Genomic DNA, 55,142 nt, shown 5'->3' with positions numbered 1-55,142 from the left:
CGATCTTGACCTCGCTCCAGCCGCGCATCTCAAAGGCGTGGTGGATGGGGGTCATTTTGAACAGGCGCTTGCCGTGGGTCAGCTTGAAGTAGGTGACCTGGATGACCACTGTGGTGGCCTCCCAGATATACACCGCGCCAAAGAAGAAGATGAGCTCAGGCCGGCCCATGGCGTAGGCGATGCCCGCCACCGTGCCGCCCAGGAACATGCTGCCGGTGTCGCCCATGAAGGTCTTGGCCGGATAGAAGTTCCAGAACAGAAAGCCGGTGAGCGCGCCCGCCATGGCGGCGGCGAAAATGCTCAGGTTGAACTCGCCCAGAAGGCTTGTCAGGGTCAAAAAGCCCAGCATGGACACAAAGGTCACGCAGCTGCACAGGCCGTCGATGCCGTCGGTGAGGTTCACCGCGTTGACGATGCCGATGATGAGGCCGTAGGACAGCGGGTAGTACAAAAGCCCCAGGTCCACATAGCCCAGGCCCGGCAGGGTGACAAAGGTGGTGAGGGTGCCGTTCATGTGCAGCGCGAACAGAAGCGCGGTGGTGATGAGCAACTGCGCCACGATCTTCTGCATGGCACGCAGGCCCAGGTTGCGCTTTTTGACCACCTTGATGAAGTCATCCAGAAAGCCCACCATGCCGAAGGCGAAGGCGGAGAACATGGCGATGTAGAGGCTGCGGGCGGTGGGGCCGCCCAGCATCTCGGGGGCGCTGTGCAGAAGGCTCAGGGTGGCCAGAGCCACCGCCACGGTGCCCGCGAAGATGAAGCACAGGCCGCCCATGGTGGGGGTGCCCTGCTTTTTGTTGTGCCAGGTGGGGCCTATCTCCTTGATGGTCTGCCCGAAGTGCAGCTTGTGCAAAAAGGGGACGATGACGATGCCGGACACCGCCGAAAGGATGAATCCGGTGAATGCCGCAAGGATGAGCGCATAGCGTGCCATACTTTAAAAACTCCCTCTCACGTTTTGCCGGGCTTTGGGGCCCGGCGTGATGCCGCGGCGCAAAAAGGCCGCCGGAAAGATACCCGTCTTATTTTATTGCAAAGTTTCCTCGCCGTAAAGGGCTTTCAGGATATTTTCCAGCTTCATGCCCCGGCTGGCCTTGGCCAGCAGCGCGTCGCCGGGCTTCAAAAGCCCTTTGAGGGCCGCGAGTGCCGCCGCGGGAGTGTCGCAGTGCACCGCCGCAAGGCCCGCCTTTTCGGCCTCCCCGGCCATGGCGCAGCTCTCGGGCCCGAGGGCCACCAGCCCCGCAAGGTGCGCTTCGGCGGCCCAGCGGCCCACCTGCCGGTGGGCTTCTTCGGAGATGGAGCCAAGCTCCAGCATATCCCCCAGCAGGGCGTATTTTTTGCCGGAACCTGCGTCGAAGGCGCTGAACATGGCAAGGCTGGCCTTCATGCTGTCCGGGCTGGCGTTGTAGCAGTCCTCCACCACGGTGAGGCCCGCCTTTTTCACCACATGCTGGCGCATGCCGGTGGCTTCGTAGTTGGAAAGCGCCGCGGCGCATTTCGCCTTGTCCAGGCCCAGGCGGCTGGCGGCGGCGTAGGCCGCCAGCGCGTTGTAGACGTTGTGCCGCCCCATGGCGGGGATGCGCACCGCGAAGCGCTCGCCGCCGTCCACCAGGGTGAAGCGCTCGCCTTCGGGGCCGCTCTCGATGGCTTCGGCCCGCACATCCGCCCAGGGGGCCTCGACGCCGTACCAGACGGGGGCAAGGCGGCCGGGGATGAGGCCCTGGTCCTTTGCCTTGCACAGGTATTCGTCGTCGGCGTTCAGGGCCAGGGGCGCGCCGTCCGGCAGGCCGGCGCAAATCTCCAGCTTGGCTTTCAGGATGTTCTCCCGGCTGCCCAGGCTCTCCATGTGGGACACGCCGATGCAGGTGATGAGCCCCGCCGAGGGCCGGGCCGCCCGGCTGAGGCGCTCGATCTCGCCCAGCGCGCTCATGCCCATCTCCACCACGGCGTACCGGGTGGCGGGCTCCAGGCGGAAGAGGGTGTTGGGCATGCCGATCTCGTTGTTCTGGTTGCCCTCGGTCTTGATGGTCTCGCCAAAGGCGGAGAGCACCGCGTAGCAGAATTCCTTGGTGGTGGTCTTGCCCACGCTGCCGGTGACGCCGATCATTTTGGGCGCAAAGAGCATGCGGTAGTTGGCCCCCATGCGCACCATAGCCTTGTGGCTGCTGGGCGCGAGCACCAGTTTGTCCGCCGGGACGCCCTCCACCGGGTGGTTCGCCACCACGCAGAGCGCACCGCCCTCGATGGCGGCGGCGGCGTAGTCATGGCCGTCCACCCGCTGGCCGGGAAAGCAGACGAACACACAGCCCGGGACGACCTTGCGGCTGTCGGTGACCACGGCGGTGACGGGCTCGCCGCCCAGGCTGCCCGCCGGGGCAAGGCCTGCCAGAAGCTGATTCAGTGGGATGGGATACATGGTGAAAGACCTCCCTTGCAGGGCGTCGGGGCGCCCTTCTTGTCCTTTTTTACTACTGTATGCGGCCACCGGGCCGCGCATGTGTACAGGCTCTCAGCCCTCGGCGCCGCTGACGGTGAGCTCTATCACCGAGCCCATCTTGGCCTCGGTGTTCTCGGCCACGCTCTGGGCGGTGACGGTGCCCTCCTCGGCGCTGAGCGAGGCGTTCAGGCCCGCCGCGCTCAAGATCTGCTTGGCCAGCGCGGCGCTCTTGCCCACCACGCTGGGCACGGTGACGGTGGGGATGTCGGCGCTGTCGGTGAAGAGGTAGACGGTGGAGCCCGCCGGCACCTTTTCGCCCGCCGCGGGGCTCTGGGCCAGCACCAGTTCACCGGTGCCCACTCTGCGGTGGGCAAAGCCCTTCTTGTTCAGTTCCACCTGGGCCATATCCCACTGCTGGTAGCTGGGGTTCGCGGGGCTGACCAGGTTGGGCACCGTGACATTGCCGGTGGGCAGCAGGCTGGGGTCGGTCTCAATGCCCAGGTAGGGGGCCACCTCGCTGATGATGTTGCCCACCAGCGGGGCGCTCAGCATGGAGCCGAACTCCGTTTCAGCGTGGGGCTCGTCCACAAAGGCCAGCACCAAAATTTCCGGGTCGTCGATGGGCACCACGCCCACGAAGCTGGAGACCTTCTCGTAGTTGGTGGGGTCGTCGGCCTTGGGGCGGTCCAGCTTTTCACTGGTGCCGGACTTGCCGCCGATGTGGTAGCCCGCCACATAGGCGTTGCGGCCCGCGGCGCCGTCGGCGCCGTTGTCCACCACGCCCTCCATCATCACCCGCAGAGCGGCGCTGGTCTCCTCGCTGATGACCTGGCGCTTGGCGGAAGGCTCGAATTCCTCCACCACGTTGCCGTCGTTGTCCACGATCTTGCTCACGATATGGGGCTGCACCAGATACCCACCGTTCACCACCGCGCAGGCGGCGGTGGCCATCTGGATGGGGGTGACCTTCTGAGCCTGGCCGAAGCTGGAGGAAGCCAGGTCGATGAGCGACATATCCTCCTCCGGGTAGTAGGAAATGCCCTCATAGGGGTACTGCTCTGCCGGCAGGTCGATCCCGGTGGTCTCGGTGAAACCGAAGGCGGTGTAGTAGTCAGAAAAGACCTCTTTGCCCATGAGCAGGGCTTCCTGGATGGTGGCCTGGTTGCAGCTGTTGGCCAGAACGTCGGCGGGGGTCTGCCAGCCATGGACGCCGAGAACGCCGTAGCCATTGTCGGCACACTGATAAGGCTTTGTGCCGGGCAGCACGGTGTAACCGCCGGCGACGCAGTTAAAACTGGAATTCACGGTGCCAGCGCCGGAATCCAGCAGGGCGCTGGTGGTGATGAGCTTGAACACCGAGCCGGGGGTGTAGAGGTCGGTGATGGTCTTGTTCTTCCACTGGCGCTGGCGCTCCTCGCCCTGCACCTTGGTGTACTCCTCACCGTCCAGCCCTTCCAGCAGGGCGGCCCGCTCGGGGTCGTAGATGGTCAAAGGGTCGTTGGGGTCAAAGTCCGGCTTGGTGGCCATGGCCAGGATGGCGCCGGTGTTCACGTCCATCACGATGACCACGCCCCGCTCGGAAACGTTGTTCACCTTGACCGAGTTTTCCAGGTATTTTTCGGCGATGGCCTGGATCTCGGTGTCCAGGGTGAGGATGAGATTATCGCCGTCCTTGGCCTCATAGAGCACCCGGTCGTCGTTGGCCACCTCGCCGCCGGTGGGGGTGCGCTGGCTCACCAGCCGCCCCGGCGTGCCGGCCAGCACGTCCTCGTAGTATTGTTCCAGGCCGTAGAAACCGTATCCGTCGGCGTGCATGAAGCCCAGCACGCTGGCGGCGAAGGCCCCGAAGGGGTATTCCCGCTTGGTGTCCTGAGAGACGATGAGGCTGAGCTTGTTGTCGCTGGCGTACTGGGAAATTTCATCTGCCACAGGCTTGTCCACCTGCTTTGCCAGCAGCACATACTGCTTGGAGGAGTCGATGAGCTTGTCGTAAATTTCCTGGGCGTCCATGCTCAGGATCTCGGCCAGGTCCTCGCTGATGCTCTGCACCCGGTCGGCCCGGCGCTGCGCCTTGGACTCGTCCGACTCGGCGCCGCCCATGGCGTCCAGTTCTTCTTCTGTGAGGCTGGGCGCTTTGATCTGGCTGGGGTCGGCGGTGATGGTCCACACGATGCTGCTCTTGGCCAGCACCTTGCCGGTGGCGTCGTAGATCTGGCCCCGCTGGGGGGTGATGGTCATATCCTTCATCTGCTGGCTGGCGGCGGCGTTCAGCATCTCGTCATGGCGCACGATCTGCCAGGTGTAGAGCCGCCAGATCAGCACGCCGCAACCCACCACCAAAAACAGCCCCAGCAGCACATAGCTGCGCACTTTCAGCGAACGGTTCACCCCATTGGAGGGCTCGTTTGTGTTTTTGTTCATCCTCTTGCTTCCCTCTCGGGGCCCTCGCCCCAGCGTATAAATGCAAACTCGTGAGCCCTCCCCCGCCGCCCGCTGTGGGCAAAACGCTGGGGCTGGCTCACGGGTTCAGGTACTCCATCAGGCTGAGCAGGCCGGTGCTCAAAAATTCGGTGATCTTCTGGGCGGCGGTCTCGGGCCGGTTGATCACGCTCTCGCTTTCCAGTGAGAAGTAGGTCACCTGGCTGCGGTCCGCCTTCACAAGGCCCAGCTCGCCGGCGGCGATCTGCTCCACGTTCCGCAGGCTGGTCTTGGAATCCAGCACGCCGGACAGGTAGTTGTAGGTGCTCTGCTCGTTCACCAGATCGCTCTGGACGTTCTGGATGTCCACCGTGAGCTCGGTGATGGTGGCCTGGCTGTAGAGGAAGCCCACCACCAGGGCGGCCATCACCACCGCCACCGCCACCGTTTTCACGGTCTGCAGGTTGAGGCGGGAGGCCTTTTTTCTGCCCCGGACGGCCCGGACCTTTGCGCGGGGCCGCTGGGCGCGGTTTTCAAACAGTTCAAGATCGTATGCGGGCTGCGCCACGGCGGCCACCTCCTTTCCATGCAGGAAGGGCGGCGGCCCTGCCTGCGGTCTTTACAGTTTTTCGATGACCCGCAGCTTTGCCGAGCGGCTGCGGCGGTTCGACTCCAGCTCGTCGGGCGCGGCCTCGATGGGCTTGCGGGTGATGAGCTTTGCCTTTGCCTTGCCGCCGCACACGCACACCGGGTATTCCGGCGGGCAGGTGCAGGCGGTGGCCCATTGGCGGAAGCGGTTCTTCACCAGCCGGTCTTCCAGCGAGTGGAAGGTGATGATGGCGAAGCGGCCGCCGGGGGCCAACAGGTCGAAAATTTCGTCCAGCCCCTCGCTGAGGGCGTCCATCTCGCCGTTCACGGCGATGCGGATGGCCTGGAAGCTGCGGCGGGAGGGGTTCTTGTCCTTGCGGCGCACCGCCGGGGGCAGCGCCGAGGCGATGGCGTCGGCCAGTTCCAGGGTGGTGGCGAAGGGCTTTTGCTCCCGCTGGCGGACGATGCGCCCGGCGATGGCCCAGGCGTAGGGCTCCTCGCCGTACTCCCGCAGGATGCGGGCCAGTTCCTCGCGGCCGGCGCTGTTCACCAGGTCCGCGGCGGTGGGGCCGGACTGGCTCATGCGCATGTCCAGCGGCGCGTCCTGCCGGTAGGAAAAGCCCCGCTCGCCGTCGTCCAGCTGATGGGAGGAAACGCCCAGGTCCAGCAGCGCGCCGTTGATGGCGCTCACCCCAAGGTCGGCCAGCGCGCGGCGGGCATAGCGGAAATTCGTTCTCACCACCGTGGCGGGCAGGCCCTTAAGTCTCTCGGTGGCGGCTGCCACCGCATCCGGGTCCTGGTCCAGGCTGATGAGACGCCCGGTGGTCAAGCGCCGGGCGATTTCACTGGAGTGCCCGCCGCCGCCGGCCGTGCCGTCAAGGTAAGTTCCCGCGGGGTCGATGGCAAGGCCCTCCAGGCACTCGTTCAAAAGCACCGGCACATGACTGAATTCCACCTTGTCCTCCCCCTTTCCTGCGGGTCGTGTCGTTTAAAAATCCAATTCCTCCATGGCCGCTTCGATGTCGGCCCCGGAGAGGCTGGCCTGCTTTTTCTGCCAGGCCGCGGTGTCCCAGATCTCGGCGTAGCTGCCCACGCCGATGACCGTGACCTCCTTTTGCAGCCCCGCGTGGCTGCGCAGCACCGGCTCCAGCAGGATGCGGCCCTGCTTGTCCGGCGTGACCTCCTGGGCCGCCGCGAAGAGGAAGCGCTGAATATCCCGCGTTTTGACCATGCTCTTGGAGCGCAGGATGTCGGTGATGCGCTGCCACTCCGTTTCGGGGAAGGCCACAAGGCAGTCGTCCAGCCAGCGGGTGACCACGAAGGCGGCGCCCATCTTTTCGCGGAACTTGGCGGGGAAGTTCAGGCGGCCCTTGTCGTCGATGGTGTAGTTGTATTCGCCCATCAGCACCCTGACCGCCCCCTTTGCTGAAAAGATGCGGGAAACAGCCGGTCTCCCCACTTTGACCCACTATTACCCACTTTTATTTCAATTATACGGGATGGACCTGTGAAATTCAAGATACGGGATGTAGAAATCCGGGGCATGGCTGACGGATTTTTTGACGTGCTTTTGGCGAATGGCACAAAAAAAGGGCCGTGAACCAAAGTTCACGGCCCGATGGGCGATATTGAAAGGAAAACGGCGGAAAATCAGCCGTTCTTGGCGCTCTGGCGCAGGTTGGCGCGCACGGTCTTGACCTCGGCGGCGCTGCGGGCCAGCTGCTCCTCGGTGGTGCGCAGCATGTTCTCGCAGTAGTCGGTGACGGTGGTGCGCATGGTGCGGGCCTGGGTCTGGGCGGAGGAGACGATCTCGGCGGCGCGCTGCTGGGCGGCCTTGACCACTTCCTGCTCGCTGACCAGCACCCGGGCGCGGTCCTCGGCCTTCTTCACGATGGCCTCGGCCTCCCGCTTTGCATCGGCCACGATCTCGGCCCGGTCGTTCACGATGGCCTTGGCCTGACGCACCTCGGTGGGCAGGTTGAGGCGCACCTCGTCGATGATGTCCTGCAGGCGGTCGGCGTCCACCACCCGTTTGCCCCCCGCGAAGGGCAGGCCGGTGGCCTCTTCCAGCATTTCTTCCATCATGTTCAGCAACTCGTCGATGTTCATTCCGCTCGCTCCTTTTCGTAACGGGTCACCAGCACCTTGCCGTACCGGTATTGTTTTTTCTTGTGAAGGCCGCCGCACTCGTCCGGCAGGTCGGCGGCAAGCTCGCTCTCACAGAGCACGGTGCCGCCGGGGGCGGTGACATTGGCCACCGCCGGCAGGATGGCCGCCAGCGTGCCGTGGTGATAGGGCGGGTCCAGCAGCACGATGTGGAAGGTGTCCTTGGTGGCGGCGAGGAAGCCTTCCGCCTCGCCCTGGGCCACACGGCACCGGTCGAACACGCCCGCCGCCTTGCAGTTTTTGGTCACGATGTCCACCGTGCGGCGGTCACGATCCAGAAAAACGCAGCTGGCCGCGCCCCGGCTGATAGCCTCGATGCCCAGCTGGCCGCTGCCCGCGAACAGGTCCAGTACCCGCGCGCCAGGCAGGCTGAACTGCAGGGCGCTGAACATGGCCTCCTTCACCCGGTCGATGGTGGGCCGGGTGACCTCCTCGCCGGGCAGTGTTTCCAGTTTTGTGCCCCGGGCGTCTCCGGCGATCACGCGCATGTTTCATTCCTGCCTTTCTGCCCGCGGCCCTTTTGGGCCGCGCTGAGTTTATGGTTCATTATCCCCCGTTCCGGGGTCTTTGTCAAGGGCGGGCCCGCCGTGGAACCAGTCGAAGATGCGCCGGGCGGCGGCGCTGCCCACGCCCTTGGCCTGCTCCAGTTCCTCCACGGATGCTTCACGCACCGCGCCCACCGTTTTGAACTGGGCCAGCAGCGCCTTGGCGGTGGCGGGGCCCACGCCGGGGATGGCGGTGAGGCTGGAGGCGTAGGACTTTTTCTTCTGGCTGGCCCGCTGGTACTCGATGGAGAAGCGGTGCACCTCCTCCTGGATGTTGGCGAGGAAGGTGAACACGCCCCGGTGCATGCTGACGGCGATCTCGCCGCCGTCGGCGGTGACGATGGCCCGGGTGCGGTGATGATCGTCCTTGACCATGCCGAAGAGGGACACCGCCGCCAGGGCCGTGCCCGCCAGGGCGGCTTTCACCGCGCTCACCTGACCCTTGCCGCCGTCCAGCAGGATGAGGTCCGGCAGCACGCCGAACTGGCCCGCCGTCCCCTTCTCATACTCGCCGGCCCGCCGGGAGAGGGCCTCGGCCATGCTGGCAAAGTCGTCGGTGCCCAGGACCGTGCGCATTTTGAAGCGCCGGTAGCCGCTTCTCAGGGGTTTTCCGTCCTGGAACACCACCATACCGCAGACGCTGGTGCCATCGCCCCAGTTGGAAATGTCGTAGCTCTCGATGACGTGGGGCGGCTTTGCAAGGCCCAGCAGGGCGGCGGTCTCGTCCAGCAGGCGCTGGCCCCGGTCGGTGCGGCCGCTCTCCCGGGCGAGGCGCTCCACGGCGTTGGTGTAGGCCATGGTCACCAGCCGGGCCACATCCCCCCGCTGGGGCACATAGAGCTGCACCTTTGCGCCCCGCGTCTCGCTCAGCAGCCGCTCCAGGGCCTCGGCGGCCTCGGGCAGCGCGTCCACCGCGATGCGGCGGGGAATTTCGCCGCCGTAGAGGTAGTAGCGGGGCAGAAATTCCTCCCGCAGGGCCTCCAGGTCGGTGCTGCCCCTGAAGACGAACTCCCGCTTGTCCGCCAGGCGGCCTTTCCGGTAGCGCAGGATGGCGGCGCAGCTGCTGGCGCCGCTGGCCGCGAAGGACATCACGTCCATTTCCACCGTCTCGTCCACCACCACCTTCTGGCCGGCGGCGACCTTTTCCACCGCGGCGATCTGGTCCCGCAGAAGGGCGGCCTGCTCGAAGTCCAGCCGTTCGGCGGCCTCTTCCATCCGGCGGCGCATGGTGGTGAGGATGTCCCTTTTGCCGTGGCGGATGAGCTGGACGGCCCCCTTCACCGCCTCGTTATAGACCTCTTTGCTGATCTTGCCGCTGCACAGCGCCATGCACTTGCCGATGTGGGCGTTGAGGCAGGGGCGGCCCTTGCCGATGTCCTCGGGGAAGCGGCGGTTGCAGCGGGGCAGCAGGAAGGAATCCTGGGCCGTTTCCACCATCTGGCGCACCGCGAAGCTGCTGGTGAAGGGGCCGATGTAGTCGGCTTCGTCGTCGTCCTTCTGCAGCGCCGCCGAGATGCGGGGGTAGTCACCTCTGGTTATCTTGACGTAGCTGTAGCCCTTGTCGTCCTTCAAAAGGATGTTGTATTTCGGGGTGTGGGCCTTGATCTGGCTGGCCTCCAGCACCAGGGCCTCGAACTCGCTCTGGCAGACGATGACGTCAAAGGTGAAGGCGTGCTCGATCATCTGGGTGACCTTTGCGTCGTGGGGCACGCCCTCCCGGAAGTACTGACTGACACGGGTGCGCAGCCGCTTGGCCTTGCCGATGTAGATGATCTCGTCCCGCTTGTCCCGGATGATATAGACCCCCGGCAGCAGCGGCAGCATTTTTGCTTTTTCGTACAGTTCGGCCTTGGTCACGGCGGTGCGCCCCCTTTCGTCCGGCCTTATTATATCCCGCCGCCGCCCCCATTACAAGGCGCGCCGGGAAAGGAAAAAGGGCGGAATGCTCCGCCCTTTTTGTTTATGAATGAAAAAAGAAATTACTCGGCAAAACCGGAGTTGACCAGCGCGATCAGGCCTTCCACAGCGTCCTGCTCGTCGGCGCCGTCGGCAATGATGCGGATGGTGGTGCCGCCCACGATGCCCAGGCTCAGAACGCCCAGCAGGCTCTTCGCGTTGACGCGGCGCTCCTCCTTCTCGACCCAGATGGAGGACTTGTATTCGTTGGCCTTCTGGATGAAGAAAGTAGCCGGACGGGCATGCAGGCCAACCTGATTCTCAACGGTAACTTCTTTCACAAACATGGTTCATACACTCCTACTCAAAAAGAATTTTGAACGGGTTTGATATTATAATATCCCATTCATTGGCGGTTGTCGATAGCGTTCGGGAAATTTTGTCAGTTTGGCAAAAGCCGAAAATACTGGAAACGTTTCTTTGTGCATTTCCTCCATTTAGTTTTCAACAATATGATGGGTTTGTTCCAAAAGTTTTAAACTTAAATGGTATCGATTCCCATTTTAAACTTTTTTGAGCGCATCGGGCAGCTTTTCGTACAAATCCGGACGGCGCTGTTTCGTGCGCTCCAGGCTCATCTTCGCGCGCCATGCGTCGATGTTGCCGTGGTGGCCGCTGAGCAGCACCTCGGGCACCTTGCGGCCCCGCCATTCTTCGGGGCGGGTGTACTGTGGATATTCCAGCAGGCCGTTCCAGTGGCTCTCTTCCTGATAGCCCTGGGGCTCGGCCAGAACGCCCGGCTGCAGGCGCAGCACGCTGTCCGCCACCACAAGGGCGGCCAGCTCGCCGCCGGTGAGCACATAGTCGCCGATGGAGATTTCCCGGTCGGCCAGTTCCTCGATGACCCGCTCGTCCATGCCCTCATAGTGGCCGCAGACCAGGATGAGGCCGTCCTCGGCGGCCAACTCCTTGGCCACCTGCTCGGTGTAGGGCTGGCCGGCGGCGGTCATGAACACGATATGCGGCCGGGGGCGGCCCTGCTCCTCGAACTGGGCCAGAATGGCCTGGCAGCAGTCGTAGATGGGCTGGGCGTTCATCACCATGCCGCAGCCGCCGCCGTAGGGGTAGTCGTCCACCTGCTTCTGGCGGTTGAGGGTGTAGTCCCGGATCTGGTGGCAGTGGGTCTCGATGAGGCCCTTGCGGGCCGCCCGGCCCAGGATGCTCTCGTCCAGCACCTGCTGGCACATGTCCGGGAAGAGGGTGGCGATGTCGATGCGCATGCTCATGGGCGGTCTCCGTTCTCGGCCTCGGTGAACATGCCGGGGATGGGCTCCACCAGCACGCGGCCGTTTTCCAGGTCCACCTGCTTCAAAAAGGGCTTCACCGCCGGGAACAGGGTCTCGGCGCCGTTTTCGTCCCGCACGGTGTAGATGTCCTGGGCGGCGGGATGGGTGACGGAGGTGATGGTGCCGTAGACGCGGCCGCTGGCGGCGTCCACCACCGGCAGGCCCAGCAGGTCCGCCTTGAAGTAATGCCCCTTGGGCAGTTTCGCCTCGGCGCGGGCGATGTAGAACACGGTGCCCACCAGCTCGCGGGCGGTCTCGGGGTCGTGCACCCCTTCCAGCGTGAGCAGGGCCATGTTCTTGTGGGGCCGCACCTTCACAAGGCCGATGGGGTTTTGCCCCTGGGGCCCGCGGTAAAGGCGGGAAAAGCCCGACAGAAAGGCGGCGCTGTCGCACCAGAGCTCCACCTTCACCTCGCCGGCGATGCCGTGGGTGGTGACCGCCTTGCAGGCTTCGAGATATTCTTGCATGAGGATACCCCCTTGAAATGGGAACAGGGCCCTTTGAGACAAAGGGCCCTGTCGGTCTTGTGCCTGGGCGGCAAAAGGTCAGTCGATCTCGACCAGGACCTTCTGCCCCTTGCGGACGGCGGCGGCGCGCATCACAACGCGGATCGCCTTTGCAATACGCCCCTGTTTGCCGATCACACGGCCCATGTCGCCTTCGGCCACGCTCAGGTGGTAGACGATGGTGCCGTCCTCACGGGGATCGTCCACGGTGACGGTCACCGCGTCGGGCTCATCCACCAGTCCCCGGGCCACAGCAAGCAGCAACTCCTGCATTTTGACGTCCTCCATTGCCTGTTACAGAATCTCGGACTTCTTCAGCAGAACGCGCACCGTGTCGGTGGGCTGAGCGCCGTTGGCGATCCACTTCTTGGCCTTCTCGGCGTCGATGTTGATCACAGAGGGCTCTTTGGTGGGATCGTAGTAACCGATCTCCTCGATAAAGCGGCCATCGCGGGGGAAGCGGCTATCCGCCACCACAACACGATAGAACGGAGCCTTCTTGGCGCCCATGCGGCGCAGTCTGATTTTGACAGCCATTCCTGTCACCTCCTGTTAAAATTGGGGCCCATTGGCTGGGCGTTTATTCTATAAAACCCCGGCCCCGGGCAAACGCCCGCTGGGCCCCAGAGGTTTTATCAAGATTGGAAGGGCTTTTTTTAGAAGCCCATGTTCATGCGCCGGCCAAAGGCGCGGGGGTTCTTCTTGACCTGCTTCATCAGCTTCTGCATGGCCTCGAACTGGCGCAGCAGGCGGTTGACCTCCTCCACAGAGGTGCCGCTGCCGGCGGCGATGCGCCGCTTGCGCTTGGGGTTGATGATGGCGGGTTTTGCACGCTCGGCGGGGGTCATGCTGAGGATGATGGCCTCCACCCGGACGAAGGCTTTTTCGTCCACGTCGTCGGGGTTGACCTTTGCGCCGCCCGGCAGCATGGAGAGCATGGCGGAAACGCCGCCCATCTTTTTCATCTGGGCAAGCTGGTCCAGCATGTCGTTCATGTCGAACTTGCTGTCCATCATGCGCTTGGCGGTCTCGGCGGCCTTTTTCTGGTCCTGGGTCTCCTGGGCTTTCTCGATGAGGGTGAGCACGTCGCCCATGCCCAGGATGCGGCTGGCCATGCGGGCGGGGTGGAAGACCTCCAGGTCGTCCAGCTTTTCGCCGGTGCCCTGGAACTTGATGGGCTTGCCGGTGACCGCCTTCACGCTGAGGGCCGCGCCGCCGCGGGTGTCGCCGTCGGTCTTGGTGAGGATGATGCCGTCCACGGCAACCGCCTCGTTGAAGGCCTTGGCCACGTTCACCGCGTCCTGGCCGGCCATGGCGTCCACCACCAGCAGAACTTCGTCCACCGTCACCGCCTCGCGGATGCGGCCCAGCTCTGCCATCAGGGCTTCGTCCACATGCAGACGGCCGGCGGTATCCAGAATGACGATGTCGTTGCCGTAGTCCTTGGCGTGGGCCACCGCCGCCTTGGCGATGACCTCGGGCTTTTCGGTGCCCATTGTGAACACCGGCACGCCCGCCTGCTTGCCCACCACCTGCAGCTGATCGATGGCCGCGGGGCGGTAAACGTCGCAGGCCACCAGCAGAGGCCGGTGCCCGGCCTTCAAAAACCACTTGCCCAGCTTTGCGGCGTGGGTGGTCTTGCCGTTGCCCTGCAAACCGCAGAGCATGATGACCGTGGGAGGCTTGGACTTGATGTGGATGCGGGCGGCCTCTTCGCCGCCCATGAGGGTGGTGAGCTCCTCGTTGACGATCTTGATGACCTGCTGGGCGGGGGTGAGGCTTTCCATGACCTCCTGGCCCATGGCCCGCTCGGTGACCTGGGCGATGAAGCTTTTGGCCACCGTGTAGTTGACGTCGGCTTCCAGCAGGGCCATGCGCACTTCGCGCATGGCGGCCTTGATGTCCGCCTCGGTGAGCTTGCCTTTGCCCCGCAGGCGCTTGAACACGCCGCCCAGGCGCTGGGAAAGGGATTCAAATGCCATTGTGTTTCAAGACCCCCTTCTCAGTCGGTGATGCGCCGGATCTCCTCCAGCATCTGGTCCACGTCCCGCTCGATCTCCGCGTTGGGCGAGTAGGAGTTGGAGTTGGCAAATCGGATGGAGCGGGCCAGGCTTTCCAGCTGGGCCACGCCCTGCTGCACCGCCCGGTAGCGGGCCGCGAAGCCCACCTTCTGCTCCAGGTCGAGGATGATGCCCTCGCCGCGCTTGATGGAGTCCCGCACGCCCTGGCGGGTGATGCCGAAGTTATCGGCGATCTCGGCCAGCGACAGATCGTCGTTGTAGTACTGCTCCATCACCTCGCGCTGGCGCTCGGTGAGCACGTCGCCGTAAAAATCCAGCAGAAAAGAGATCTCCAGGTTCTTTGCCACGGGGCAGCCCATCCTTTCGCGAGGTTTGTAAAGGCTTTTGCTTTACAGTCCACATTATAGCAAAACAACCGCCGCCTGTCAAGAGGCATTGAACAAAAAGAAGGGCCGCATTTTGTGAAAAAGTGCAGAAAGCTGGGCCGCGAAGGGGGGCGGCGCATTGACGGAAGGGTCGCATTTGCTATAATAAAAGTAATTTATGGCAAAAGGGGGCGGCGGGCCGTGGCAGTGTTCAAGAACTACTACCAGTACCTCTACGCCTGCCCGGTGGTGGAGCTCACCGGCTACACCGCCCGCTTTGAGGTGCCGGGGCGCATTTTTGCCTATCTGGACTTTGCCGGCCCCACCGGCAGCGCCAAGGACGGCCTTGCGGAAGGCATGCTGGCGCTGGCGGCCCAGCGGGGCGACCTGAAGAAGGGCCAGCCGGTAGTGGAGGCCAGCGGCGGCACCTTTGCGGCGGCGCTGTGCATCGCGGCGAGGCGCAGCGGCCACCCGGTGTATCTGGTGGTCTCCCCCACCCTGCCGGGCGAGCGGCAGAAGCTGCTGCAGCGGCTGGGGGCCCAGCTGGTGCTGTGTCCGGAGGGCATGTCCCGCCGGAAGGCCGCCCGGGAAAAGGCCCTGAGCACCGCCGAGGAAAAGGGCGGCTATTACCTGGACTACTTCAACAACGACGACAACCCGGAATACCACCGGCGCATCACCGGCCCGGCCATCCTGAAGGCCACCCACGGCGGCGAGGACATCGACACCATCGTGGCGGGGGTGGGCAGCGGCGGCACAGTGACCGGCGTGGGCGAGCATGTGAAGGCCTGGACCAACCACATCCGCATGGTGGCGGTGGAGCCCTATGAAAGCCAGGCCATCGGCGGCGGGTTCATCGGCCGCCACGGCATCCCGGGGCTCGGGGCCGGCTTTGTGCCCCAGAACTACAACCCCTACATCGTGGACCGGGTGGTGGCGGTGGCCACCGGCGAGGCGCTGCGGGCCGCCCGGGACGTGCTGCGCACCGACGCCATCCCCGCCGCGCCCAGCGCAGGGGCGGCCCTCTTTGCCGCACGCATGCTGCTGGAACAGGGCAAGGCCAAAAGCGCCCTGTGCGTGTTCAGCGGCAGGCAGCTGTATGAATGAGGAAAGGACCGCCGCCCCGGCCGGGGCGGCGGTCCTTTTTTGCGTTTTTCCGCCTGCGGGGCGGCGCGTCAATAATACATGTACACCTGGCAGGGGATCATGCCGTTGTAGAGCTTGCGGCGGCGGGCCGCCTTTTTGCCGAAGTGCTTTTCAAAGTCGGCGTCGGCGGTGATGACGTAAGCGCCCTTCACCGGGTTCGCGGCAAGGCGCGCGCCCAGCGTGCCCGCCAGACGGGCGGCCTCGGAAAGGTCCCCCAGCCGTTCGCCGTAAGGAGGGTTGGTGAGCACCGTCTGCTCCGGGACGGGGGCAAAGTCCGCCACGTCGGCCACGGCGAACCGGCAGCGCTCGCCCACGCCGGCCAGCTTTGCGTTGTGGGCCACCAGCTCCACGGCGGCGGGGTCGATGTCAAAGCCGCAGCCCTCGAAGGCGGCGTCCTTGCGAATTTCCGAAAGGGCCTTCTCCCGCTGGGCGGCCCAGACGGCGGGCGGGCAGAAGCTGTACTGCTCGGCGGCAAAGCGGCGGCGCAGGCCGGGGGCGATATTCATCGCCTTCTGGGCGGCCTCGATGACCAGGGTGCCGCTGCCGCAGAAGGGGTCGGCCACCAGCGTGTCCCGCCGCACGCGGCCCAGGTCGGCGATGGCGGCGGCCAGCGTCTCCTTGATGGGCGCGCCGGTGGCGTTGCGCCGGTAGCCCCGCTTGTGCAGGCCGTCGCCGCTGGTGTCCAGCATCAGCTCCGCCTGGTTCTTGCGGATGGAAAAACGGATTTTATACTGCACGCCGGTCTCGGGCAGGAAGAGGGTCTTGTGGCCCTTTTTCAGCCGCTCCACCACCGCTTTTTTCACGATGCTCTGGCAGGCGGGCACGCTGGACAGGGTGCTGGACAGGCTGGACCCTTTCACCGGGAAGGCGGCGTCGGCGGGCAGCAGCTCCTCCCAGGGCACGGAGAACACCCCGTCGAACAGTTCGTCAAAGGTGTTTGCGGGAAAGCGCTTGAGCAGGATGAGCACCCGCTCGGCGCAGCGCAGGTTGAGATTGGCGGCGGCGATCATGCTCTCGTCCCCCGAGAAGGCGATGCGCCCGTCGGTGACCTGCACGTTCTCCGCCCCCAGCCGCCGCACCTCAAAGGCGGCGGTGCTCTCGGTGCCGAAGTAGCAGGGCGCGATCAGTTCAAATTTCATAAAGGCAGCTCCTTTTTCTGCGGCCCGCCCCGAAACGGCGGGTCGGTGTTCGGCGGTCTCGCCGGGATATTATCATAGCATCCCCCGCCCCGGCGCGCAAGATGATTTTGCCGCCGCCCGGCAAAAAAAGCCGCCCCGGGACAGGCCCGGGGCGGCTTTGGTGGGTCAGTTCAGGGGGATGAGCACGCCGTAGCCGCCATCGGCACGGCGGTAGACCACCTGGATCTGGTCGTTCTCCATGCTGCGGTACATGAAGAAGTTGTGGCCCAGCAGATTCATCTGCAGGATGGCCTCGTCGGTGGTGCAGGGCTTGACGGCGAAGCGCTTTTCGCGGATGACCTCGAAGGTCTCCTCCGGCTCGGGGTCGGCGGGCCACTCCGCGGCGCGGGTCATCTTGGTGCTCAGGCGCTTGCGGTTCTTCACCAGGCGGCGGGTCAGCAGGTCCGCCGCATCCTCCAGCGCGGCTTCCATCTGGTCGGCGGTCTTTTCGGCCCGCACGGTGATGCCGTTGTCATAGACGGTGATCTCCACCGTCTGGCGGCTCTTTTCCACCGTGACCGTGACCTGCGCCTGGGTCTCCTCGGGGAAGAACTTATCCAGCTTTGCCAGGCGCTTCTCCGCTTTCTCGATGAACGAGGGTTTCAGGGAAACTCTGCGACCAGTGCATGTGACCTTCATAAACCTATGCCTCCTTTTGGCGTATGACTGCCGCCGGGTCTTTGCCCTTTGCACAGCCTCCGCCTCTTTGATACTATTATTATAGCAATATTGCACAAAAAACACCAGAGAAAAGGCGTGTACAGTCTGTAAAGTTTTTGTGGCAAAGGTGTGTGAAAATGCACAAAACCCGCCGCCCTGAAAAGGGCGGCGGGCGGTCATCGAATGATTCAGGCCGGGTCGCGCACGTTGATGATGAGCGCCAGAAAGCGCAGGGGCTTGTCCGAGCGGTTCTCGATGGAATGGGAGGAGCCGTCCCGGCACTGCATCATGTCGCCGGCGGCCAGATCGTACTCTTCGCCGTCCTCCACCACATGGCCCACGCCCTCCAGGATGTAGTAGACTTCATACTCGCCCTGGTGCTTGTGGTAGCCGATGGAGCTGCCGGGCTGAAGGGTGTTCACGGCGAACAGCCGCCCGGAGCCGTAGGCGCAGTCGGCGGGCAGGATGTGGTGCACGGTGCACTCCCCTTCGCCCCCTGCCATCTTGGGGCGCACTTCTTCCAGCTGGTCTTTGCAGAGAATTTTCATTGTGTTTTCCCTCGTTTCAATTGAAATTGTAGGCCGTGACGATGGGCTCCCGGCCCAGGGTGCGGTCGTTGAAATACTCATAGAGGCAGATGCCCAGGAAGGAGCCGCTGATGTTGTAAACGTTGGTGTAGCCGTTGTCCAGCAGCTCGCACAGGGCGTAGTAGCTGCGCTGGCTGGTGCGGCAGTGGAGGTAGACCGGCACGTCTTTGGGCACCTCGTTCATCCGCTCCCGGAAGCGGGACAGGGGGATGTTCACCGCGCCCTTGAGGTGGCCGGCATTGAACTCCCGCTCCTCCCGCACGTCGATGATGCAGGCCCCCTGCTCCACCAGGCGGCGCACGGCGGTGACCGGCACCTGCTTCACCCGGCCTTCCAGCACGTTCAGGCCCACCAGCGCCGCCAGATTCACCACGTCCTTGGCGGTGCCGTAGACCGGCGAGTAACACAGTTCCAGCTCCTTCAGGTCCGCCAGGGTGCCGTTCATGGAGATGAGGGTGGCGATGACGTCGATGCGGCGCACCGCGTCGCCCCGGCCGATGGCCTGGGCGCCCAGGATGCGGCCGGTGGGGGTCTCGAACACCAGCTTGAAGGCCATCCAGGCCGCGTCGGGCATGAGGCCGACTTTGTCGGTGGGATAGAGCAGCACCGACCGGCAGGGGATGCCCGCCTTATAGGCCGCCTTTTCGGAAAGGCCGGTGGCGGCGGCGTTCTGGTCGAACACCCGCACGCAGGCCGAGCCGATGAAACCCCGGGTATCCGCCGGGCGGCCGCAGATGTGGTCCGCCGCCGCGCGGGCCTGCCGCTGGGCCGGGCCCGCCAGGGCCAGCCGCCCGGGCCGCCGGGCCAGCCGGTCGAAGCTTTCCACCGCGTCGCCCACGGCGTAGACGTCCTCGTCCTCGGTGCGCCAGTTGGCGTCCACCTTGATGCCCCGGGTCTCGCCGATGGCAAGGCCCGCGTCTTTGGCGAGGGCGGTCTCCGGCGAAACGCCGATGGCCAGCACCACCATCTGGGCGGGCAGGTCAAAGGCTTCGCCGTCCCGGGTGACGGTGATGCGGTCCGGGTGCACGGCGGCGAGCAGGCTGTTCAGTTCCACCTGCACGCCGTTGTCCATCAGTTCCTTGTGCAGTATCTGGGCCATGTCGTAGTCGAAGGGGGCCAGCACCTGGTCCGCGCCCTCCACCAGCGTGACCAGCAGGCCGGCGCAGGCAAGGTTTTCCGCCACCTCCACGCCGATGAAGCCGCCGCCCACCACCGCCGCGCGGGTCACGCCCTGTTCGTCGATGTAGGCCTTGATGGCCTTCACGTCGGTGACGTTGCGCAGGGTGAACACATGGGGGCTGCGCATCCCCGGGATGGAGCCGGGCACGATGGGCGCGGCGCCGGGGGCGAGGATGAGCTTGTCGTAGCGTTCGGTATAAGCGGGGCCCTCTTTGGGCTGCACCGTCACGGTTTTGGCCTTGCGGTCGATGGCCGTGACCCGGCTGTTCACCCGCACCTCGATGTTGTGGCGCGCCTTGAAGGCGCGGGGCGTCATCAGCACCAGGTCGTCCGCGTCAGGGATGGTGCCGCCCAGATGATAGGGCAGGCCGCAGTTGGAGAAGGAGACGTGCTCGCCCTGTTCAAAGATGATGATCTCGGCTTTTTCGTCCAGCCGGCGCAGCCGTGCCGCCGCGCTGGCGCCTGCGGCCACGCCGCCCACCACGATCACTTTCATCGCTTCAACTTCCTTTCTCCGGCGGCAGGGCCGCCGTTTTTTTCTGTGGTAAACAAAAGCGGACTGCCGCTGCCGACAGTCCGCCCTTTTGCCTTGTTTTTCCGTGGGCCGATGCTCAGCGCCGGCGGGAATAGCCGCCTCCGCGGCGGTTCTCGGTGACCCGCTTGAGGTCGGAGATCTTCTCCTCGCTCTGGCTCTTGAACTTGGCCATCATGTCCTCAAAGCTCATCTCGCCCTGAGGCGCGGCAGCCTTGGGCTGCCAGACCCGGGGCGCATCGGAGCGGCCGCGCTGGCCGCCGCGCTGCCCGCCGTGAGGGCCGCCCCGGTTCTGGCGCGGCTCGGGGGGCAGGGTGCGCTTGATGGAGAGGGCGATCTTGCCGTCCTCCGCGATGTTGAGCACCTTGACCTTGACCTCCTGCCCCTCACTGAGCACGGTGGACAGGTCCTCGATAAAACTGTTGGACACCTCGGAGATGTGCACCATGCCGGTCTTTCCGCCGGGCAGTGCAACAAAGGCGCCGAACTTCTTGACGCCGGTGATCTTTCCTTCCAGAATGGCCCCTACCTCTAACTGCAACGCGATATAACCCCTTTATGTTTATTCTGCAAAAGGCCCGCAACGCGGCGGTGTGCCGCGGCCTTTGTGCCGTGTTTTACTGGCCGGTGACGTCGATGAACACCCGCTCGTTGGGCTTGGCATAGCCCAGTTTGTCCCGCGCGACCCGCTCGATGATCTCCTGGTCGCTGCCGGATTCCAGCACCCGCTCCAGCTCGTCGTTCTGCTGGCGCTGCTGTTCCAGCTGGTTCTCCAGGTCCTGCAGCTCCTTCTGCTTGGCGGCGATGTCCACCTGGTTGAACACAAGGCCCGCCACCAGATAGCCGCCGATCAGCACGAGGCCCGCCCGCAGAAAAAAACGGGGCAGAAGCGGCGCACGCTTTTGCTTCTTTTCCATGCTGCCGGCCTCCTTCGCCGAAAAATGAGCGCATTACTCCCGTGGAGTTACCAGTGGGTTATCTGAATTATACAACACACGCGCTTTATTTTTCAACTGTTTTTTGCGGCGTTTTTTGGCAGCGACACTCAATTTGTTCCCCGCTGCGCGCGCCGCGCGCCCGCAAAGGCGCGCGAGGGGCCGCATCGCCAGCAGCCACAGCAGCACAAAGGGCCGGGCGATGGTCCATTTTACCAGCCGCTGGGCCGCTGCGCACCCCGGCGCAAGCACAAAAAAATACCCCGCCAGACCCAAAGCAAGGCCCGCGGCCATGTACCAGCGCACCACGCCGCTGTAGCTGCGGGAGGCGGCAAAGCTGCAGGCCAGCACCGCGGCGGCAAGGGCGGCGGCAAGGTCCAGCACAAAACACACCGGGCGGCTGCCGCCAAGAAAGAAGCGGGCAAGGTCGTAGCACGCCGCCAGAAAAAAGCCCAGCCCCAGGCAGCACAATGTATCCGCCAGGACGTAGGGCGGGGCGGCGAGGGCCACCATGGGCCTTCAGCGCAGCAGGCGGCGCCACAGGCCGCCCGCCGGCGCGGGTTCGGTGTACTGCATGGACTCGATGCGCCCGAATATTTTCACCTCGCCCGTCTGGATGGACAGTTCGCTCACCGACAGGCCCTCGCCCCCCACCAGCAGGGTGCCCTGCTGGGTCTCGAGGGTGGCGCCGGTCTCGTCGCAGCTCACCACCCGCGTCACGCCGGTGGCGGTGAGGGCGCTGCGGTCCTCCACGATGAGGTGATGGGGCAGCTTTGCCGCCGGACTTTCAGCGGGCCGGGCGGCGGGGGTCTTTTTTTCCTGCATGATCTGCACCTGCCTTTTCGCCAATGTATATGCCGGGGCGGCGGGCGGTTATGACCGGCGGCACAGAAAAACCGCCCCGAAGGCGGCGCCTTCGGGGCGGTCATTCTCAACAAAGCAAAGTCATCCTTCGATGACTTCGTACATCTCCCGGGCCACGTCCTTGCCGGCGGGGGCGAGGGTGGACAGCACCCGCACCTTGACCGGCTTGTTGCCGAAGGTGATCTCGATGACGTCCCCTTCCTTGACGGCGTAGCTTGCCTTGGCGGGCTTGCCGTTCACCAGGATACGGCCCGCGTCGGCCACCTCGTTGGCCACGGTGCGCCGCTTGATGAGGCGGCTGACCTTCAGGTATTTGTCGATGCGCATAAAGCTCGCTCCTTTCCCGCCGGGCGCCCGGCGAACGAGAAAACGGCCCTGCCCCGCGGCGCGGCGGCAGAGCCGTTGAGGATCGGGTCCGCTGTGATTACTTGGACACCGCGTCCTTCAGGGCCTTGCCGGCCTTGAAAGCGGGAGCGGTGGTAGCGGCGATCTGGATGGTCTCCTTGGTGCGGGGGTTGATGCCGGTGCGGGCGGCGCGCTTGTGGGTCTCGAAGGTGCCGAAGCCAACCAGAGAGACCTTATCGCCGTCGGCCAGGGCCTTGGTGATGACTTCCACAGTGGCGTTGACAGCCTTCTCGGCGTCCTTCTTGGTCAGCTCGGCAGCCTCAGCGACAGCCGCGATCAGTTCAACTTTGGTCATGATGTTTTACCTCCAAAAATTTATGCCAGCACAAAGGGATCAGCCCTTTGATGTCTGTTCGGTCTCCTTGGCCGCCTTCCAATAGCGGTCAAGGTCGGCGGGAGAGACTTCCTCCAGGGCTTTGCCCTCGGCGGCGGCCTGCTCCTCGCAGGAGATGACCCGGTTCTGGAACCGGGTGGTGGCCCGGCTCAGGGCCTGCTCGCTGTCCTGTCCGAGCATGCGGCCCAGGTTGGCGGCGGCAAAGAGCACATCGCCCAGTTCCCATTCAACGCCCTCGCCCGAGGCCATGGCCTCTTTCAGTTCGGCCAGCTCGCTTTCCAGATCGGCCAACGCGGCGGCGGCGTCCGGGTAGGCAAAGCCGTAGGCCCCGGCGCGCTTTTGCACCTTGGCCGCCCGCATCAGCGCGGGAAAGGCCGCGGGCACGCTCTCCAGCCGACTCTTGGCGGTGGTGCGCGCCTTCTCGGCGTTTTTCAGCGCCTCCCAGTTGGAGAGCACCTCGCCGGTGGTCTCGGCCACCGTGTCGCCGAAGACGTGGGGATGGCGGTAGATGAGCTTTTTGCAGATGCCGTCGCACACGGAATCGAAGTCAAAAACGCCTTTTTCGGCCTCCATCTGACAGTGGAGCGCCACCTGCAAAAGCACGTCCCCCAGCTCTTCTTCCAGGAGGTGAGCGTCGCCGAGGTCGATGGCCTCCAGCGCCTCGTAGGTCTCCTCGATGAAGTTCGAGCGGATGGACTGGTGGGTCTGTTCCTTATCCCAGGGGCAGCCGTTCACGGGGTCGCGCAGAAGAGACACGATGCGCACCAGGTCCTGGGCGGTATAGTGCTCTTTTTGCTCAAAGTCCACCAAACGGCTCACCTCCTTAATCGCTTTCTAATTTTACTCCACGCAAAATGGCTTTTCAAGCCCCTTTGCCCCTATTTTTGCCCCATCCGGGCGGTTTTCATACTTCTGAACAAAATTCGATGCAAATAGAACGGCGGAATGTGTGCAATCACCCATCCGCCGTTCATTTTTTTGTTTTATTGCTGTTTTTCGCCGCGGCTCACGGTGAACACCACCGCGCTGCCGCTGCCCTTTTGCCCAAGCTTAAAGCTGTGCCCCGCACCCAGAACAAAACAGGGCATCCTCTTCCACCTCGCAACCGCACTGGGGGCAGGTCTTGGTGGGGGTCTCGGGCACGTCGATGGGCGCTTCGCCCACGGCGGCAGACTGGTTTTTCAGCTCGTGGATCTTGTCGTCCAGCGCGCCGATGGCGGCGATGTATTTTTCCACCAGGGGGCGGTTCTCCTCGCCGTTTTTGGCCAGACTGTAGACCAGCGCGCCCAGCTGGCGCTCGGCCTTGGCCTTCTTGCCCTGCAGCGCCAGCAGATCGGTCTGGCGCTTGCCCTCGCGGGCCAGGTCGGTGGCGGTCTTCTTGGCAGTGTCCACGGCTTTGGCGCCGGCCTCCAGAATGCGATCGATGTCGATGTTCACGTTCATTGCAGTGCACCTCTTTCTGCCGGCAGACGCCGGATGTTTCTGTGTTCATTATACTGCGCCGCCGTCTGCGGCGCAACCGTTCAGCCCAAAAACTCCCGCAGCATGGAGTTCTCGGGAACGAGGCTCTCGTCCAGCGCATCCACCAGCGCAAAGCGCCCGGCAAGGCTGTTCAGCGTCTCGCACAAAGGATGCTCCGGGGGCAGGCTGCCCGCCAGCGAGGCCACAAAGGGCGCCAGCAGGCAAATTTCGTAGCTGAAGGAGGTGTCCATCAAGAGGTCCGCCTCGGGCTTGAACACCTTGATGAACTTGTCCTCGCCGGCGCACACGCCGCCCCACATGCCCAGGGTCTTTTCGATGCTGTGGCCGCGGAACTTGCAGTCCCGCATCATGCGGCGGGCAAGGCGGATGTCCCTCGTGGGCAGCACCCGCTGGCCCCGGTGGCTGTATTCCTCCCGCAGGCCGGCGTAAATTTTGTAGGCGCTGCCGGCGGGCAGCGGCGCAGTGAGTTCCGGGTTCAGGGCATGGATGCCCTCGATGATGCACACCCCGCCGGGCACTGACAGGGGGATCTTTTTCTCCTTGCGGGTCTCGGTGACGAAGTCGAACTCCGGCAGAAGGGTCTCGCCGGTGGCCAGGATGTCCTTCAGGCACCGGTGTATCTCCTTCATGTCCAGGGCGGTGACGTTCTCATAGTCCTTGCTGCCGTCCGGCAGGCGGGGGTATTCGTCCAGATTTTTATAAAAATTGTCCAGGCTGACCACCTGGGAAGGGCAGCCCCGCCCCCGCAGCGCCGCCGCCATCTTGTTGGCTGTGGTGGTCTTGCCGGAGGCGGAGGGCCCGGTGAGCATGACGATGGGGCTGCCGCTGGCCAGCACCTCGCTGGCCGCCGCATGGATGCGGCCCTCGTACTCCATTTCGCAGTGGCGCACGAAGCTCGCGGCGCTCTCGGCCGCGGTGTTGATGAGGCTTATCTCAACGAGACGTTTGGGGATCCAGATAGCGGGCATAGAATTCGCTCACTCCTTCCTTGCGCTGGAGGATGGTGTCAAATCCGTTGATGTATTCGGCGGGATACTTGTAGTTGAAGATGCGCTGGATGCGGTCGCCGCCGGGCTGCACCAGCTTGGTGGAGCCGCCCGCGCCCGCCGACAGGATGGAGTGCACTTCCTCCATGATATAGATATTATAGTACCCCTCTTTGCCCGGTTTGCACCAGCCGGTGTTTTCCAGGTTCTGCAGGGTGCCTTTCTGGCGGTAGAGGTAATAGGGCCGGTAGCCCGCCTCGCTCAGCGCGCTGCACTTTTCCAGCATGGCGGCCACGTCGCCGTAGTCGGCGGCGGCGCTGCCGATGACCAGATTGGAGGCGCGCTTCAGGGTGAGGGTGTGGACGGTGATATTTTCCGGGGAAAGGGCGATGGCGGTGGAAAGGCTCTTTTCAAAGCCTTCCACCGTGTCGCCGGGCAGGCCGGCGATGAGGTCCATGTTGATGTTGTCGTGTCCTGCGGCCCGGGCTTCCTCAAAGCAGCGCAGGATGTCCGCCGCCGAGTGCTTGCGGCCGATGCGGGCCAGCACCTCGTCGCTGAAGGTCTGGGGGTTGATGGAGATGCGGGTGGCGCCGTACTCTTTCAGCACCGCCAGCTTTTCCGCGTCGGTGCAGTCGGGGCGGCCCGCCTCCACGGTATACTCTTCCAGCCCTGAAAGGTCGAAGCACTCGGCCACGGTGCCCATAAGCTTGCGCAGGCCGTCGGGCGAGAGGGCCGTGGGGGTGCCGCCGCCGATGTAGATGGTCTTGAGGACGAGGCCGCAGCGTTCCGCCTGGTCCCGCATGGCCCGCACTTCGTTGCAAAGGGCGTCCAGATAGGGGTCCATCAGCTTGCCCTCCCGCTGGGTGGAGAGGGACACGAAGCTGCAATAGCTGCACCGGGAGGGGCAGAAGGGGATGCCGATGTAGAGGCTGTAATCCCGCGGACCGCGGGCCGCCAGGATGGGCTTTTGCAGGTCGGCGATGGACTTTGCCAGCCGGAATTTTTCCTCGGTGCAGTCGTATTTTTCCACGAAGAGGCGGTGGATGTCCTCTTCGGAGAGGCCGGCGGCGCGGCGGTCGTGGATGATGCGCACCGGGCGCACGCCGGTGAGCTTGCCCCAGGGCGGACGGATGCCGGTGACCTGTTTGAGAAGTTCATACACAAGGCTGGCCAGCTCGTACTCCGCCTGTTTTTCGTCGGCGGGCGCGGGGGCGTACAGCACGGTGCACTTGCCCGAAAGGCGCACGCCGGCCGCGAGGCGGCGGCCCGCTCGGGCCAGCACCGCGTCCTCCTTCTGAGGCAGGCGGCGCACCAGCCGGGCGTTTGCGAAAAAGAGCCGGGCCACGTTCTCCGGCTCATAGACCGAGGCGAGGCCCCGGACACAGATGTTCATTGTCAGTTCTCCTTGACGTTGAGATAGGGGTTGGAGGCCTTTTCCTCCCCCAGGGTGGAGAAGGGGCCGTGGCCGGGCAGCACCTGGGTGTCGTCCGGCAGGGGCAGCGCCCGCAGCTTCGCAAGGCTCTGGCACATCTCCTGCCAGCTGCCGCCGGCAAGGTCGGTGCGGCCCACGTCGCCGGCAAAGAGGGTGTCGCCGGTGAAGAGCAGACCCTCGCAATAGAGCACCCAGCTGCCCCGGCTGTGGCCGGGGGTGTGCCAGGTGGTGATGGAAAGGCCCGCAAGGCTGAGCGTTTCGCCGTCGGTGTAGCCCAGGGTGCCGGGGCCGGCGGGCATCAGCTGGGTGCCGCGCGCGTCCGCCGGGTCGAGATAGACCGGGCAGCTCCACCGCTTTTGCAGCGCGGGCAGGCCGGTCATGTGGTCGTAGTGGCCGTGGGTGAGCAGGATGGCCTCCAGCGAGGCCCCCTCCCCTTCCAGCAGCTTGTCAAAGGCGGCAAGGGAAGGCGCGGGGTCGATGACCACGGCCTTGTTCCCTTCCCCCACCAGCACGAAGCTGTTGGTCTCCAGGGGGGCGGGGCCGTTGAGATGGAATACTTTCATGGGTGGCTCCTTTTTTGACGTGGGGCGTTTCACCACTGGTCGGTGTCGATGACGATGGTCACCGGGCCGTCGTTGGCGATGTTCACCAGCATATCCGCGCCGAACTCGCCGTGCTTGACCTCTTTCAGGCCCTGCTTTTCCATCTCGGCCAGGAACAGGTCGTAGGCGTCGATGGAGAGGGGCGGTTTTGCCGCGGTGATATAGCTGGGGCGCTTGCCCTTTTTGGTGTCGCCGTAGAGGGTGAAGTTGCTCACCACCAGGGCGGAATAGCCCAGGTCCACGGCGCTTTTGTTCAGCTTGCCCTCCTCGTCCGGGAAGACGCGCAGGTTGGCGCACTTTTCGGCCAGCTTGGGCACGATGTCCAGGGTGTCGGTGTCCTTGACGCCCAGCAGGATGACGATGCCGGGGCCGATGGCTCTCGGCTCGCCCCCGTTCACCGACACGTCCGCTTTGCGCACGCACTGAATGACTGCTCGCATAGGTTCGTTTCCTCCTTCGCGCCGGCCTTTAGATGCGGATGACCTGAATGACGTCCCGCACCTTGCGCAGCTTGGCCAGCACGCTGTTGAGATGTTCGGTGTTGGAGATGCCCAGGGTGATGCTCATGGCGGCGCGGCCGTTGTCCACCGCGCGGGCGCTCATGGCATAGATGGGCACCCGCAGCTCGCCCAGGGCCACCGCCACGTCGCCCACCAGGCCGTCGCGGTTCATGGAGATGAGCTCCAGGGTGGCCTGATAGTTCTCCTGCTCGCTGGCCTCCCAGTGGGCGGGCACCCAGCGGCCCCGGTTCTCGGGGTTGGAGAGGCTGGCCTGCACGTTCTGGCAGCTCTTTTTGTGGATGGACACGCCGAAGCCCCGGGTGATGAAGCCCACGATCTCGTCGCCGGGCAGCGGGGTGCAGCACTTGGCGAACTTGACGGGGCAGTTGTCGATGCCCTCCACCACCACGCCGTCGGTGCTCTTGGTGGTCTTGATGGGGATGTCCGCCAGGGCGGCGGCCTTCGGCTGGGCGGCCTTGAGCTTGGCGTATTCGTCCTTCACCTTGCCCATCAGGCGGCTGAGCTGCAGCCCGCCGTAGCCAAGGGCGGCGTACATCTCGTCCACCGAGTTGAGCCGCTGGCGGCGGGCAATTTCGGCCATGAAGTCGTCCCACTGGTCGTCCGGCACGTTGATGAGGTTGCGGCGCATCTCCTTTTCCAGAGCCTCGCGGCCCTCCTGGATGTTCTCTTCCCGCCGCTCCTTCTTGAACCAGTTGCGAATTTTGTTGCGGGCCTCGCTGGTGGTGACGATTTTGAGCCAGTCGCGGCTGGGGCCCTTGTCCGCCGGGCCGGTGAGGATCTCGATGATTTCGCCGGTGGCCACCTTGTGGTCGATGGGCACGATGCGCCCGTTCACCTTGGCGCCTATCATGCGGTTGCCCACCGCCGAATGGATGGCATAGGCAAAGTCGATGGCGGTGGCGCCGGCGGGCAGGTTGATCACGTCGCCCCGGGGGGTGAAGGCAAAGACCTCCTCGGGCAGAAGGTCGCCCTTGATGTCCTGGAGCAGGCTGCCCGCGTCGTCGCTCTCCCGCTGGCTCTCCAGCAGCTGGCGCACCCAGGCCAGCCGCTCGTCCAGCCGGTCGGAGCCCTGCACGCCCGCCTTGTACTTCCAGTGGGCGGCAACGCCGTACTCCGCCATCTGGTCCATCTCACGGGTGCGTATCTGCACCTCGAAGGGGATGCCCTCGTGGCCGATGACGGTGGTGTGCAGCGACTGGTAGCCGTTGGGCTTGGGGGTGGAGATATAGTCCTTGAAGCGGTTGGGGATGGGGTGGTACATATCGTGGATGATGCCCAGGGCGTTGTAGCACTCGGCCACCGTGTCCAGGATGATGCGCACCGCGTAGACGTCGTAAATTTCGGCGAAGTCCCGGTCCTGGATGAACATCTTGCGGTAGATGCCGTAGACGCTCTTCACCCGGCTCTTCATGGCGGCGTTCTCCATGCCGTTCTCCGCCAGACGCTGCTGAATGACGCGGCTGGTCTCGGCCACGAAGGTCTCGCCGCCCGCCCCCGCCAGCAGGTCCTTTATCTCCTGGTAGCCCACCGGGTCCAGATAGCGCAGGCTGCGGTCCTCCAGCTCTTCCTTGATGTTGCTGATGCCAAGGCGGTGGGCGATGGGGGCGTAGACCTCCATGGTCTCCAGGGCTTTGTCCCGCCGCTTCTGCTCGGGCCATGCGTCGCCGGTGCGCATGTTGTGCAGCCGGTCGCACAGCTTGATGATCATGACCCGCACGTCCTGGCTCATGGCCAGCAGCATCTTGCGCAGGTTTTCCGCCTGCTGCTCCTCCACGCTGGAGAACTGAATTTTGGTCAGTTTGGTGACGCCGTCCACCAGCCTCGCCACGTCCGGCCCGAACTGGGACTGAATATCCTCCAGAGCGGTGGCGGTGTCCTCCACCACGTCGTGCATCAGGGCGGCGGCAAGGCTCTCGGTGTCCATGCCCAGCTCCACCAGCAGCAGCGCCACGTTCAGCGGGTGGCAGATGTAAGGCTCGCCGGAGCGGCGGAACTGGCCCGCGTGGGCCGCGTCCGCCAGGGCGTAGGCCTTATCCAGCATTTCCAGGTCATAGGGGCGGCCGGTGTCGGTGACCGCCTTTTTCAAATCAGCATAGGTGATGTAGTCTGCCATGGGTCATGCCTCCAGAGCTTTGAGAATGGGCGCGGCGGAAAGGTCCTTTTTGCCTTCCACCGGCGCCGGGGCCAGACGGCGGGCGCCGTTCTCCCGCCGCACCTGCACCAGACCCAGCTGGCGCAGGGCTTTGAGGCCCACAAGGGTGCGCCCGGTGTTCTGCGCCCCCATGCGTGCCAGCAGGGGCAGCAGGTCGTCCACCGAGGCGCCCTCCTGCCGGATGAGCCGGTAGAGGGCCGCGATGTGGGCCCGGTCCGGCAAAAGCAGGCGCTTTTCCTCGCTTGTGAGGGACGCGCCGCGGTTGAACGCTTCGTAAAGGGCCGCCTGCCGCACGGCCTCGTCGGGCAGGCCCGCCGGGCGCAGCGCCCGCACCCGGGCGGAGAGCTGGGGCCCGTTTTTGCCCTCGTAGACCGAGAGGCTCAGCGCCGCGTCCACCCGATCTCCCGGCTGGTAGGCCAGCTGGGCAGGGGCGGTGCCGAAGCAGGCGGCGAAGATGCTGCCATTCCCCTGCCGCAGGCGCAGCCGGGTGTGCTTGCCGTCGCTCACCGGGAAGACGCCGTCCACCACCGCGTCCTGCAAAAAGAAGACGGGAGCGGGGTTTTCGTGGCCGCAGGGGGCCAGATAGGAAAGGCTCTCCACGTCCGCCACGGTGAGGGAGTCCAGCCGCACGGATGCGTCCAGGCGCAGGGGCGGGGTCTCCAGCACGGGATACTCTTTGGCGGCGAACTCGTTGATGGCCCGGCGCAGAGCGGGGATGTTCTCCTCCTTCACCGACAGCCCCGCCGCCATGGCGTGGCCGCCGAAGCGGATGAGCACCGGCGCGCAGGCGCTGATGGCCCCGTGGAGGTTGAAGCCGGGCACGCTGCGCCCGGAGCCCTTGCCCTCACCGTTCTGCACGCTGATGACCAGCACGGGCCGGGCGTATTTTTCCACCAGACGGCTGGCCACGATGCCGATGACGCCGGGGTGGAAGCCCTCGCCCCAGACCAGCAGCACCCGGTCCCGCAGGCGGGCGGGGTCGGCGGCGATCTGGGCCTCGGCCTCGGAGAGGATGGTCTGTTCGGCGGCCTGCCGGTCGGCGTTGGCCTGGTTCAGGCGGGCCGTGAGGGCCTGGGCCTTTTCGAAATCTTCGCACAGCAGCAGCTGCAGCGCGGTGGAGGCGGTCTCCATCCGGCCGGCGGCGTTGAGCCGCGGTGCCAGCGCGAAGCTGATGTTCTCGGAGGTGACGGGCTTGTCGGCCAGGCCGCAGCCCTCCAGCAGCGCCACAAGGCCGGGCCGCTCGCAGTTTTCCAGCAAAGCAAGGCCGTGTTTGACGATGGTGCGGTTCTCGCCGGTGAGGGGCATCACGTCCGCCACCGTGCCGATGGCCGCAAGATCCCCGCACTGCTCCAGCAGTTCCTCGGGGGGGCAGCCGTCCAGCGCGGCGCACAGCTTGAAGGCCACCCCCGCGCCGGAAAGGCACTTGAAGGGGCTTTCGTCGTCGGCGCGGGCGGGGTCCACCACGGCCACCGCCTCGGGCAGCACCGCGCCGGGCAGATGGTGGTCGGTGACCACCACGTCCACCCCCAGCTCGGCGGCGCGCCTGACCTCCTGCACGGCGGAAACGCCGTTGTCCACGGTGATGATGAGCTTGAAGCCCTTTTCCGCAAGGCTTTCCACGATGGGCACGGTGAGGCCGTAGCCCTCTTCGTCCCGACTGGGCAGCTTGCAGCGCACACTGGCGCCCATGCCCCGCAGATGTTCAAAAAGCAGGGCGGTGGCGGTGACGCCGTCCACGTCGTAGTCGCCGAAGATGACGATGGCTTCGCCCGCATCCACTGCTTTTAAAATACGCGCCACGGCCTTGTCCATATCCTTCAGCGCGAAGGGGTCGCTCAGGGGAGCGTCCTGGGTGAGGAAGGCCATGGCCTTTTCGGGGCTTTCCAGCCCGCGGGCCACAAGGATGCGCGCCAGCAGGCCGGGCGCACCGATGGCCGCGGCCAGTTTGGCCACGGTCTTTTCATCGGGCTTGGGTACCTGCCAGGTGCGGAAATTCATGGGTCAGAGCTCCTTATGGTCAAGATTGGTATTCCGCCAGCCCGTCCTGGGCCAGCATGGTCTGCATGGCGCTGATCTCGCTGGAGATGTCCAGCGCGGTGTCGGTGAGAAGGTCGTTGCGCAGGTTGTCGAAGGCGGTGTTCAGGGTGGTGAGGATGCCGCCGATCTCCTGGCGGATGTTGCCCGCCGCCTCGCCCTGCTGGTCCTTCACGTCGGCGTAGGTGCGCAGCAGCTTGAGGGTGGTGGGCATATAATAGCGGGCGAACTTGCGCACCTTGCCCGCGCTGGCGGGGTGGGCCTTCACCCAGTTCTGGATGTCGGCGGTGGTGACCCGCATGTGGAGCAGGCTGTCCCGCAGTTCGGGCTGGTCGGTCATGGAGGCGATGTGCTCGCCCAGCAGAAAATCGAAGTCGGTGCACTGCTGCATCAGCTCCGCCAGCTCGTTCGCGCCGGAAGGGGCGGCCTCGGCCCGGGCGGCGGCCTCCTGCCGCCGCTGCAGGTTGCGGTACTCGGCGGCGCTGATGAAGAACATCCCGTCGTCGTCATCCAAAAAGGCGTCGGGCAGCCAGCCCTGGCGGATCATGCGGTCCAGGTCCTTCTTGACAAAGTTCACCGGACGGCGGACGGCTTCGGCCATGCGCTGCAGCGGCGCCGAGCGGTCGCTGCCCATGGCGGCCAGATACCGCCGCATACGCCCGCGGCGGGCGGGCTGGCTGAAGGCCCAGCGGGCGGCGAAAGCGAAAACGGCGGTGACGCCCAGCAGGAACACCAGAGAGATGAGGACGATCACATCAAAGAAAAAAGCGAGGCTGAGGAGCGCCGTCAGCGCCATGAGGCCGGCGGCCACCGCGCAGACCACCGCCAGGGTGCCGCCGAAGATGCACAGGCCGTCCCGCAGGCCGTTGGAGAGGTTCGACCCCGCCTGGTTCATCCGGGAGGCCAGCGCGTCCCCCGCCCGCTGGGCGGCCTGCTGCGCATGGCTGTGCTGCTTTTGCCGGGCGGCGTTTTTGCCCACTTCCCGCGCCGCGTCGCTCAGCGCGCTGCCCATCTCACGGGTGGCGTCGCCCAAAGCGCCGCCCACCTCCTGGGCGATGACCCGGCCCAGCTCATGGATGCTCTGGGCCAGTTCCTGGGCGGAGTCCCGCACGGGGGGCGGCGGCGTTGCGCCGCTTTTCCCGGACGCGGACGTTCCGGCGTTCTTCTGCTCATTGAAAGTCTGCTGCATCCGCTGGCGCATCATGCGCTCGTATTGATAAGAGTCTCTGGGATTCTGGTTCTCGGCCATGGCGGCCACCTGCCTTTCCAAGGGGTGTCTGTGCGCCCGCAAAGGGCGAAAAAACAGTTTTATTCCGCGGGGGCGCTGCCCTCGATGATGGCCCGGGCCACCCGCAGGCCGTCCACGGCGGCGCTCATGATGCCGCCGGCGTAGCCCGCGCCCTCGCCGCAGGGGTAGAGCCCCGGCAGCGCGGCGCACTGGAAGTCGGCTCCCCGCTCCAGCCGCACCGGGCTGGAGGTGCGGGTCTCGAGGCCGGTGAGCACCGCCGACGGCCCGGCATAGCCCGGCAGCTTACGGTCAAAGGCGGCAAGGCCGGTGCGCAGGCCCTGGGCCAGTTCGGCGGGCAGAAGGCTGCCCAAATTGAAGGCGCGCACGCCCCGGTCGTAGGTGGGCTGCACCGCGGAAAGACGCAGGGCGCCCTCCCCTTTCAAAAAGCTCTGCACCGTTTCGGCGGGGGCGGTGTAGTCGCTGCCGCCCGCCCTGAAGGCCGCCTGCTCCAGCTGCCGCTGGAAGGCCACCGCCTTCATGGCGTCGCCGCCGAAGTCGGAGCCGTCCACGCTGATGACCACCGCCGCGTTGGCGTTTTTGCCCGCCCGGGCGTGGTAGCTCATGCCGTTGGTCAGAACGCCGCCCTCTTCGCTGGCGGCGGCGACCACCTGCCCGCCGGGGCACATGCAGAAGGTGTAGACGCACCGCTTGCCCACATGGTGGCTCAGCTGGTACTCTCCCGGCGGCAGCGCCGGATGGCCGGCGGCGGCGTGGTAGAGCCCGCGGTCGATGTCCGTTTGCAGATGCTCGGCCCGGAAGCCCACCGAGAAGGGCTTCGCGGTCAGGGGCAGGCCGTTTTCGGCCAGCATGGCGAAGGTGTCCCGGGCGGAGTGGCCCACCGCCAGCACCAGACGCTGGCAGGGGATGAGCCCCGCCGTGGTGCGCACGGCGGTCAGCCGCCCGTTCTTCGCTTCCAGCCCGGTGAGGGCAGTCTCAAAGAGCACCCGCCCGCCCAGGGCCTCGATCTCGGCGCGGATGGAGGCGATGACTCCCCGCAAAAGGTCGGTGCCCACATGGGGCTTCTGCTGCCAGGCGATCTCGGCGGGCGCGCCGTGGGCCAGCAGGGTGTCGGTGACAAAACCGCACAGCTCATCCCCGATGCGGGTGGTGAGCTTGCCGTCGGAAAAGGTGCCCGCGCCTCCCTCGCCGAACTGGATGTTGGCGTTTGGTTCCAGCGCGCCGCCGGCGAAAAAGCGCTCCACCGCGGCCACCCGCTTTTCAAGGGCCGGGCCCCGCTCCAGCACCAGCGGGCGGTAGCCCGCCCGGGCCAGCGCCAGCGCGGCGAACAGGCCCGCGGGCCCGAGGCCCGCCACCACCGGCGGGTCGTTCAGCGGCGCGCCGCCGGGCAGCGGGCGGTACTGGGCATGGCGGGCCAATGCAACACAAGGCGCGGAACCGGCCAAAGCCAGTTCCGCACCTTCGTCTTTGAGGCGCACGCCGATGGTATACACCAGCGAGGGCCGGCCGTGGCGGGCGTCCACCGAGAGGCGGGCCACGCCTGCGCCGGCCACGTCGCCGGGGCGTATCTTCAAAATTTTCATCGCCCGGCCCGCCGCCTCGGCCTCCGGCCGGGGCGTATCCAGGGGCAGGCGCACACCGCGCACCAGCAGCATCAGCTCTGTGCCCCGCTGGCGCTCACCTGACACTCCACCGAATAGCTGCCGGTGGCGAAGATGGTGGTGGATGCGGGGATCTGGATGCTGGCGGCCAGCTTCTCGCGGCCTTCCGCGATCTGGATGTCGGAAGCGTCAACCACGGCCACCACGCTGTTGGGGCTGAGGGCTTCCAGCTCCTCCTCGGGGCCCACCAGGGTCACGCTGCTGATGCGGGAATCCAGGGCCTTGATCTCCATGTTGGCGGGCTGGTTGATGACCCGGATCTGGCTGACGTTGATGGTCTTGGTGGCATAGCCTTGCGTGTTGAAGGTGAGGTTCACCGTGGTGATGTTGTCACGGCTTTCCACCCCCTTGGGCAGGTTCACCTGCAGCTGATAGACCTTGTCCAGCTGGAAGCTGGAGAGGTCGAAGTCGCTGACGGTGATCTCGGTGAGGTTCTGGATGACCGACGAGCGGCCGGAGACCACCATGGTCTCCTGGCTGAGGGTGTAGTCCAGCGAATTGAGGTCAAAGTTGGGCGGATAGTTGATGAAATTGACGCTCAGGGGCAGCTCCGCGTTCTGATAGACGGTGAGGTTCACGTCCACGATGGAGTTGTCCAGGCTGGAGAATTCCAGGTCCATGGGCTGGTTGTTCACGTCCCGCACTTCCAGGGTGACGGTGGCGATCTTGCTGGTGGACAGGTTCTCCAGGTCGGCGCTGGCGGGCACCTTGGCCACGATGCTGCCGATCTTCTCCACCTCGCTCTCCGGCCCGCGCACCGTCACGATGGAGGGCGCGGCGGTGGTGCTGTGGAGCACATAGCCGTCGGCGATGGTGATCTGCTGGTCCATCTCCACCTGCACGGTGAACTCCTTGCTCTCGATGGTGTCGAACACCACGGTCACGGTGTCGGAGGTGGAGGCGGTGACGCGGGAGGCGCTGTTGCCCAGCACCCGCACCAGCAGGTTCAGCTCCCAGGTGCCCGGGCCCTTGACGATGGAATAATCCGGGTAGACCAGCACATTCTCGGCGGTAAGGGCGTAGACGTCGGTGCCGTTGCCCGCCAGTTCCACCGTGACCTGGGCCATCGGGTCGTTGATGATGTCCAGCCCGAGGCTGGTGTACATCTGGCTGTCCTGCTCAAAGTTCACCGGCACGCCCTTGAGCCTGTTGGTCTGGTCCGGGTCGATGTAGACGGTGACGATGGTCCAGATGAGCAGGGCGATGCCCAGCGAGAGCAGGATGTTCACGCCCCGGTTGTTCAAAAAGGAACGGTCAATCTTTCTTTTTTTCATGTTTCCCTCTCCAGAACAGCGCCTTCTTGGATTCCTTCTCCTCGGGAGGCACCAGTTCCTCCTGCAGAAGGTTGAACAGATTCTGCCGGTCCAGACGGCGGATCAGCACACCGTTTTTGGCCATGGAGATGATGCCGGTCTCTTCGCTGACCACCACCACCACCGCGTCGGAGTTTTCGCTCATGCCCAGGGCCGCCCGGTGACGGGTGCCCATGTCCTTGCCGATCTCCAGATTGTCCGACAGGGGCAGAACGCATCCCGCGGCCTTGAGGGTGCCGTCCCGCACCACCACCGCGCCGTCGTGCAAGGGGGTGCCCTCATAAAAGATGGTGCCCAAAATCTCCGGGTTCACGTCGGCGTTGATGGCGGTGCCGGTGCGGATGATCTCCGAGAGATTGGAGCCCCGCTCCAGCACGATCAGCGCGCCGGTGTTGGTGTCGGAGAGCTGCTCGGCGGCGTCGCAGATGGCAAGGCAGGCGTTCTGCCACTTGCCTCGCAGGCTGGGGTCCGACCGGCGGCTGTGGAACAGGTTCGACGCCCATTTGTCGGTGCGGCCCACCTGCTCCAGCGCGCGGCGCAGTTCCGGCTGGAACAGCACGATGAGCGCCAGAAAACCGATCTGCAGCACCGCGTTCATCAGATAGGTCACGGTGCGCAGCTCCAGCGCGTAGGCCACGGCGTAGCCCACCAGCAGCACCACCGCGCCCTTAGCCACCTGCGCCGCCCGGGTCTTGCGCACCAGGGCGATCACCTCATACACGACGAAGGCGACGATCAGGATGTCCAGGATGTTGCGCGGGTCCTGGGTGATGGCACGGAAATTGTTGAATACCATGGTCAGCGTTCCGCTTTCAAACCAGTCTGCCAAACCAAGCCCTCCCTGTCAGGCGCGCCGGGTCAGCCGGGCGCCGAAAATCTCAACTTTCAGTATAACATACCGTTGTTTTCTTGCAAAGTTTTTTTCGCGGCAGGCCGCCAGATTTTACACTTTGCCGCCTTCCAGCAGGGCCACCGCATGGGCGGCGATGCCCAGGCCCTGGCCGGTGAAGCCCAGATGCTCCTCGGTGGTGGCCTTCACGCTCACCGCGCCCGGCTCCATGCCCAGCGCCGCCGCCAGATTCTGCGCCATGGCGGGGATGTGGGGCGCGAGCTTGGGCGCCTGGCAGAGGATGGTGGCGTCCACGTTCACCGGGCGGTATCCCTGTTCGGCCAGCAGCGCCGCCACATGGCGGGCCAGAGCCAGACTGTCCGCCCCTTTATAGGCGGGGTCCGAGTCCGGGAAGTGCTTGCCGATGTCCCCCAGGGCCGCCGCGCCCAGCAGCGCGTCCATCACCGCGTGGGTGAGCACGTCCGCGTCGGAATGGCCCAGAAGGCCCTTTTCATAGGGGATCTTCACCCCGCCCAGGATGAGGTCCCGCCCCTCCACCAGTTTATGTACGTCGTAGCCGTGGCCGATGCGCATGGTCGTTTCTCCTTTCAGGTCGTCGGGGGTGGTGATCTTGTAGTTCTCGTATTCGCCCGCCACCAGCTGCACCGGCCGGCCCGCCTGCTCGAACAGCTGGCAGTCGTCGGTGACCGCCTCGTCGCCGGCCAGGGCCAGATACGCCGCCCGGTCAAAGCACTGGGGCGTCTGCATGGCAAAGAGCTTCTGGCGGGGCGGGGTGCTCTCCACAAGGCCCGCCTCGTCCGCCAGCTTGATGGTGTCCTTCACCGGCACCGCCGGGGCCGCCGCACCCGTCTTTTCCGCCGCTTCCAGCACCCGGGTAATGACTTCTTCGCTCACGAAGGGACGGGCCGCGTCGTGGATGGCCACCAGTTCCCCTTTCGCCGCACGCACCCCCGCCAGGGCGCTGAGGGCCCGGGTGGCGCCGCCCTTCACCAGCGTCACCGGTTTTTTGCAGCGGGCCGCCGCGGCGCGGGCCGCGGTCTCGTCCGCCCCGGTGACCAGCACCAGGTCGGTGACGAGGGGGTGGCGGTCGAAGGCCGCCACGCTGGCAGACAGTACTGTGCCGCCGCCCAGCGGGGCCGAGAGTTTGTCGAACCCCATCCGGCGGGACGAACCCGCCGCCACCAGCACCGCCGTGACCGTTTTTTCCATCGCGCAGCCCTCCGTTTTTTGGCGCACCGCCGTTTTTGTATATTATTATAAAGGATATACGCAAAAAAATCCACCGGCGAAAGCCGGTGGATGGGATGCCGCGCTCCCTCAGGCGCGGCGCTGCTTTTTGTCCAGGCGCATCTTGTCGGCGATCATGGCGATGAACTCCGAGTTGGTGGGCTTGCCCCGCAGGTTGTGGATGGTGTAGCCGAAATAGCTGTTCAGCACCTCCACGTCGCCCCGGTCCCAGGCCACCTCGATGGCGTGGCGGATGGCCCGCTCCACCCGGCTGGCGGTGGTGCCGTTCTGCTTGGCGATCTGGGGATACAGGCGCTTGGTCACCGCGTTGATATAGTCCGGGTCGGCGGCGGTGAGCAGGATGGCGTCCCGCAAAAACTGGTAGCCCTTGATGTGGGCGGGCACCCCGATCTGGTGCAGGATCTCGGTGACGGTGACCTCGTCGCTGGACGCGCCGCGGCCCTGGGCCGGCGCGCCGGAGGCCCGGGTCACCCGGCTGACAAGGCTGGTCTCGTCGAAGGGTTTGAGGAAGTAGAAGGCAAAGCCGCTGTCCAGCAGTTCCTGCTCCAGCTGCTCGTTCTGGAACGCCCCCGTGACGTAGAACTGGGCGTGGCCGCCCTCCTGCTCGTAGCGCTGCTTCACCGAGATGGCGTCCAGCTCGGGCATGAAGGCGTCCAGCAGCACCGCCTGGGGCCGCTGGGTGCGCAGCGCGTCCAGCGCCGCCGCGCCGTTCTTCTCGCACACGTGCACCTCCACGCCCTTGGCCTCCAGGGCCGCCTTGCAGGCAGCGGTGCAGCCCGCGCCGGTATCCGTCATCAGGAATTTGATCGGTTCCATTTTTCTTCTCCTCCAAATTGTGTATTTCCCTTAACGGAACCAATTTTACCATATATTACCAATTTATGCAAGACTTTTTTCGCTCCTGCGCCACCATACGCGCCGCTTTGCGGGCTTAAATCCGCGCAAAGCGGCTTTTTATGCGGCTTTGCGCGCGGCCGCCGCGGCGGCGCTGGACAGCATGTTCTCGGCAAAAATGCCAAATCCCCGGGCGGGGTCGTTCACCAGAACGTGGGTCACCGCCCCCACCAGCCGGTCGTTCTGCACGATGGGGCTGCCGCTCATGCCCTGCACGATGCCGCCGGTGGCGGCCAGCAGTTCGGGGTCGGTGATGCGGATGACCATGTTGCGGTTGGGGTCCTCCTCGGTGAGGGAGACCTGCTCGATCACCGCGTCGTACCAGGCGGGCTCGTCGCCGCCGATGGTGGTGAGGATGCGGGCGGGCCCCTCGCTGACCTCCTGGGCCTGGGCCACCACCATGTCCTGGCCGTCCATCACCTTGCGGATGGAGCCGTAGACGCCGGTGGCCCCGTTGATGAGGATGTCGCCCATGGCCGCCTCGCCGGTGAAGCGGCCCTTCAGCTCGCCCGGGGCCCCCGCCGCCCCCGTCACATAGCCGGTGATGGTGACCGGGGCCACCTCGCCGCTGAGCAGGGCGATGGACTGGCCGGTGTCGGCGTCGCTGATGGAGTGGCCGAGGCCGCCGTAGATGCCGGTGGAGTTGTCCACAAAGGTGAGGGTGCCGATGCCGGCGGAGGAATCCCTCACCCACATGCCCGCCCGCCAGCGCTCAGAGTCGGCGTCCTGCACGGGCTGGAGGGAGGTGGTGTGTTCGGCGCCGTCCCGGGTGTAGACCAGCTGCACCGGGCGGCCCTGGGCGGCCTGGATGGCGGCGCTGACGTCGTCGTTGTCCACGGTCTTCTGCCCGTCGATGCTGACAATGACGTCTCCCATTTTCAGGCCCGCCGCCTTGGCGGGGTTGGCGGAGCCGGAGGCGGTGCGGATGTCGGTGAAGGCCACCACCATCGCGCCGTCGGAGAACATCTTGATGCCGAAGGGCGTGCCGCAGACGGTGACGGCGCGGCGGTCCACCACCACGGCGCGCACCGTTTTGACCGGGATGCCGCCCAGCACCGAGAGGGTGACGTTGTAGCTGCCGCCGGTGGGCACCGCCTGGGCGGCGGCGGCCCCCGTGGGCTCCAGCGGCACCAGCCAGGGCATCTGGGCCAGGGTGAGGGTCTGCCCCTGAGGCACCATGAAGGTGTCCGGCAATTGGGTATAAAGATAGGTAAGGCAGCCCAGGGCCAGCGCGGCGGCGCCCGCCGCCAGCGTCAGGCAGCGCCTGAGGAACGTGAGCATAGAAAATCGACCTCCCGGCCGGGGCGCAGCGCGCCCCGGGTGCTCGGCCCGGCGGCATCCGCCGTCGGGCCCTGGTGATTAGTATGCTCCGTTTTGGCGGGATTATAGCGGGGGCGGCTCTCCCCTTCCCGATTGACAAACACCGCCGCGGCTGGTACACTGAGTTCGTATGCGGGTATGGCGGAATTGGCAGACGCGCCAGACTTAGGATCTGGTACCTCCGGTGTGCAGGTTCGACCCCTGTTACCCGCACCACGTCGGAATGGACTGCGCTCCATTCAAAAAGCCCGGCCGGTTGGCCGGGCTTTTCTCATATCGCTTCGTCATTCCTCCTTCTCCCCACAGAATTTTGCTAACGCAAACTTCTGTGGGGGCCCCGGCCGCCCGAAGGGCGGCAAATACGCAAGCTGTGCATCGCTTGCGGCGGCTTATTTTAAGCCACCGACGCGCTCGCTCCGCTGCGGCTCCTTCTCCCCACAAAATTTTGCTGCGCAAACTTTCGTGGGGGCCCCGGCCGCCCTGCGGGCGGCTTATAGACTTTGCTCCATTCAAAAAGCCCGGCCGGTTGGCCGGGCTTTTCTCATATCGCTTCGTCATTCCATCTCGGCCCAAGAGCCGCCGCTTACGCGGCGGTTGGCCTCGAAACGCGCCTGCGGGCGCAGTCCTTCTCCCCACAAAATTTTGCTAGCGCAAACTTTCGTGGGGAACCTCTCCGCCCGAAGCGCGTTGGCAAGCCCCGCAATGGAATATAGGGATTATCAGCGCAATCACGAGCGCAACTGCCGCCTTCATTGTTATTCTTCTTACAGATCTTTCGTTTTCATCTTGTCCAGTTCTTCTTTTTCGTGTTTTTCAGACTGAACACGCCCGATCCACCACACGACGACCAGCGCAACAGCGCAGCCGATTCCCGAGGGCAGGTAGTTTGCAGTGCCCTCCATGGCACTGTAGGCAATGAACAGTCCGAACAGACCACCCGGAAGGATGGCCCCCAACAGTGCGCTTTTGCGCAGGCCGAAATAGTATTGAACCGCCAGCAGCGCGGCGGTGATAAGCAGAACAATGGCGGGTCTCATGACCGTTTTCTCCCTCCTTCACATATCCCTGGCTTTCATACGTTCCAATTCTTGCCGCTGCATTTTTCCGCCCTTCTCGCGCCCGTCCGCCCACTCGCCAAAAAACAAGAGGTTCAGAACGACAAAGGGAGAAACGTACCGCAGCTCCAGCGGGACGGGGCCGCCGGTGAACATCCAGATGGTCACGCCCAAGATCAGGCAGGGAATGATGCCGCCCCACAGCGGGCTTTTCAGCCTTGTGCACAAAAGATACTCGGCCACCATCATGGCCAGCGCGATGGCAAAGCCTGCGATGAACTTCAAAATCATTGCTCCGTCCATATCCAAGTCCCCCTTATGACTCGTTTACTGCTCCTTTTTCTCCTGCTTGTACTTGTCGATGATGAGTTTTGCCGTTTCCAGGTCGATGCGGGAATCCACCGCCAGCCCCTTGATGAAGGTGGAAAAGGGCTCCTCCTCTTTCTGGTCCGCCAGTTCTATCTTCTGGATGAGCTTGTCCAGCCGCAGCCGCACCGTGGGGTAAGACACCTCATAAAGGCGCGCTATCTCTTTCAGCGAGCCGGACTTGAGCACAAAGTTTTTCAAAAACGCCACATCCTCCGGCTCCAGTGCCAGGAGCCACTGAGGGATTTTGTCTATCTCCAATTCAATTCTCCTTTCATGTTTGCTTTAACTATATTCAATATAGCATAAATAAAATTAAAGTCAACAAAAAATTTGAAATTGATTTTTCAAATCAGCAGGGGCGGCAGAAGGATTCTGCCGCCCCTGCTGCTCAAAGGCTCATTCTTTCCTTGTCAGCCGGATGACCGACACGGTGGCCGCGCCGGAGCGGTCCGCCACGTTGCTGTTATATGTAAGGCTGAAACTGGTGGTCTCCGGCACATGGATGATGATGGAATTGGACCCGTAGGCGCTGGAAAGCGCCGCGCCGGTTTTGAAGTAGATGCCGTAGAGCAGGTTGGAACTGCCGTTGTAGGCGGGCGTGACCTGCATGTAGCCCGCCTCCTCCAAAATGGCGGAGACGCTGAAAGAGATGCAATAGTAGCCCGGCGCAAGCTCGATGCGCGTCTCGTCCGCCAGCACGATGCTGCCGGTGGGGTCCTCCGTGCCGGGCAGCAGCGGGATGGGCCGCCCGTTTTCGAACCGGCGTTCGAACATGAAAAAGGAAGCAAAGCAGTCCTGGGCCGGTTCACCCGGAGGGCCCTGGGTCCCCGGCTCACCCTGCGGGCCCTGGGGGCCGCTGCAAACGCAGCAGCCGCAGCCGTGCTGCCGCCGCATGAATTCGGGCCTGCGGTCCGAATCGAATTTATCCATATCGCCTTCACTCCGTTGCTCAAAAATTTCTGTCCCAGTATATGTGCCCGCCGGGGCGGCCGTTCTCCTCCCCTGCCCCGGCCGGATGGAACTTTTCACAAAGAGAGGGCCCCGCTTTGGTGTTTTGCAGTGCAATTTGATAAAGTGATAAATTTTTTATCAGATTTTGCCCAGAATAATATTGACATCCTTTTTTGAGAGTGGTATATTTGACGAAATTGAATATGAAGGCTGTGACGAAGAGTGGCCGGGGATGGCCCGCTGCAGAGAGCCGGTGGTTGGTGTGAACCGGCGCGGAACGCCCCAGGGCCTGTCCCTTCCGAGCCGGAGCCTGAACCCCCTTTGGGGCCAGTAGGGTCTCCCGCGTATGCTGCGTTAACGCATAGAGGTTGTTTGACTTCGAACAAAAGCAAAGGCTGTGACGAAGACGGACCTGCAACGAATTTCTCAGAGAGCCGGGGATGGTGCGATCCCGGCAAAGGACTGCAGTGTTCCCATCCCTTCCGAGCTGAAGGCCCCAAAGGCGAAAGCCGAGTAGGCGTCTTTCGAGAATGCTGCGTCAGTGCATAGAAGTTTGTGGACTTCGAAGAGGTGGCGGGCCAGTGCGTCCGCAATTTGAGTGGTACCGCGAGTGTAAAATTTTACACCCGTCTCAAAGCAAAGTTCGCTTTGAGACGGGTGTTTTTCGTTTCAGGGCAGTGTGGAAAGGGGAAAAAACATGTTATCTCTCGACAAGGTATTCGACGCGCAGCGGGTGCTGAAAAACATCGTGCGGGAAACCGCCGTGGTAAGGGCCTATGGCATCGCGCCGGAGTGCGAACTCTATCTCAAGCCGGAAAACCTGCAGATCACCGGCTCCTTCAAGGTGCGGGGTGCGGGCTACAAGATCGCGATGCTCACCGAAGAGGAAAAGGCCCGGGGCGTCATCGCCTGCTCGGCGGGCAACCACGCTCAGGGCGTGGCGCTGGCGGCCTCCAAGAACGGCATCAAATCCCTCATCTGCCTGCCGGACACCGCCCCCATCTCCAAGGTGGAGGCCACCAAGGGCTTCGGCGCAGAGGTCTGCCTGGTGGAGGGCTGCTACGACGACGCCTACAAAAAGGCGCTGGAACTGAAAGACGAGATGGGCTACACCTTCGTGCATCCCTTCGACGACGAGAACGTCATCGCCGGCCAGGGCACCATCGCCCTGGAAATTCTCTCCCAGCTGGACAACATCGACGCCATCATCGTGCCGGTGGGCGGCGGCGGCCTCATCAGCGGCATCGCCTACACCGCCAAACAGATCCGCCCGTCGGTGAAGGTGTACGGCGTGCAGGCGGCGGGCGCGCCCAGCATGTTCAACTCCATCCACGACGGCGCCATCGAGTGCCTGGACAGCGTGCAGACCATCGCCGACGGCATCGCGGTAAAGCAGCCGGGCGAAAACACCTTCGCGCTGGTGCGGGACTATGTGGACGACATCGCCCTTGTGACCGACGACGAGGTGGCCTCGGCCATCCTGGCCCTCATCGAAAAGCAGAAGATGATCGCCGAGGGCGCGGGCGCGGTGGCGGTGGCCGCCGCCATGTTCGGCAAGTTCCCCCTGGCGGGCAAGCGGGTGGTGAGCGTGGTCTCCGGCGGCAACATCGACGTGACCAGCCTCTCCCGGGTCATCGACCGGGGCCTTCTGAACAGCGGCCGGTCCTCCAGCCTGCTCATCGAACTCATCGACAAGCCCGGCCAGCTGAAGGACATCTCCCGCATCATCGCCGACTGCGGCGGCAACGTCACCGGCGTGCATTATGAGAAGGGCGCCACCGAGAGCGTGCACGGCGTGTTCCTTCGCATCGACATGGAGACCCGCGACTTCGACCATGTGAAACTCATCACCGACTCTCTCAAGGCCGAGCACTTCAAACTCGTGTGACGGCCCCGGACACCAGATAAAAGGAGGAAACCACCATGATGCTTTCCGGCGCAGACATCCTCGTGAGGACCCTCATCGAGCAGGGCGTGGACACCGTCTTCGGCTACCCCGGCGGCCAGATCCTGAACGTCTACGACAGCCTCTATAAATACCAGAACGAAATCACCCATGTTCTCACCGCCCACGAACAGGGCGCCACCCACGCGGCGGACGGCTACGCCCGCACCACCGGCAAGGTGGGGGTGGTCATCTCCACCTCCGGCCCCGGCGCCACCAACCTGGTCACCGGCATCGCCACGGCGTATCTGGACTCCATCCCCATGGTGGCGCTGTGCGGCAACGTGCCCACCACCCAGATCGGCACCGACAGCTTCCAGGAAATTGACATCACCGGCGTGACGCTGCCCATCACAAAACACAACTACTTCGTGGGCTCGGTGGACGAACTGGCGGACACCATCCGCGAGGCCTTCCGGCTGGCTCAGTCCGGGCGGCCGGGCCCGGTGCTCATCGACGTGCCCAAGGACGTGCAGACCGCCCTGTGCGAGTACGAAGCCCAGCCCCCGGTGACGGCGGACGCCCCCACGGCGGCCAAGGAGCTGCGGGTGGAGCAGGCGGCGGCCCTCATCAACGCCGCCCGCCGGCCCTTCGTCTACTTCGGCGGCGGTCTGGTGGCCGCCGGGGCGCAAAGCGAGATGCTGGCCCTGGCCGAAAAACTGGACGCCCCCATCGGCTGCTCCCTCACCGGCATCTCCGGCATCCCCACCGACCATCCCCGTTTTCTGGGCATGCAGGGCATGCACGGCCACTACGCCAGCAGCCTTGCGATGCACAACGCCGACCTCATCATCTCGCTGGGCGTGCGGTTCAACGACCGGGTCACCGGCGACCGCTCCCGCTTCGCCCCCGGCGCGCGCATCGTGCAAATCGACGTGGACGGCTCGGAGCTCTCGAAGAACGTGCCCGCGGCGGTGGGCCTGCGGGGCGACGTGAAGCAGACCTTGCAGCGGCTGCTGCCTCTGGTGAACGAGGTCAAAAGCCCCGAGTGGCAGGAAAAGCTGGCAAAACTGCGGGCGGAGGAGGCGGAGAGCGCCGACCACCGGGAGGGCCTGACCCCCCGCAACGCCATCCTGACGCTGAACAAATTTCTGGGCGAGAACACCCCGGTGGCCACCGACGTGGGTCAGCATCAGATGTGGGCGGCCCAGAACCTCAGCTTCAAAAAGCCCCGGCGCTTTGCCTCCAGCGGCGGCCTGGGCACCATGGGCTACGGCATGGGCGCGGCCATCGGCGCGGCTTACGGCACCGGCGAGCGCAGCGTGCTGGTGACCGGCGACGGCTCCTTCGGCATGTGCCTGAACGAGCTGGCCACTGCCGTGACCTACCGGGTGCCGGTGGTCATCCTGCTGATGAACAACGGCGTGCTGGGCATGGTTCGTCAGTGGCAGACGCTGTTCTACGGCAAGCGCTACTCCAACACCATCCTGGGCCGCAAGACCGACTTTGTGGCGCTGGCCAAGGCCTTCGGGGCCGAGGGCGAGGCGGTGGACACCCTGGAGGGCCTGGAGGCCGCCTTCGGCCGTGCCTTCGCCGCCGAGGGCCCCTACCTCATCGACTGCGCCATCGAAAAGGACGAATTCGTGCTTCCCATGCTGCCCCCGGGCGGCAGCGTGGACGACATCATTGTAAAGGTGGGTGACGACAGATGAACCGATACACCATCGCGGTGCTGGTGCGCAACCAGTTCGGCGTTCTGAACCGGGTGACCAGCATGTTCCGCCGCCGTCAGTTCAACATCAGCGCGCTGACCGTGAGCGAGACCGAATCCAACGAACTTTCCCGCATCACCGTCGTGTTCGACGGCGAGGAGGTGAAAAAGCAGCAGCTGGTCAACCAGCTCTACAAGCTGCCGGACGTGGAATCCATCGAGGAGTTCACCGACGACGATTCCATCAGCTGCGAGCTGCTGCTCATCAAGATGGTCAACGAGCCGGACACCCGCGAGGAAATTCGCGCCGCCGCCTCCGCCTTCGGGGCGGACACGGTGGACTACGCCAAGGACTCGATGATCTTCCGTCTGGCGGACACCACCCGCCGCATCGATGACTTTTTGAACTTCATGCGGGACTACACCATCCTGGAGATCTGCCGCACCGGCTGCGTCTCGCTGCGCAAGGGCAGCACCACCATTCGTCAGGCCATCAATTTCTGATGCGTTTTATACAATTCCATTTAATGAAAGAAAAGGGGTAAGACATCATGGCAAGGATCTTCTATCAGCAGGACTGCGATCTTCAGAAACTGGCGGGCAAGACCGTGGCCATCATCGGCTACGGCTCTCAGGGCCACGCTCACGCGCTGAACCTGAAAGAGAGCGGCGTGGACGTTGTTGTGGGCCTGTACGAGGGCTCCAAGAGCTGGGCCAAGGCTGAGGCCCAGGGCATGAAGGTGATGACCAGCGCCGAGGCCGCCAAGGCCGCCGACCTCATCATGATCCTCATCAACGACGAAAAGCAGGCCGCCCTCTACAAAGAGAGCATCGAGCCTTATCTGACCGAGGGCAAGACCCTGGCCTTCGCCCACGGCTTCAACATCCACTTCGGCTGCATCAAGCCCCCGAAGAACGTGAACGTCATCATGATCGCCCCCAAGGGCCCCGGCCACACCGTGCGCAGCGAGTACCTGGCGGGCAAGGGCGTGCCCTGCCTCGTGGCCGTGGAGCAGGACGCCACCGGCGACGCGCTGGACATCGCCCTGGCCTACGCCCTGGGCATCGGCGGCGCCCGCGCCGGCGTTCTGGAGACCACCTTCCGCACCGAGACCGAGACCGACCTGTTCGGCGAGCAGGCGGTGCTGTGCGGCGGCGTGTGCGCCCTGATGCAGGCGGGCTACGAGACGCTGGTGGAGGCCGGCTACGACGAGCGCAACGCCTACTTCGAGTGCATCCATGAGATGAAGCTCATCGTGGACCTCATCTACCAGAGCGGCTTTGCGGGCATGCGCTACTCCATCTCCAACACCGCAGAGTACGGCGACTATGTCAGCGGCCCGAAGATCATCACCGAGGACACCAAGAAGGCCATGCGCAAGATTTTGAAGGACATCCAGGACGGCACCTTCGCCAAGGACTTCCTGCTGGATATGTCTTCTGCCGGCGGCCAGGTGCACTTCAACGCCATGCGCAAGCTGGCGGCCGAGCACCCCAGCGAAGTCGTTGGCCGCGACATCCGCAAGCTCTACAGCTGGAGCGACGAGGACAAGCTCATCAACAACTGACCCCCGCGCCATGCCCCCGCCCCGCGCCGGGCGGGGGCGCTTTTTTGAAAGGAGACCGAACCGATGAAAAGCGATTCTTTGAAATGCGGCGCCCAGAACGCGCCCCACCGCGCCCTCTACCACGCGCTGGGCCTCACCGAAGAGGAGATCAGCCGCCCGCTGGTGGGCATCGTGAGCAGCTACAACGAGATCGTGCCCGGCCACATGAACCTGGACAAAATTGTGGACGCGGTGAAGCTGGGCGTGGCCATGGCCGGCGGCACCCCCATCGTCTTTCCCGCCATCGCCGTGTGCGACGGCATCGCCATGGGCCACACCGGCATGAAGTACTCCCTGGTCACCCGGGACCTCATTGCCGACTCCACCGAGGCCATGACCCTGGCCCACGGCTTTGACGCGCTGGTGATGGTGCCCAACTGCGACAAGAACGTGCCCGGCCTTTTGATGGCCGCCGCGCGGCTGGACCTGCCCACCGTGTTCGTCAGCGGCGGGCCGATGCTGGCGGGCCATGTGGACGGCCAGCGCACCAGCTTCTCCACCCTGTCGGAGGCGGTGGGCCAGTACAACGCCGGCGCCATCGACGAGGCAAAGCTCCATGAGTACGAGTGCAAGACCTGCCCCACCTGCGGCTCCTGCTCCGGCATGTACACCGCCAACTCCATGAACTGCCTCACCGAGGCCATGGGCATGGGCCTGCGGGGCAACGGCACCATCCCCGCCGTCTACTCCGCCCGCATCGAGCTGGCCAAGCGCGCCGGCATGGCGGTGATGGACATGGTGCGCAAGGGCATCACCGCCCGCCAGATCATGACCAAAGAGGCGCTGATGAACGCCCTCACCGTGGACATGGCCCTGGGCTGCTCCACCAACAGCATGCTGCACCTGCCGGCCATCGCCCACGAGTGCGGCGTGGAGCTGAACCTGGACGTGGCCAACGCCATCAGCGAGAAAACGCCGAACCTGTGCCACCTGGCTCCCGCCGACCGCACCTACATCGAGCAGCTGGACGAGGCGGGCGGCGTGTACGCGGTGATGAACGAGCTGAACAAAAAGGGCCTTTTGAACACCGGCTGCATGACCGTTTCCGGCCGCACCATCGGGGAGTGCATCGCCGAATGCCCCAACCTGGACCACGAGATCATCCGCCCGGTGGAGGACCCCTACAGTGAAACCGGCGGCATCGCCGTGCTGCGGGGCAACCTTGCCCCCGAGGGCAGCGTGGTCAAGCGCAGCGCCGTTGCGCCCGAGATGCTGGTGCACGAGGGCCCGGCCCGGGTGTTCGACGGCGAGGAAGAGGCCCAGAAGGCCATCAACGCCGGCCTCATCAAGCCCGGCGACGTGGTGGTCATCCGCTACGAAGGGCCCAAGGGCGGCCCCGGCATGCGGGAGATGCTCAACCCCACCTCCGCCATCATGGGCATGGGGCTGGGGGGCAGCGTGGCCCTCATCACCGACGGCCGCTTCAGCGGCGCCACCCGCGGCGCCTGCGTGGGCCACATCACCCCGGAGGCGGCCTCCGGCGGCCTCATCGGCGTGGTGAAGGAAGGCGACCTCATCCGCATCGACATCCCCGGCCACTCCATCGAGCTGCTGGTGGACCAGGCGGTGCTGGACGAGCGCATGAAGCACTTTGTGCCCAAGAAAAAGGAGGTCTCGGGTTACCTCAAGCGGTACGCCGCCCTGGTCTCCGGCGGCGCCTACGGGGCGATCCTGAACTGATGATGGAAACGAAGGAACTGAAAAAGCTGGCCGCCGGGCTGGACGCGCTGGCGGTGTTCCGGCCGCTGCTGGCGGACCCGGTGCTGGCGGCGCTGAAAGAATATCTGGACGCGCCTTCCGCCGGGCGCTACGCCGCCTTCGTGGCGGCGCTCTACGAAGCGAATGGCGGCGAGTTGGGCCGGCACGTCCTGCGTCTTTGTGAGGACAGCGCCAACGTCTATGTGCGCACGGTGGGCGCGGGCCAAACGCCGCCGGCCTGCATGGCTGAGGCGCTGGCCGCCGAGCTGGACTGCCTGCAGCGGGTGGCGGACCTTGGCCCCGACGCGCTGCTGGCGGCCCTGCCCGAAGCCGCCGCTCCCCTGCCCCGCTATGAGGCGGGCGGGGTGGACCTGCCGGGCAGCTACATGCACCGGGCCGAGAACATCCACCGCTACGGCTACGGCGTGTGGGCGGCCAACCGGATGTTCTATCTGGACGAGGCGGGCCGCATCACCCCGGTGAGCCACCCGGACACGACAATGCTGGAGGACCTGGTGGACTACGAGGCCCAGCGGGCCATTATCCTGCGCAACACCCGGGCGCTGCTGGAGGGCAAGCCGGCGGCGAACATCCTGCTCACCGGCGACGCGGGCACCGGCAAATCTTCGGCGGTAAAGGCCATCGGCAACGCCCTGTTCGCCGAGGGCCTGCGCATCATCGAGGTGCGCAAGGACCAGCTGCGGGCCATCCCCCACGTGCTGGACGAGCTGGCGGCGAACCCGCTGAAGTTCGTTTTGTTCATCGACGATCTCTCCTTCTTGAAGGACGACGACAACTACAGCGCCCTCAAGGCGGTGCTGGAGGGCTCGGTGACGGCCAAGTCGGAGAATGTGGTCATCTACGCCACCAGCAACCGGCGGCACATCATCAAAGAGAAATTCAGCGACCGGGAGGGCGACGAGGTGCACCGCAACGACACCATGCAGGAGCTGGTGAGCCTTTCGGAGCGGTTCGGCATCCACATCACCTTCTCCAAGCCCGACAAGGCCACCTTCCTGCACATCGTGCGGCATCTGGCCGCGGCGGGCGGGGTGCAGCTGCCCGCCGACGAACTGGAGCGCCGCGCCGAGCGGTACGCGCTGGAGCGGGGCGGGCGCAGCGCCCGTCTGGCCCGGCAGTTCGTGGACGGCCTGCTGGCCGGGATGTGAAAATCATCAAGACGAGGGGCGTTTTGCACAAAACGTCCCTCGTTTCTTTTCCCGCCGGGATGAAACAAAACCCGCCGTCTCCGCCGTTTAAAGGGCAACGAACCGCCCCGCCCTTTTCCCGGCAGGGCCAAAGGAGGAAAATCCATGAAACGCATCTTCGCGGCGGCGCTGGCCTGCGCCTTTCTGCTGGCGGGCTGTTCCGCGCCCGCTCCCTCTTCCGGCGAGCCGGCCAGCATGCCCGCCTCCGCCCCGTCCTCGGTCCCCGAATCCGCCCCTTCCTCCGCCCCCGCGGCGCAGGAGGTAAGCCTGGAGGACTGGCGGGCCGCCATGCCCGCCAACGCCCCGGTCTTCACCTTTGCCGACGCGGAGCCCGCGCTGAACAAGGACGTGCTCTGGCCTGACCAGGTGGAGCTGATCGTTCGGGCGTGGCAGGGCACCCTGGAGGAAGCGGACGCGGCCTTCGGGCTGCCCGCCGGCTCCTTCTCCGAACTGGACGACCCGGACTATCCCCCGCCGGAGGGGGCCATGGCCATCCATGCTGAGGGGTACGTTCTGCCCAAGACCCCGGTGCAGCAGGTCACCGTGGACCTGCCCTGGGTGAGCAACTCTTATGAGAACACCAGCACCGGCACTCTGCCCGCCTCGCTGGACGAGCAGGCCGCCGGAGCCCTGGCCGCCGCCCGCTATTTCCTTTATTATCACCACGGGATGCACCACGGTCTTGAGCCCAGCGACTACGACAACGCCACCGACAGCTACGTTGTGACCGAGGGCGCGATGTACACCCGTTACAGCGAGCTGGAGCAGTTCCTGGGCTGCGTGTTCACCCCCGGGGCCTACGGCGAAATGATGGGCGGCCCTCTCGCTGCGGGCGAAGCCCCCGCGCCCAGCCTGTTCTATCAGGGCGAGGGCGACACCATCCGCTATATGATGGGCGACCGGGGCGGCAGCATCACCTTCTGCGGCGCGGTGTTCACCGAGCCCGTTTTGCAGCCGGACGGCAGCCTGCTGTTCTGGCAGCTCTCGCTGAACCTGGACGACCTGGACGGAAACTTCCAGGGCTGGGGCGAGGGCGTGCAGCACACCCCCACCCTGGCTTTTGCCACCCCGGTGCGGCTAGTGCCCTCCGACAACGGCTGGCGGGTGGCGGAGTATTCCCTGCCCAACTGAACGCATCAAACAAAAAGGCCCGGTCGGGATGACCGGGCCTTTTGCATATGCCGTTTGCTTTTGCGTTTTCCCCTGCCGCCGATGTTTTAAGCACAATGGTTTTGTGCGGGCAAAGGAGCAGGCCATGGGACTTTTTCTCCCTTATTGTCCGCAGTCAGGAAAAAGCGGGCGGCATGTTCCACTTTTGCCAAATGAAAGAGGCGCCGCAAAAGCGGCGCCTCTTTCATTTGGCAGGGGCAGAAGGATTCGAACCCTCGGCACGCGGTTTTGGAGACCGCTGCTCTACCAGCTGAGCTATACCCCTATGTTTTGAGCACCTCATTACTATACAAAAAAACTCGCAGAAAGTCAAGCCCCTGGCGGCGGATAAGTCCTTGTTTTTTTCTTTATCGTTTTTTGAAAAAAAGTGTTGACATTCTGCCCTTCGTTGGATATAATAAAACACGTCGCCAATCGCGATGTGGCCCGGTAGTTCAGTTGGTTAGAACGCTAGCCTGTCACGCTAGAGGTCGTGAGTTCGAGCCTCATCCGGGTCGCCATTTGCTGTTATAGCTCAGTCGGCAGAGCACATCCTTGGTAAGGATGAGGTCGTGCGTTCGAATCGCATTAACAGCTCCAGAAAGCCGCTTGAACGCATCGTTCAAGCGGCTTTTGCTTTTACAAAACAACTGACAAGGGAAGCGGAGCCGCTATGCCGGCCAACATGAAAAACCTGATCGCCGAGGCTGCAAAGACTCTGCTGATCCAGCGCCACGTGAAAAAGCTAACCGTCACGGACATCGTGGAGGAGTGCCACATCACCCGGCAGACGTTCTATTATCACTTTGACGACATTCCCGACCTTCTGCGCTGGATGGCCGACGAATACTTCGAACAGGTGATGACCGAGGTCTTTGCCCAGAAAAACGGCGAGCTGGGCCTGCGCTGCTTTTTTGTCATGGCCATCAACATCGCCCCTTATGTGGAGCACGGGATGAAGAGCAACTACGGCGACGAGCTCAAACGCACGCTGCGCCAGTGCTTCCAGCGCTATTTCACCCGGGCCTTTGAGGAAAAGGACCTCTGCCCCGCCTGCACCCGCGCCCAGCTCAAGATCATCATGCGCTATCACAGCCAGGCCATCCTGGGCCTGCTGGAAGACTGGACCGAGGAGGACACCGAGCAGCTGGACCAGATCGTCCACACCATATACCACATCCTGACCGCCGATGTTTTTCCCCGTTAGGAGTGACCTTCTCTTCGTCAAAAGAGCGGGAGTGTAAAAAATTTTTACACTCCCGCTCTTTTTGTCTATACAGGGCCGGCGTTTTGCAAATTGTGCCCGCAGCGCTTCTCTTTATAATAGGAAGCAGAAGGGAGGCAAGGACATGGCACACGAGATCCTTTCCGTCAAACTCTGCGAGCTGGAGGACCAGCTGGCGCGGCTGAACAGCCGCATCCACATGAGCGAGACCGCCGACCGTGGCCGGCTGCAGGGCGAGATCCTGGCGCTGCGCCGGGAATGTGCCGAGAACGAGCTGGCCCTGCGCACAAAGCTCCGCTGTTCCCGGTCCGGGATGGTCGGCGCGCTGGCGGACTCCTACGGCGAGATAGAACAGCGTGTTCAGCAGGCCAAAGCCGCCATGCGGGAACAGGCCGCCCGCCGCGGCGAGGGCCAGGCCGATGCGGAGAAAAAGCTTCTGTTGGCGGAATACGCCCTGGATTTTGCCCTGCAGGCGTCCAACCGGGCCCTGCTGCTGGCCATGGAAGCCATCGACGCCCAGCTTGCTGGGCAGGAAGGAGAAAAGACGTCACCATGAAAGAAGTCAAAACACCAAAGCGGCCGCTCATCTATTACTACGGCATCGTTCTGCTCATCATCCTGTTGTTCAACACGCTGGTCACCCCCATGCTCTTCCGCCGCCAGGTGGTGGAGGTGGACTACGGCACCTTCATGGACATGATCGACGAGAGGGACATCGGGATGGTGCAGGTGGAGGACACCCAGATCCTGTTCACTGACAAGGACGGCAGCGTCGTCTACGAAACGGTCCCCATGGAGGACCCCACCCTCACCCAGCGCCTGCACGACGCCGGGGCGGAATTTGCCCGGGTGATGGAGGAGCCCATCTCCCCCATCTGGAGTTTTCTTCTGACCTTTGTGCTGCCCATCCTCATCTTTGTGGGCCTGGGGCAGTACATGAACAAAAAGCTCATGGAGCAGGCAGGCGGCAAGGGCTCGCTGTCCTTCGGCATGGGCAAGAGCAGCGCCAGGGTCTATGTGCAGTCCACCAAGGGCATCCGGTTTGTGGATGTGGCCGGTGAGGACGAGGCCAAGGAGAGCCTGTCGGAGATCGTGGACTACCTGCACGACCCGGGCAAATACACCGAGGCCGGCGCGTCCATGCCCAAGGGCATCCTGCTGGTGGACCCTCCGGGCACCGGCAAGACCATGCTGGCCAAGGCGGTGGCCGGCGAGGCGAACGTGCCCTTCTTCTCCATCTCCGGCTCGGAATTCGTGGAGATGTTTGTGGGCATGGGCGCATCCAAGGTGCGCGACCTGTTCAAGCAGGCCAAGGAAAAGGCCCCCTGCATCGTGTTCATCGACGAGATCGACGCCATCGGCCAGAAGCGCACTTCCGGCGGCTACGGCGGCAACGACGAGCGGGAGCAGACGCTGAACCAGCTGCTCACCGAGATGGACGGTTTTGAGGACAACACCGGCGTCATCATTCTGGCGGCCACCAACCGTCCCGAATCGCTGGACCCGGCGCTGACCCGCCCCGGCCGGTTCGACCGCCGCGTGCCTGTGGAGCTGCCCGACCTGGCGGGCCGGGAGGCCATTTTGAAGGTGCACGCGAAGAAGATAAAAACGGCGCCGGACGTGGACTTCCACACCATCGCCCGCATGGCCGCCGGCGCTTCCGGCGCGGAGCTGGCCAACATCATCAACGAGGCCGCCCTGCGGGCGGTGCGCAGCGGGCGCACCGTTGTGAACGAGGCCGACCTGGAAGAGAGCATCGAGGTGGTCATCGCAGGCTACCAGAAAAAGAACGCCGTTCTCTCCGACAGGAGAAGCGGGTGGTGGCCTACCACGAGATCGGCCACGCCCTTGTGGCGGCGATGCAGAGCCACTCGGCCCCGGTGCAGAAGATCACCATCATCCCCCGCACCTCCGGCGCGCTGGGCTACACCATGCAGGTGGACACCGGCGACAAGTATCTGCTGACGAAGGAAGAGATCGAGGACAAGATCGCCACCTTCACCGGCGGGCGCGCCGCCGAGGAAGTGGCCTTCGGGCAGGTGACCACCGGCGCCTCCAACGACATCGAGCAGGCCACCAGGCTCGCCCGCTCAATGGTCACCCGCTACGGCATGAGCGACGCCTTCGGCATGGTCGCGCTCGAGACGGTCCAGAACCCCTATCTCGGCGGCGACGCGTCGCTCGAGTGTTCCGCCGAGACGGCCGCCCGCGTCGACCAGGAGGTCATGGGCATCATCCGGGAGGCGCACGACAAGGCCGTCAAAATTCTCCGCGACAACGAGCCCAAGCTCCACGAGCTGGCAAAATACCTGCTCGAAAAGGAGACGATTACCGGCGAGGAGTTCATGCGGATCCTAAACGCGTGACCCCGCCCGACTGTGAGGAACCAGACCGATGCGATGGATTACCAACCTGATCCCGATCCTCGTCTA

55 protein-coding genes, 4 tRNA genes and 1 pseudogene (1 of these 60 running past the window's edge) are annotated in these 55,142 nt (G+C 64.5%); 14 read left to right on the top strand and 46 right to left on the bottom strand.

Going from position 1 to position 55,142, the window contains the following annotated elements; all coding sequences use genetic code 11:
* The 16 genes from mraY to ylxM form a co-directional block, all read right to left on the bottom strand.
* Positions 1–937, bottom strand: the 5' portion of a protein-coding gene (gene mraY, locus ACMI1Q_RS11020; RefSeq protein WP_419503781.1) for a phospho-N-acetylmuramoyl-pentapeptide-transferase. The gene continues 74 nt to the left of window position 1, outside the view; 937 of the gene's 1,011 nt are visible here — the first part of the coding sequence; the start codon lies at positions 935–937; the stop codon falls past the left edge of the window.
* Between the two features lie 93 nt (positions 938–1,030).
* On the bottom strand, positions 1,031–2,419 hold the full coding sequence (locus tag ACMI1Q_RS11015; protein ID WP_419503780.1) for a UDP-N-acetylmuramoyl-tripeptide--D-alanyl-D-alanine ligase: 1,389 nt from the start codon (positions 2,417–2,419) through the stop codon (positions 1,031–1,033).
* Positions 2,420–2,512: 93 nt separating this feature from the next.
* Positions 2,513–4,861, bottom strand: coding sequence for a penicillin-binding transpeptidase domain-containing protein (locus ACMI1Q_RS11010; protein ID WP_419503779.1), 2,349 nt, complete (start codon positions 4,859–4,861; stop codon positions 2,513–2,515).
* Positions 4,862–4,958: 97 nt separating this feature from the next.
* The gene (locus tag ACMI1Q_RS11005; RefSeq protein WP_419503778.1) at positions 4,959–5,426 is read right to left on the bottom strand and encodes a cell division protein FtsL; all 468 of its coding nucleotides are present in this window, start codon (positions 5,424–5,426) and stop codon (positions 4,959–4,961) included.
* Positions 5,427–5,477: 51 nt separating this feature from the next.
* The gene (gene rsmH / locus ACMI1Q_RS11000) at positions 5,478–6,401 is read right to left on the bottom strand and encodes a 16S rRNA (cytosine(1402)-N(4))-methyltransferase RsmH (protein WP_417025589.1); all 924 of its coding nucleotides are present in this window, start codon (positions 6,399–6,401) and stop codon (positions 5,478–5,480) included.
* Between the two features lie 33 nt (positions 6,402–6,434).
* Positions 6,435–6,848, bottom strand: a complete 414-nt coding sequence (gene mraZ, locus ACMI1Q_RS10995; RefSeq protein WP_330059020.1) for a division/cell wall cluster transcriptional repressor MraZ — start codon at positions 6,846–6,848, stop codon at positions 6,435–6,437.
* A gap of 248 nt (positions 6,849–7,096) precedes the next feature.
* Entirely contained in the window at positions 7,097–7,555 is a 459-nt protein-coding gene (locus ACMI1Q_RS10990) for an ATPase (RefSeq protein WP_394962660.1), read from the bottom strand.
* On the bottom strand, positions 7,552–8,100 hold the full coding sequence (gene rsmD, locus ACMI1Q_RS10985) for a 16S rRNA (guanine(966)-N(2))-methyltransferase RsmD (protein WP_419503777.1): 549 nt from the start codon (positions 8,098–8,100) through the stop codon (positions 7,552–7,554). Before rsmD ends, ACMI1Q_RS10990 begins: the two co-directional genes overlap by 4 nt.
* A 48-nt stretch (positions 8,101–8,148) precedes the next feature.
* Entirely contained in the window at positions 8,149–10,014 is a 1,866-nt protein-coding gene (gene uvrC / locus ACMI1Q_RS10980; RefSeq protein WP_419503776.1) for an excinuclease ABC subunit UvrC, read from the bottom strand.
* Between the two features lie 122 nt (positions 10,015–10,136).
* Positions 10,137–10,400, bottom strand: a complete 264-nt coding sequence (locus tag ACMI1Q_RS10975; RefSeq protein WP_177522168.1) for an HPr family phosphocarrier protein — start codon at positions 10,398–10,400, stop codon at positions 10,137–10,139.
* Between the two features lie 216 nt (positions 10,401–10,616).
* A complete protein-coding gene (trmD, locus tag ACMI1Q_RS10970) occupies positions 10,617–11,339 on the bottom strand; it encodes a tRNA (guanosine(37)-N1)-methyltransferase TrmD (protein ID WP_417025592.1) in 723 nt (240 codons plus the stop codon).
* A complete protein-coding gene (gene rimM / locus ACMI1Q_RS10965) occupies positions 11,336–11,866 on the bottom strand; it encodes a ribosome maturation factor RimM (protein ID WP_330059003.1) in 531 nt (176 codons plus the stop codon). The genes trmD and rimM overlap by 4 nt, the downstream gene beginning before the upstream one ends.
* A 78-nt stretch (positions 11,867–11,944) precedes the next feature.
* Positions 11,945–12,178, bottom strand: coding sequence for a KH domain-containing protein (locus tag ACMI1Q_RS10960; RefSeq protein ID WP_177522170.1), 234 nt, complete (start codon positions 12,176–12,178; stop codon positions 11,945–11,947).
* A gap of 21 nt (positions 12,179–12,199) precedes the next feature.
* Positions 12,200–12,442 carry a 30S ribosomal protein S16 gene (gene rpsP / locus ACMI1Q_RS10955; protein ID WP_177522171.1) on the bottom strand — a complete coding sequence of 81 codons (243 nt, stop codon included), beginning with the start codon at positions 12,440–12,442 and terminating at the stop codon, positions 12,200–12,202.
* Between the two features lie 119 nt (positions 12,443–12,561).
* Positions 12,562–13,887, bottom strand: coding sequence for a signal recognition particle protein (gene ffh / locus ACMI1Q_RS10950; RefSeq protein WP_177522172.1), 1,326 nt, complete (start codon positions 13,885–13,887; stop codon positions 12,562–12,564).
* 20 nt (positions 13,888–13,907) lie between these two features.
* Entirely contained in the window at positions 13,908–14,273 is a 366-nt protein-coding gene (gene ylxM / locus ACMI1Q_RS10945; protein ID WP_330059002.1) for a YlxM family DNA-binding protein, read from the bottom strand.
* A 219-nt stretch (positions 14,274–14,492) separates the two neighbouring features.
* Here ylxM and ACMI1Q_RS10940 point away from each other — a divergent pair, with 219 nt between their 5' ends.
* Complete coding sequence (locus tag ACMI1Q_RS10940; RefSeq protein ID WP_419503775.1) at positions 14,493–15,398, top strand: PLP-dependent cysteine synthase family protein; 906 nt, start codon at positions 14,493–14,495, stop codon at positions 15,396–15,398.
* 68 nt (positions 15,399–15,466) lie between these two features.
* Here the strand turns inward: ACMI1Q_RS10940 and ACMI1Q_RS10935 are convergent, their stop codons facing one another.
* The 25 genes from ACMI1Q_RS10935 to spoIVB form a co-directional block, all read right to left on the bottom strand.
* Positions 15,467–16,576, bottom strand: a complete 1,110-nt coding sequence (locus tag ACMI1Q_RS10935; RefSeq protein ID WP_419503774.1) for a THUMP domain-containing class I SAM-dependent RNA methyltransferase — start codon at positions 16,574–16,576, stop codon at positions 15,467–15,469.
* A 165-nt stretch (positions 16,577–16,741) separates the two neighbouring features.
* Complete coding sequence (gene hpf, locus ACMI1Q_RS10930) at positions 16,742–17,254, bottom strand: ribosome hibernation-promoting factor, HPF/YfiA family (protein WP_330059000.1); 513 nt, start codon at positions 17,252–17,254, stop codon at positions 16,742–16,744.
* Between the two features lie 209 nt (positions 17,255–17,463).
* Positions 17,464–17,823 (bottom strand): cupin domain-containing protein, encoded by a 360-nt coding sequence (locus ACMI1Q_RS10925; RefSeq protein ID WP_394980167.1) that lies wholly within the window; start codon positions 17,821–17,823, stop codon positions 17,464–17,466.
* Between the two features lie 16 nt (positions 17,824–17,839).
* Entirely contained in the window at positions 17,840–19,537 is a 1,698-nt protein-coding gene (locus ACMI1Q_RS10920; RefSeq protein ID WP_419503773.1) for an FAD-dependent oxidoreductase, read from the bottom strand.
* Positions 19,538–19,652: 115 nt separating this feature from the next.
* Positions 19,653–20,114 (bottom strand): S1 RNA-binding domain-containing protein, encoded by a 462-nt coding sequence (locus tag ACMI1Q_RS10915; protein WP_177522591.1) that lies wholly within the window; start codon positions 20,112–20,114, stop codon positions 19,653–19,655.
* A 76-nt stretch (positions 20,115–20,190) separates the two neighbouring features.
* Entirely contained in the window at positions 20,191–20,490 is a 300-nt protein-coding gene (locus tag ACMI1Q_RS10910) for an FtsB family cell division protein (protein ID WP_177522592.1), read from the bottom strand.
* Positions 20,491–20,523: 33 nt separating this feature from the next.
* Complete coding sequence (gene yabQ, locus ACMI1Q_RS10905) at positions 20,524–21,021, bottom strand: spore cortex biosynthesis protein YabQ (RefSeq protein ID WP_419503772.1); 498 nt, start codon at positions 21,019–21,021, stop codon at positions 20,524–20,526.
* Positions 21,022–21,027: 6 nt separating this feature from the next.
* On the bottom strand, positions 21,028–21,333 hold the full coding sequence (locus tag ACMI1Q_RS10900; RefSeq protein ID WP_177522594.1) for a YabP/YqfC family sporulation protein: 306 nt from the start codon (positions 21,331–21,333) through the stop codon (positions 21,028–21,030).
* Positions 21,334–21,453: 120 nt separating this feature from the next.
* Positions 21,454–21,699, bottom strand: coding sequence for an RNA-binding S4 domain-containing protein (locus tag ACMI1Q_RS10895; protein ID WP_177522595.1), 246 nt, complete (start codon positions 21,697–21,699; stop codon positions 21,454–21,456).
* Between the two features lie 97 nt (positions 21,700–21,796).
* On the bottom strand, positions 21,797–22,072 hold the full coding sequence (locus tag ACMI1Q_RS10890; protein ID WP_177522596.1) for an HU family DNA-binding protein: 276 nt from the start codon (positions 22,070–22,072) through the stop codon (positions 21,797–21,799).
* A 39-nt stretch (positions 22,073–22,111) separates the two neighbouring features.
* Positions 22,112–22,918: a nucleoside triphosphate pyrophosphohydrolase gene (mazG, locus tag ACMI1Q_RS10885; protein ID WP_419068548.1), complete on the bottom strand. Its 807-nt coding sequence runs from the start codon at positions 22,916–22,918 to the stop codon at positions 22,112–22,114.
* Positions 22,919–23,161: 243 nt separating this feature from the next.
* Positions 23,162–23,554 (bottom strand): zinc-ribbon domain-containing protein, encoded by a 393-nt coding sequence (locus ACMI1Q_RS10880; protein WP_419503771.1) that lies wholly within the window; start codon positions 23,552–23,554, stop codon positions 23,162–23,164.
* An 80-nt stretch (positions 23,555–23,634) separates the two neighbouring features.
* The gene (locus ACMI1Q_RS10875; protein ID WP_419503770.1) at positions 23,635–24,561 is read right to left on the bottom strand and encodes a nucleoside kinase; all 927 of its coding nucleotides are present in this window, start codon (positions 24,559–24,561) and stop codon (positions 23,635–23,637) included.
* Positions 24,527–25,972, bottom strand: a complete 1,446-nt coding sequence (gene hemZ / locus ACMI1Q_RS10870; RefSeq protein ID WP_419503769.1) for a coproporphyrinogen dehydrogenase HemZ — start codon at positions 25,970–25,972, stop codon at positions 24,527–24,529. The genes ACMI1Q_RS10875 and hemZ overlap by 35 nt, the downstream gene beginning before the upstream one ends.
* A 2-nt stretch (positions 25,973–25,974) precedes the next feature.
* On the bottom strand, positions 25,975–26,574 hold the full coding sequence (locus ACMI1Q_RS10865; RefSeq protein WP_177522600.1) for an MBL fold metallo-hydrolase: 600 nt from the start codon (positions 26,572–26,574) through the stop codon (positions 25,975–25,977).
* Between the two features lie 29 nt (positions 26,575–26,603).
* A complete protein-coding gene (gene dtd, locus ACMI1Q_RS10860; RefSeq protein ID WP_177522601.1) occupies positions 26,604–27,053 on the bottom strand; it encodes a D-aminoacyl-tRNA deacylase in 450 nt (149 codons plus the stop codon).
* Positions 27,054–27,081: 28 nt separating this feature from the next.
* Complete coding sequence (locus ACMI1Q_RS10855; protein ID WP_419503768.1) at positions 27,082–29,247, bottom strand: RelA/SpoT family protein; 2,166 nt, start codon at positions 29,245–29,247, stop codon at positions 27,082–27,084.
* 3 nt (positions 29,248–29,250) lie between these two features.
* The gene (gene recJ, locus ACMI1Q_RS10850) at positions 29,251–31,284 is read right to left on the bottom strand and encodes a single-stranded-DNA-specific exonuclease RecJ (RefSeq protein ID WP_394980180.1); all 2,034 of its coding nucleotides are present in this window, start codon (positions 31,282–31,284) and stop codon (positions 29,251–29,253) included.
* Positions 31,285–31,303: 19 nt separating this feature from the next.
* Complete coding sequence (locus ACMI1Q_RS10845) at positions 31,304–32,590, bottom strand: hypothetical protein (RefSeq protein ID WP_419068536.1); 1,287 nt, start codon at positions 32,588–32,590, stop codon at positions 31,304–31,306.
* A 38-nt stretch (positions 32,591–32,628) separates the two neighbouring features.
* On the bottom strand, positions 32,629–34,221 hold the full coding sequence (locus ACMI1Q_RS10840) for an NAD(P)/FAD-dependent oxidoreductase (protein WP_419503820.1): 1,593 nt from the start codon (positions 34,219–34,221) through the stop codon (positions 32,629–32,631).
* A complete protein-coding gene (locus ACMI1Q_RS10835) occupies positions 34,221–35,501 on the bottom strand; it encodes a YbbR-like domain-containing protein (protein WP_419503767.1) in 1,281 nt (426 codons plus the stop codon). The genes ACMI1Q_RS10840 and ACMI1Q_RS10835 overlap by 1 nt, the downstream gene beginning before the upstream one ends.
* On the bottom strand, positions 35,482–36,369 hold the full coding sequence (gene cdaA / locus ACMI1Q_RS10830) for a diadenylate cyclase CdaA (protein WP_330056752.1): 888 nt from the start codon (positions 36,367–36,369) through the stop codon (positions 35,482–35,484). Before cdaA ends, ACMI1Q_RS10835 begins: the two co-directional genes overlap by 20 nt.
* Positions 36,370–36,483: 114 nt before the next feature.
* The gene (ispF, locus tag ACMI1Q_RS10825; RefSeq protein ID WP_419503766.1) at positions 36,484–37,599 is read right to left on the bottom strand and encodes a 2-C-methyl-D-erythritol 2,4-cyclodiphosphate synthase; all 1,116 of its coding nucleotides are present in this window, start codon (positions 37,597–37,599) and stop codon (positions 36,484–36,486) included.
* Between the two features lie 108 nt (positions 37,600–37,707).
* A complete protein-coding gene (gene spo0A, locus ACMI1Q_RS10820; protein WP_177522434.1) occupies positions 37,708–38,454 on the bottom strand; it encodes a sporulation transcription factor Spo0A in 747 nt (248 codons plus the stop codon).
* Between the two features lie 138 nt (positions 38,455–38,592).
* On the bottom strand, positions 38,593–39,813 hold the full coding sequence (gene spoIVB, locus ACMI1Q_RS10815; RefSeq protein ID WP_419503765.1) for a SpoIVB peptidase: 1,221 nt from the start codon (positions 39,811–39,813) through the stop codon (positions 38,593–38,595).
* Between the two features lie 171 nt (positions 39,814–39,984).
* Here spoIVB and ACMI1Q_RS10810 point away from each other — a divergent pair.
* A tRNA-Leu gene (locus ACMI1Q_RS10810) sits at positions 39,985–40,068 on the top strand.
* A 548-nt stretch (positions 40,069–40,616) separates the two neighbouring features.
* Here ACMI1Q_RS10810 and ACMI1Q_RS10805 read toward each other — a convergent pair.
* From ACMI1Q_RS10805 to ACMI1Q_RS10790, 4 genes are all read right to left on the bottom strand, one after another.
* Positions 40,617–40,889, bottom strand: coding sequence for a hypothetical protein (locus tag ACMI1Q_RS10805; RefSeq protein WP_419503764.1), 273 nt, complete (start codon positions 40,887–40,889; stop codon positions 40,617–40,619).
* 18 nt (positions 40,890–40,907) lie between these two features.
* On the bottom strand, positions 40,908–41,210 hold the full coding sequence (locus ACMI1Q_RS10800; protein ID WP_419503763.1) for a hypothetical protein: 303 nt from the start codon (positions 41,208–41,210) through the stop codon (positions 40,908–40,910).
* A 24-nt stretch (positions 41,211–41,234) separates the two neighbouring features.
* The gene (locus ACMI1Q_RS10795; RefSeq protein WP_330057540.1) at positions 41,235–41,534 is read right to left on the bottom strand and encodes a DUF2089 family protein; all 300 of its coding nucleotides are present in this window, start codon (positions 41,532–41,534) and stop codon (positions 41,235–41,237) included.
* A gap of 138 nt (positions 41,535–41,672) precedes the next feature.
* Positions 41,673–42,206, bottom strand: a complete 534-nt coding sequence (locus ACMI1Q_RS10790) for a hypothetical protein (RefSeq protein ID WP_419503762.1) — start codon at positions 42,204–42,206, stop codon at positions 41,673–41,675.
* A 718-nt stretch (positions 42,207–42,924) separates the two neighbouring features.
* On the opposite strand from ACMI1Q_RS10790, the gene ilvA reads away from it, so the two are divergent.
* The 7 genes from ilvA to ACMI1Q_RS10755 all read left to right on the top strand — a co-directional run bounded on the left by ilvA (position 42,925) and on the right by ACMI1Q_RS10755 (position 51,467).
* Positions 42,925–44,115, top strand: a complete 1,191-nt coding sequence (ilvA, locus tag ACMI1Q_RS10785) for a threonine ammonia-lyase (protein WP_419503761.1) — start codon at positions 42,925–42,927, stop codon at positions 44,113–44,115.
* A 35-nt stretch (positions 44,116–44,150) separates the two neighbouring features.
* Positions 44,151–45,824 carry a biosynthetic-type acetolactate synthase large subunit gene (ilvB, locus tag ACMI1Q_RS10780; RefSeq protein WP_419503760.1) on the top strand — a complete coding sequence of 558 codons (1,674 nt, stop codon included), beginning with the start codon at positions 44,151–44,153 and terminating at the stop codon, positions 45,822–45,824.
* A complete protein-coding gene (ilvN, locus tag ACMI1Q_RS10775; protein WP_419503759.1) occupies positions 45,821–46,327 on the top strand; it encodes an acetolactate synthase small subunit in 507 nt (168 codons plus the stop codon). The genes ilvB and ilvN overlap by 4 nt, the downstream gene beginning before the upstream one ends.
* Before the next feature lie 44 nt (positions 46,328–46,371).
* Positions 46,372–47,391 (top strand): ketol-acid reductoisomerase, encoded by a 1,020-nt coding sequence (ilvC, locus tag ACMI1Q_RS10770; RefSeq protein WP_394981235.1) that lies wholly within the window; start codon positions 46,372–46,374, stop codon positions 47,389–47,391.
* A gap of 63 nt (positions 47,392–47,454) precedes the next feature.
* On the top strand, positions 47,455–49,110 hold the full coding sequence (gene ilvD / locus ACMI1Q_RS10765) for a dihydroxy-acid dehydratase (RefSeq protein WP_419503758.1): 1,656 nt from the start codon (positions 47,455–47,457) through the stop codon (positions 49,108–49,110).
* On the top strand, positions 49,110–50,297 hold the full coding sequence (locus tag ACMI1Q_RS10760) for an ATP-binding protein (RefSeq protein WP_419503757.1): 1,188 nt from the start codon (positions 49,110–49,112) through the stop codon (positions 50,295–50,297). The genes ilvD and ACMI1Q_RS10760 overlap by 1 nt, the downstream gene beginning before the upstream one ends.
* Before the next feature lie 144 nt (positions 50,298–50,441).
* Positions 50,442–51,467, top strand: coding sequence for a hypothetical protein (locus ACMI1Q_RS10755; protein WP_419503756.1), 1,026 nt, complete (start codon positions 50,442–50,444; stop codon positions 51,465–51,467).
* Between the two features lie 228 nt (positions 51,468–51,695).
* Here ACMI1Q_RS10755 and ACMI1Q_RS10750 read toward each other — a convergent pair.
* Positions 51,696–51,771 (bottom strand) — tRNA-Trp (locus ACMI1Q_RS10750).
* 158 nt (positions 51,772–51,929) lie between these two features.
* On the opposite strand from ACMI1Q_RS10750, the gene ACMI1Q_RS10745 reads away from it, so the two are divergent.
* The 5 genes and pseudogenes from ACMI1Q_RS10745 to ftsH all read left to right on the top strand — a co-directional run bounded on the left by ACMI1Q_RS10745 (position 51,930) and on the right by ftsH (position 55,076).
* A tRNA-Asp gene (locus ACMI1Q_RS10745) sits at positions 51,930–52,006 on the top strand.
* A gap of 3 nt (positions 52,007–52,009) precedes the next feature.
* Positions 52,010–52,085 (top strand) — tRNA-Thr (locus ACMI1Q_RS10740).
* 73 nt (positions 52,086–52,158) lie between these two features.
* Positions 52,159–52,692 (top strand): TetR/AcrR family transcriptional regulator, encoded by a 534-nt coding sequence (locus ACMI1Q_RS10735; protein ID WP_419503755.1) that lies wholly within the window; start codon positions 52,159–52,161, stop codon positions 52,690–52,692.
* 142 nt (positions 52,693–52,834) lie between these two features.
* Positions 52,835–53,266 (top strand): hypothetical protein, encoded by a 432-nt coding sequence (locus tag ACMI1Q_RS10730; protein WP_419503754.1) that lies wholly within the window; start codon positions 52,835–52,837, stop codon positions 53,264–53,266.
* Positions 53,263–55,076, top strand: a pseudogene (gene ftsH, locus ACMI1Q_RS10725) (ATP-dependent zinc metalloprotease FtsH). Before ACMI1Q_RS10730 ends, ftsH begins: the two are co-directional and overlap by 4 nt.
* Positions 55,077–55,142: the final 66 nt, after the last annotated feature.

This window comes from Candidatus Allofournierella excrementavium (genome assembly GCF_048526665.1).
Lineage (GTDB): Bacteria > Bacillota > Clostridia > Oscillospirales > Ruminococcaceae > Allofournierella_A > Allofournierella_A excrementavium.
The sequence above is the reverse complement of the archived record's forward strand: the minus strand, read 5'-3'. Positions and strand labels throughout refer to the sequence as shown.

Coding starts and splice junctions, on each gene's coding strand:
- ACMI1Q_RS10835 (WP_419503767.1), bottom strand. CDS start 35,501: ATGAAAAAAAGAAAGATTGACCGTTCCTTTTTGAACAACCGGGGCGTG.
- ACMI1Q_RS10935 (WP_419503774.1), bottom strand. CDS start 16,576: ATGAAATTTGAACTGATCGCGCCCTGCTACTTCGGCACCGAGAGCACC.
- hemZ (WP_419503769.1), bottom strand. CDS start 25,972: ATGAACATCTGTGTCCGGGGCCTCGCCTCGGTCTATGAGCCGGAGAAC.
- ilvD (WP_419503758.1), top strand. CDS start 47,455: ATGAAAAGCGATTCTTTGAAATGCGGCGCCCAGAACGCGCCCCACCGC.
- mraZ (WP_330059020.1), bottom strand. CDS start 6,848: ATGGGCGAATACAACTACACCATCGACGACAAGGGCCGCCTGAACTTC.
- ACMI1Q_RS11015 (WP_419503780.1), bottom strand. CDS start 2,419: ATGTATCCCATCCCACTGAATCAGCTTCTGGCAGGCCTTGCCCCGGCG.
- rimM (WP_330059003.1), bottom strand. CDS start 11,866: ATGCAAGAATATCTCGAAGCCTGCAAGGCGGTCACCACCCACGGCATC.
- ACMI1Q_RS10865 (WP_177522600.1), bottom strand. CDS start 26,574: ATGAAAGTATTCCATCTCAACGGCCCCGCCCCCCTGGAGACCAACAGC.
- ACMI1Q_RS10975 (WP_177522168.1), bottom strand. CDS start 10,400: ATGTTTGTGAAAGAAGTTACCGTTGAGAATCAGGTTGGCCTGCATGCC.
- ACMI1Q_RS10855 (WP_419503768.1), bottom strand. CDS start 29,247: ATGGCAGACTACATCACCTATGCTGATTTGAAAAAGGCGGTCACCGAC.
- ilvB (WP_419503760.1), top strand. CDS start 44,151: ATGATGCTTTCCGGCGCAGACATCCTCGTGAGGACCCTCATCGAGCAG.
- ACMI1Q_RS10960 (WP_177522170.1), bottom strand. CDS start 12,178: ATGCAGGAGTTGCTGCTTGCTGTGGCCCGGGGACTGGTGGATGAGCCC.
- ACMI1Q_RS10730 (WP_419503754.1), top strand. CDS start 52,835: ATGGCACACGAGATCCTTTCCGTCAAACTCTGCGAGCTGGAGGACCAG.
- trmD (WP_417025592.1), bottom strand. CDS start 11,339: ATGAGCATGCGCATCGACATCGCCACCCTCTTCCCGGACATGTGCCAG.
- ACMI1Q_RS10895 (WP_177522595.1), bottom strand. CDS start 21,699: ATGCGCATCGACAAATACCTGAAGGTCAGCCGCCTCATCAAGCGGCGC.
- ACMI1Q_RS10890 (WP_177522596.1), bottom strand. CDS start 22,072: ATGACCAAAGTTGAACTGATCGCGGCTGTCGCTGAGGCTGCCGAGCTG.
- ACMI1Q_RS10875 (WP_419503770.1), bottom strand. CDS start 24,561: ATGCCCGCTATCTGGATCCCCAAACGTCTCGTTGAGATAAGCCTCATC.
- hpf (WP_330059000.1), bottom strand. CDS start 17,254: ATGAAGGTCACATGCACTGGTCGCAGAGTTTCCCTGAAACCCTCGTTC.
- spo0A (WP_177522434.1), bottom strand. CDS start 38,454: ATGGAACCGATCAAATTCCTGATGACGGATACCGGCGCGGGCTGCACC.
- ACMI1Q_RS10760 (WP_419503757.1), top strand. CDS start 49,110: ATGATGGAAACGAAGGAACTGAAAAAGCTGGCCGCCGGGCTGGACGCG.
- recJ (WP_394980180.1), bottom strand. CDS start 31,284: ATGAATTTCCGCACCTGGCAGGTACCCAAGCCCGATGAAAAGACCGTG.
- rpsP (WP_177522171.1), bottom strand. CDS start 12,442: ATGGCTGTCAAAATCAGACTGCGCCGCATGGGCGCCAAGAAGGCTCCG.
- ACMI1Q_RS10925 (WP_394980167.1), bottom strand. CDS start 17,823: ATGAAAATTCTCTGCAAAGACCAGCTGGAAGAAGTGCGCCCCAAGATG.
- ACMI1Q_RS10805 (WP_419503764.1), bottom strand. CDS start 40,889: ATGAGACCCGCCATTGTTCTGCTTATCACCGCCGCGCTGCTGGCGGTT.
- rsmD (WP_419503777.1), bottom strand. CDS start 8,100: ATGCGCGTGATCGCCGGAGACGCCCGGGGCACAAAACTGGAAACACTG.
- ACMI1Q_RS10910 (WP_177522592.1), bottom strand. CDS start 20,490: ATGGAAAAGAAGCAAAAGCGTGCGCCGCTTCTGCCCCGTTTTTTTCTG.
- ffh (WP_177522172.1), bottom strand. CDS start 13,887: ATGGCATTTGAATCCCTTTCCCAGCGCCTGGGCGGCGTGTTCAAGCGC.
- ilvA (WP_419503761.1), top strand. CDS start 42,925: ATGTTATCTCTCGACAAGGTATTCGACGCGCAGCGGGTGCTGAAAAAC.
- ACMI1Q_RS10755 (WP_419503756.1), top strand. CDS start 50,442: ATGAAACGCATCTTCGCGGCGGCGCTGGCCTGCGCCTTTCTGCTGGCG.
- ilvN (WP_419503759.1), top strand. CDS start 45,821: ATGAACCGATACACCATCGCGGTGCTGGTGCGCAACCAGTTCGGCGTT.
- dtd (WP_177522601.1), bottom strand. CDS start 27,053: ATGCGAGCAGTCATTCAGTGCGTGCGCAAAGCGGACGTGTCGGTGAAC.
- ACMI1Q_RS11010 (WP_419503779.1), bottom strand. CDS start 4,861: ATGAACAAAAACACAAACGAGCCCTCCAATGGGGTGAACCGTTCGCTG.
- ACMI1Q_RS10900 (WP_177522594.1), bottom strand. CDS start 21,333: ATGCAGGAAAAAAAGACCCCCGCCGCCCGGCCCGCTGAAAGTCCGGCG.
- ACMI1Q_RS10920 (WP_419503773.1), bottom strand. CDS start 19,537: ATGAAAGTGATCGTGGTGGGCGGCGTGGCCGCAGGCGCCAGCGCGGCG.
- ACMI1Q_RS10990 (WP_394962660.1), bottom strand. CDS start 7,555: ATGAACATCGACGAGTTGCTGAACATGATGGAAGAAATGCTGGAAGAG.
- ACMI1Q_RS10800 (WP_419503763.1), bottom strand. CDS start 41,210: ATGGACGGAGCAATGATTTTGAAGTTCATCGCAGGCTTTGCCATCGCG.
- yabQ (WP_419503772.1), bottom strand. CDS start 21,021: ATGGTGGCCCTCGCCGCCCCGCCCTACGTCCTGGCGGATACATTGTGC.
- ACMI1Q_RS10790 (WP_419503762.1), bottom strand. CDS start 42,206: ATGGATAAATTCGATTCGGACCGCAGGCCCGAATTCATGCGGCGGCAG.
- ACMI1Q_RS10735 (WP_419503755.1), top strand. CDS start 52,159: ATGCCGGCCAACATGAAAAACCTGATCGCCGAGGCTGCAAAGACTCTG.
- ACMI1Q_RS10840 (WP_419503820.1), bottom strand. CDS start 34,221: ATGCTGCTGGTGCGCGGTGTGCGCCTGCCCCTGGATACGCCCCGGCCG.
- spoIVB (WP_419503765.1), bottom strand. CDS start 39,813: ATGCTCACGTTCCTCAGGCGCTGCCTGACGCTGGCGGCGGGCGCCGCC.
- ACMI1Q_RS10880 (WP_419503771.1), bottom strand. CDS start 23,554: ATGAACGTGAACATCGACATCGATCGCATTCTGGAGGCCGGCGCCAAA.
- ispF (WP_419503766.1), bottom strand. CDS start 37,599: ATGGAAAAAACGGTCACGGCGGTGCTGGTGGCGGCGGGTTCGTCCCGC.